General features: G+C 62.8%; 46 protein-coding genes and 1 pseudogene (2 of these 47 running past the window's edge). 21 read left to right on the top strand and 26 right to left on the bottom strand.

Annotation, left to right across the window (positions count from 1 at the left end):
* Together BES08_RS21570 and BES08_RS21565 are read left to right on the top strand one after the other, a co-directional pair.
* On the top strand, positions 1-1836 hold the 3' portion of the coding sequence (locus BES08_RS21570) for an Eco57I restriction-modification methylase domain-containing protein (RefSeq protein ID WP_231958317.1). 1611 nt of this gene lie to the left of the window's left edge; 1836 of the gene's 3447 nt are visible here — the last part of the coding sequence; the start codon falls outside the window, past its left edge; the stop codon is at positions 1834-1836.
* A gap of 18 nt (positions 1837-1854) precedes the next feature.
* On the top strand, positions 1855-2643 hold the full coding sequence (locus BES08_RS21565) for a hypothetical protein (RefSeq protein WP_036528181.1): 789 nt from the start codon (positions 1855-1857) through the stop codon (positions 2641-2643).
* Between the two features lie 227 nt (positions 2644-2870).
* Here BES08_RS21565 and BES08_RS21560 read toward each other — a convergent pair whose 3' ends face one another.
* The 3 genes from BES08_RS21560 to BES08_RS21550 are packed head-to-tail and all read right to left on the bottom strand — an operon-like array spanning position 2871 to position 6494.
* Positions 2871-4766 carry an ATP-binding protein gene (locus tag BES08_RS21560; protein WP_036528180.1) on the bottom strand — a complete coding sequence of 632 codons (1896 nt, stop codon included), beginning with the start codon at positions 4764-4766 and terminating at the stop codon, positions 2871-2873.
* Entirely contained in the window at positions 4763-5278 is a 516-nt protein-coding gene (locus tag BES08_RS21555; RefSeq protein WP_069709450.1) for an ABC-three component system middle component 5, read from the bottom strand. Before BES08_RS21555 ends, BES08_RS21560 begins: the two co-directional genes overlap by 4 nt.
* On the bottom strand, positions 5271-6494 hold the full coding sequence (locus tag BES08_RS21550; protein WP_036528179.1) for an ABC-three component system protein: 1224 nt from the start codon (positions 6492-6494) through the stop codon (positions 5271-5273). Before BES08_RS21550 ends, BES08_RS21555 begins: the two co-directional genes overlap by 8 nt.
* A gap of 143 nt (positions 6495-6637) precedes the next feature.
* Between BES08_RS21550 and BES08_RS21545 the strand changes: the two genes are divergently transcribed.
* On the top strand, positions 6638-8122 hold the full coding sequence (locus tag BES08_RS21545) for an ISNCY family transposase (RefSeq protein WP_037520338.1): 1485 nt from the start codon (positions 6638-6640) through the stop codon (positions 8120-8122).
* A 771-nt stretch (positions 8123-8893) separates the two neighbouring features.
* Complete coding sequence (gene tnpA, locus BES08_RS21540) at positions 8894-9313, top strand: IS200/IS605 family transposase (protein WP_036530815.1); 420 nt, start codon at positions 8894-8896, stop codon at positions 9311-9313.
* A 236-nt stretch (positions 9314-9549) separates the two neighbouring features.
* On the opposite strand, the gene BES08_RS21535 is transcribed toward tnpA, so the two are convergent.
* Positions 9550-9804: a hypothetical protein gene (locus tag BES08_RS21535; RefSeq protein WP_036531062.1), complete on the bottom strand. Its 255-nt coding sequence runs from the start codon at positions 9802-9804 to the stop codon at positions 9550-9552.
* Between the two features lie 98 nt (positions 9805-9902).
* Positions 9903-10379: a Ros/MucR family transcriptional regulator gene (locus BES08_RS21530; protein ID WP_069709449.1), complete on the bottom strand. Its 477-nt coding sequence runs from the start codon at positions 10377-10379 to the stop codon at positions 9903-9905.
* Between the two features lie 832 nt (positions 10380-11211).
* On the opposite strand from BES08_RS21530, the gene BES08_RS21525 reads away from it, so the two are divergent.
* Together BES08_RS21525 and BES08_RS21520 are read left to right on the top strand one after the other, a co-directional pair.
* A complete protein-coding gene (locus BES08_RS21525; protein ID WP_036531066.1) occupies positions 11212-12099 on the top strand; it encodes an ArdC family protein in 888 nt (295 codons plus the stop codon).
* Complete coding sequence (locus BES08_RS21520) at positions 12096-12380, top strand: sigma factor-like helix-turn-helix DNA-binding protein (RefSeq protein WP_036531068.1); 285 nt, start codon at positions 12096-12098, stop codon at positions 12378-12380. The genes BES08_RS21525 and BES08_RS21520 overlap by 4 nt, the downstream gene beginning before the upstream one ends.
* A 131-nt stretch (positions 12381-12511) precedes the next feature.
* Here the strand turns inward: BES08_RS21520 and BES08_RS21515 are convergent, their stop codons facing one another.
* From BES08_RS21515 to BES08_RS21500, 4 genes are all read right to left on the bottom strand, one after another.
* Positions 12512-13114, bottom strand: coding sequence for a hypothetical protein (locus BES08_RS21515; RefSeq protein ID WP_155986506.1), 603 nt, complete (start codon positions 13112-13114; stop codon positions 12512-12514).
* A gap of 354 nt (positions 13115-13468) precedes the next feature.
* Positions 13469-13960 carry a hypothetical protein gene (locus tag BES08_RS21510; protein ID WP_036531071.1) on the bottom strand — a complete coding sequence of 164 codons (492 nt, stop codon included), beginning with the start codon at positions 13958-13960 and terminating at the stop codon, positions 13469-13471.
* The gene (locus BES08_RS21505; protein ID WP_036531074.1) at positions 13941-14948 is read right to left on the bottom strand and encodes a hypothetical protein; all 1008 of its coding nucleotides are present in this window, start codon (positions 14946-14948) and stop codon (positions 13941-13943) included. The genes BES08_RS21510 and BES08_RS21505 overlap by 20 nt, the downstream gene beginning before the upstream one ends.
* Positions 14945-15316, bottom strand: coding sequence for a hypothetical protein (locus BES08_RS21500; protein WP_036531077.1), 372 nt, complete (start codon positions 15314-15316; stop codon positions 14945-14947). Before BES08_RS21500 ends, BES08_RS21505 begins: the two co-directional genes overlap by 4 nt.
* Before the next feature lie 224 nt (positions 15317-15540).
* Here BES08_RS21500 and BES08_RS21495 point away from each other — a divergent pair, with 224 nt between their 5' ends.
* The 6 genes from BES08_RS21495 to BES08_RS21470 all read left to right on the top strand — a co-directional run bounded on the left by BES08_RS21495 (position 15541) and on the right by BES08_RS21470 (position 23712).
* A complete protein-coding gene (locus BES08_RS21495) occupies positions 15541-15951 on the top strand; it encodes a hypothetical protein (RefSeq protein ID WP_155986507.1) in 411 nt (136 codons plus the stop codon).
* Positions 15952-15980: 29 nt separating this feature from the next.
* A complete protein-coding gene (locus BES08_RS21490; protein WP_051587252.1) occupies positions 15981-17837 on the top strand; it encodes a type IV secretion system DNA-binding domain-containing protein in 1857 nt (618 codons plus the stop codon).
* Positions 17838-20615: a MobF family relaxase gene (gene mobF, locus BES08_RS21485; RefSeq protein ID WP_036531082.1), complete on the top strand. Its 2778-nt coding sequence runs from the start codon at positions 17838-17840 to the stop codon at positions 20613-20615. It begins immediately after the preceding gene.
* Between the two features lie 194 nt (positions 20616-20809).
* Entirely contained in the window at positions 20810-21721 is a 912-nt protein-coding gene (locus BES08_RS21480; protein ID WP_036531095.1) for a tyrosine-type recombinase/integrase, read from the top strand.
* A gap of 3 nt (positions 21722-21724) precedes the next feature.
* On the top strand, positions 21725-22918 hold the full coding sequence (locus tag BES08_RS21475) for an IS91 family transposase (RefSeq protein ID WP_036531096.1): 1194 nt from the start codon (positions 21725-21727) through the stop codon (positions 22916-22918).
* Between the two features lie 533 nt (positions 22919-23451).
* Positions 23452-23712 (top strand): DUF6959 family protein, encoded by a 261-nt coding sequence (locus tag BES08_RS21470; protein WP_069709448.1) that lies wholly within the window; start codon positions 23452-23454, stop codon positions 23710-23712.
* Between the two features lie 280 nt (positions 23713-23992).
* Here the strand turns inward: BES08_RS21470 and BES08_RS21465 are convergent, their stop codons facing one another.
* From BES08_RS21465 to BES08_RS21435, 7 genes and pseudogenes are all read right to left on the bottom strand, one after another.
* Entirely contained in the window at positions 23993-25024 is a 1032-nt protein-coding gene (locus BES08_RS21465) for an IS110 family RNA-guided transposase (RefSeq protein WP_069709447.1), read from the bottom strand.
* 900 nt (positions 25025-25924) lie between these two features.
* Positions 25925-26994 (bottom strand): annotated as a pseudogene (locus BES08_RS21460) (IS91 family transposase); the annotation flags it as partial.
* 159 nt (positions 26995-27153) lie between these two features.
* On the bottom strand, positions 27154-28689 hold the full coding sequence (locus BES08_RS21455) for an ISNCY family transposase (protein WP_036530972.1): 1536 nt from the start codon (positions 28687-28689) through the stop codon (positions 27154-27156).
* An 87-nt stretch (positions 28690-28776) separates the two neighbouring features.
* Positions 28777-29637, bottom strand: a complete 861-nt coding sequence (locus tag BES08_RS21450) for a tyrosine-type recombinase/integrase (protein WP_051587245.1) — start codon at positions 29635-29637, stop codon at positions 28777-28779.
* 752 nt (positions 29638-30389) lie between these two features.
* Positions 30390-31316 (bottom strand): Gfo/Idh/MocA family protein, encoded by a 927-nt coding sequence (locus BES08_RS21445; RefSeq protein ID WP_036530970.1) that lies wholly within the window; start codon positions 31314-31316, stop codon positions 30390-30392.
* Positions 31317-31403: 87 nt separating this feature from the next.
* Positions 31404-32141, bottom strand: coding sequence for a FadR/GntR family transcriptional regulator (locus tag BES08_RS21440; protein WP_008831631.1), 738 nt, complete (start codon positions 32139-32141; stop codon positions 31404-31406).
* A 170-nt stretch (positions 32142-32311) separates the two neighbouring features.
* The gene (locus BES08_RS21435) at positions 32312-33388 is read right to left on the bottom strand and encodes a family 43 glycosylhydrolase (protein ID WP_008831630.1); all 1077 of its coding nucleotides are present in this window, start codon (positions 33386-33388) and stop codon (positions 32312-32314) included.
* Between the two features lie 214 nt (positions 33389-33602).
* On the opposite strand from BES08_RS21435, the gene BES08_RS21430 reads away from it, so the two are divergent.
* Genes BES08_RS21430 through BES08_RS21415 form a run of 4 tightly spaced genes read left to right on the top strand, consistent with a single transcriptional unit; the run spans position 33603 to position 37718 of the window.
* Positions 33603-35189, top strand: coding sequence for a sodium/sugar symporter (locus BES08_RS21430; protein ID WP_008831629.1), 1587 nt, complete (start codon positions 33603-33605; stop codon positions 35187-35189).
* Complete coding sequence (locus BES08_RS21425; RefSeq protein ID WP_036530969.1) at positions 35186-36055, top strand: 2-dehydro-3-deoxygalactonokinase; 870 nt, start codon at positions 35186-35188, stop codon at positions 36053-36055. The genes BES08_RS21430 and BES08_RS21425 overlap by 4 nt, the downstream gene beginning before the upstream one ends.
* Positions 36052-36687, top strand: a complete 636-nt coding sequence (locus tag BES08_RS21420; RefSeq protein ID WP_008831627.1) for a 2-dehydro-3-deoxy-6-phosphogalactonate aldolase — start codon at positions 36052-36054, stop codon at positions 36685-36687. The genes BES08_RS21425 and BES08_RS21420 overlap by 4 nt, the downstream gene beginning before the upstream one ends.
* Positions 36684-37718, top strand: coding sequence for a glycoside hydrolase family 43 protein (locus tag BES08_RS21415; protein ID WP_008831626.1), 1035 nt, complete (start codon positions 36684-36686; stop codon positions 37716-37718). Before BES08_RS21420 ends, BES08_RS21415 begins: the two co-directional genes overlap by 4 nt.
* A gap of 48 nt (positions 37719-37766) precedes the next feature.
* Here the strand turns inward: BES08_RS21415 and BES08_RS21410 are convergent, their stop codons facing one another.
* From BES08_RS21410 to BES08_RS21390, 5 genes are all read right to left on the bottom strand, one after another.
* Entirely contained in the window at positions 37767-38288 is a 522-nt protein-coding gene (locus BES08_RS21410) for a GDSL-type esterase/lipase family protein (RefSeq protein WP_008831625.1), read from the bottom strand.
* Positions 38289-38327: 39 nt separating this feature from the next.
* Complete coding sequence (locus BES08_RS21405) at positions 38328-39476, bottom strand: glycoside hydrolase 5 family protein (RefSeq protein ID WP_069709446.1); 1149 nt, start codon at positions 39474-39476, stop codon at positions 38328-38330.
* A 13-nt stretch (positions 39477-39489) separates the two neighbouring features.
* Positions 39490-40629, bottom strand: coding sequence for an aldose epimerase family protein (locus tag BES08_RS21400; protein ID WP_008831623.1), 1140 nt, complete (start codon positions 40627-40629; stop codon positions 39490-39492).
* A 136-nt stretch (positions 40630-40765) separates the two neighbouring features.
* On the bottom strand, positions 40766-41635 hold the full coding sequence (locus tag BES08_RS21395) for an SMP-30/gluconolactonase/LRE family protein (protein WP_008831622.1): 870 nt from the start codon (positions 41633-41635) through the stop codon (positions 40766-40768).
* The gene (locus tag BES08_RS21390) at positions 41635-43365 is read right to left on the bottom strand and encodes an IlvD/Edd family dehydratase (RefSeq protein WP_231958316.1); all 1731 of its coding nucleotides are present in this window, start codon (positions 43363-43365) and stop codon (positions 41635-41637) included. The genes BES08_RS21395 and BES08_RS21390 overlap by 1 nt, the downstream gene beginning before the upstream one ends.
* 315 nt (positions 43366-43680) lie before the next feature.
* On the opposite strand from BES08_RS21390, the gene BES08_RS21385 reads away from it, so the two are divergent.
* The 3 genes from BES08_RS21385 (at position 43681) to BES08_RS21375 (ending at position 49465) form a co-directional block, all read left to right on the top strand.
* Complete coding sequence (locus BES08_RS21385; RefSeq protein ID WP_008831620.1) at positions 43681-46416, top strand: TonB-dependent receptor; 2736 nt, start codon at positions 43681-43683, stop codon at positions 46414-46416.
* 362 nt (positions 46417-46778) lie between these two features.
* A complete protein-coding gene (locus BES08_RS21380) occupies positions 46779-47738 on the top strand; it encodes an IS481 family transposase (protein WP_069709583.1) in 960 nt (319 codons plus the stop codon).
* Positions 47739-48469: 731 nt separating this feature from the next.
* Positions 48470-49465 (top strand): SPM autocatalytic domain-containing protein, encoded by a 996-nt coding sequence (locus tag BES08_RS21375; protein ID WP_069709445.1) that lies wholly within the window; start codon positions 48470-48472, stop codon positions 49463-49465.
* A 467-nt stretch (positions 49466-49932) separates the two neighbouring features.
* Here BES08_RS21375 and BES08_RS21370 read toward each other — a convergent pair whose 3' ends face one another.
* A complete protein-coding gene (locus BES08_RS21370; RefSeq protein ID WP_036530932.1) occupies positions 49933-50151 on the bottom strand; it encodes a hypothetical protein in 219 nt (72 codons plus the stop codon).
* A gap of 186 nt (positions 50152-50337) precedes the next feature.
* Here BES08_RS21370 and BES08_RS21365 point away from each other — a divergent pair, with 186 nt between their 5' ends.
* Positions 50338-50589 carry a hypothetical protein gene (locus tag BES08_RS21365; RefSeq protein WP_008833401.1) on the top strand — a complete coding sequence of 84 codons (252 nt, stop codon included), beginning with the start codon at positions 50338-50340 and terminating at the stop codon, positions 50587-50589.
* 70 nt (positions 50590-50659) lie between these two features.
* Here BES08_RS21365 and BES08_RS21360 read toward each other — a convergent pair whose 3' ends face one another.
* The 4 genes from BES08_RS21360 to pdxR form a co-directional block, all read right to left on the bottom strand.
* Entirely contained in the window at positions 50660-52876 is a 2217-nt protein-coding gene (locus BES08_RS21360; protein WP_036530935.1) for a TonB-dependent receptor, read from the bottom strand.
* A 266-nt stretch (positions 52877-53142) separates the two neighbouring features.
* Entirely contained in the window at positions 53143-54804 is a 1662-nt protein-coding gene (locus BES08_RS21355) for an amidohydrolase (protein WP_008831843.1), read from the bottom strand.
* 22 nt (positions 54805-54826) lie between these two features.
* Positions 54827-55327: a hypothetical protein gene (locus tag BES08_RS21350; RefSeq protein WP_036530938.1), complete on the bottom strand. Its 501-nt coding sequence runs from the start codon at positions 55325-55327 to the stop codon at positions 54827-54829.
* A 97-nt stretch (positions 55328-55424) separates the two neighbouring features.
* A complete protein-coding gene (gene pdxR / locus BES08_RS21345; RefSeq protein WP_036530939.1) occupies positions 55425-56897 on the bottom strand; it encodes a MocR-like pyridoxine biosynthesis transcription factor PdxR in 1473 nt (490 codons plus the stop codon).
* Positions 56898-57005: 108 nt separating this feature from the next.
* Here pdxR and BES08_RS21340 point away from each other — a divergent pair, with 108 nt between their 5' ends.
* Positions 57006-57671, top strand: partial view of an FMN-binding negative transcriptional regulator gene (locus BES08_RS21340; protein ID WP_338043868.1) — the 5' portion only. It continues 15 nt past the right edge of the window; the window shows 666 of its 681 coding nt (coding positions 1-666); its start codon is at positions 57006-57008; its stop codon lies beyond the right edge, outside the window.

Raw genomic sequence — 57671 nt, 5'->3', positions numbered from 1 at the left:
GAACGCTTTCTCAACTGGCAGATCGCTTTTCCTGGCGTTTGGGAAAAGTGGAGCAGCGCGGAACGGGGCGGCGGCTTCGATGCCGTGGTCGGCAATCCGCCGTGGGACCGGATCAAGCTGCAACAGGTCGAATGGTTCGCCGCACGCAAGCCGGAAATCGCGATGGCCCAGCGCGCTTCTGATCGCGCCAAGTCGATCGCAAAGCTCAAGGCCGACGGCGATCCCTTGTGGGATGATTTCACCCATGCCGAGAGTCGGGCGGCGGATACGGCGCGCATGGCGCGTTTCAGCAGCGGCAAGTCAACCAAAGACCCCGAAACCGGAAAGTCAGTTCCAGCGCTTTCTGATAACTACCCGCTGCTGTCTGGAGGCGACACCAATCTCAATTCACTCTTCGTCGAGCGCGCCCATGCACTCGTGAAGCCGGGCGGCATGGTTGGTTTGCTAATCCCGTCCGGCATCGCGTCTGATCAAAGTTCGGCGGCCTTCTTCCGCAAGGTAGTAGGTGAGCGGCAGGTCCACAGTATCATCGACTTCTTCAATAAGCGGTATGACGGGACTCTGTTCTTTCCGGACGTCTATTACCGATTTAAGTTCTGCGCCTACGTCGCTGGTGGGCCGGGACGGACTTTCGATTGTGCCTCGTTCGGCTTTTTCATCCGTGACCTGACCGAAATCACCAACCCTGACCGCGTATTCCCGGTTTCGGCAGATGAGATCAACCGAATCAACCCGAACAGCGGAACTGCCCCGATCTTCCGGTCCCGGCGCGACAAGGAGATCACGTCCGGCATTTACGCCCGACTGCCCGTTCTGGTCGCCAAGGATTCCGGCGATACCGTGTGGTCTGTTCGGTATGCCACGATGTTTCACATGGCAAATGACAGCGACAAGTTTCGAACTCAACCGGAGCTTGAAGGTAACGAGGCCGCATGGCCCATCGGCGGCAATCGCTTCCGGTCCACCGCTGGCGAATGGGTGCCGCTTTACGAAGGCAAAATGGTGCAGGCGTTCGACCATCGCGCTTCCGACATCGTGCTGGCGGCCGCCAACGTGTTCCGGTCTGGCCAAGGCTCCGACCTTACGGATGGCGAGCATCGCGATCCTGCTCGCCTGCCGACGCCACGCTATTGGGTGAAGGCCACCGACACCGGCTGGGACGCGCCGACAGACTGGTGCGTGGCCATGAAGGACGTGACCTCTGTCACCAATGCTCGGACCACAATCACCACGATCATCCCGCGCTATGGCGCAGGCCACACCCTGCCGGTCCTGTTCCCCCGCAAGGGCGATGACCGGGCCAGCTACATCCGTTCGGCCCCGCTGTTGCTGGCCAACCTCAATTGCGTTGTCCTCGATTACCTCGCCCGGCAAAAGGTCCACGGCAACCATCTGGCCTGGTATCTGGTCGAACAGCTTCCGTTCGTATTGCCTGCCGAATATACCCGCGCCTTTGGCCCCAAGACTGCCGCCGAGATCGTGCGCGAAGCGGTGCTGGAACTGACCTACACTGCGCATGACCTCGCCCCGTTTGCCCGCGACATGGGGTATGTCGATGCCAAGGGCGAAGTCATGCCTCCTTTCGTATGGGACGAAGCGCGCCGTCTGAACCTGCGCGCCAAGCTCGATGCGCTATATTTCATCCTCTATGGCGTGTTCGATCCGGCCAATTCGGCGCGGAGCCGGGAGGACATACGCTACATCTATTCGACCTTCCCCATTGTCGACCAACAAGAGCGCGACAAATGGGGCGGAAGCTACAAGAGCGAGGAACTGTGCCTCGCGTGGATTAATGCGCTGGTTGCCGGTCAACCCGACGCGGCCATAGGCGTCTGAAGGAAAACCGGGGCAACAATGAAGCTGAACCGCCAACAGATTCAGGCAAAGGCAATCGCTGTTCTTGAAGCCAACCCGCAGGGCATCCGCTGGTCCGACCTCTTGCGCGCTGTGGAAGCTCAGGCTCCCGACACCCCTCACAACAGCATTCATGGGGGCATTCACAACCTCCTGACCACGCGAAGTACTGAAATCGTGAAAGTCGCGCGCGGCACTTATCAGCTTGCGCAATACGTTGCCGAGGATGATGCCGCCGCAAGCGCTCACGAAGCCGAAACGGTTGCAGCACCGGTCAAGGCCGAAACCCCCGGTTCCGAGCCGCTGACCGAGCAGGATTTCTACGCCAGCTTCGCCGAATGGCTGGAAGAGAATGACGAGGCCACCGTCGCAGCCGCGCTGGGCGGGGCCAGCCTGGGCGGCAAGTGGGGCACGCCTGATGTGATCGGCGTGCTCAAGCCCCGCGCGCAGGACATTTTCAAGTTTGAGCCGCAAATCGTGACAGCCGAGATCAAGGCCGTGCCCAGCCAGCCGGTTGTCGCTTTCGGCCAGGCGGTTGCCTATCGGCTGTTTTCCCACAAGAGCTACATCGTGGTGCCGAACTCCACCAGCAGCGACGACATGAATCGCCTGAAGTCGCTCTGCAGCATCCATGGCGTGGGGCTCGTGACCTTCGCGTTGAACAAGGCCCAGCCTGACTATGTCGTGGTCGTCCTGCCGGTGAACGCCGCGCCGGACATGTTCTATGTGAACAACATGCTGGAGCGGCTAAAATCGAGCGAGCCAAAGCTGTTGAACAAGCTGTTTTGACGGGGGCACGAATGAGGGGGCTTCTCGCTGGACTGGTGGGTGGAACCCGTCCTTCGCAGGCTCGATCCATGAACGAAGAAGCAGTTGCGGGAGCGGCGTCCCAGGCCGGGAACGATCGGAATTGTTGGCGCCAACAGACCATTAGGGGGGGCGCCCTTCTAGAGTCCGATATCGCCCTTCGGCGCTCCAAGCGGACCGGGGCAACGTCCCAAGCTCTATCGGCGCCTTCAGTTCAGCGAGCGCGCAGCACGCTGATACTGGCGTCCGACGACGAGGTCTGGTTGATCAAGCTCGGGGGCGATCTTAGACGTTGTGTAGATGATCTGATGTGGCGTCTTCGAGCGCTTCGATAAATTCACAAGCAAGCGCTGAAAATTCCAAGAACGTTCTTCAACCATTCCTTTGTCTTCTACATTATCGAAAAGCATCCAGCGCGGCAGGTTGAAACGCTTGTCGAGTAGAGATGCGCTCAGCAGGCCAGCCGCAAAGCTATTCTTCAAGATTACCATGCCGCTCGCACTGCCGGCGCGATTCTTCTCACCATTGATCGCAATCCAGTCTCCCGAGAATTCAAAGGAGACGTTTTCGACCTCGCCAAAATCGCTGTGCTCCTGAAGGTCTTGGTCGAGGAACGCCTTCGTCTCGTTCGAGATAAGCGTGTACGCCTCGAGCTTTCGCTTGCCCTGCGCACGCAAAATTGCCTCGATTTCTGCCTTTAATCGCGTAACGCGGGCACTGAGATCCTCTTTGGCATCGGACGCCGCCTGAATTTTCTTTGCCAACTCAAGGCGCTTATGAAGACTTTCGAGTTGGCTGTCGATGAAACCAACTTTGCGGCTCAGCTCAGCGATCGCGCTTTCGCGGCCTGTGACCGTGCCGGATTGGCCAAGTTCGATTGTCGACGATGCGCGCCTGAGCACCTGACGAGCAACGCGCAGCGCGCTCTGCTTTTGGGAAAGCTCCTTCAGTCGATCGACCTGGAGAGATTCGGATTCCTTCAGTTGCATCTGAAGATCTAGCCGAACAGCAAGCGCACGGCTGTCGTCAGCGCCATCAACACGCTTCGTGTCGCACAGTTGGCAATGCGCCTCATCCTTGGGTGTCACCGGCGCGAAGCATGACGGGCAATACTCAAAAGCGAGATGGCCAAGCGCGAAGAATGTGGTCGATGCATTGTCAAAATCAGACAATGATTGACCTAGATGTTTTATGAAATCTTCAGCGTCGGAAATCTCGTATTCCAGAACTTCGATTTCATTGGTCAGGTGGGCAACGGCACGCCTAGCGCGATTATATTCCTTGATCGCGTCAGAGCGGATCTTTTTCAGATCTGCACGCTCAGATTTTTCTTCAGAAGCGGAGACCAGCTCATCGATCAATGAGAGCAGACCGGTACGTTCTTTGCTGGCCTTCTCGATGGCCGCGCTAATGTGCTCGGAGAGGATGTTCTCTCCATAGCCAGACGCCACCACTACCAGGCTACGGTATTCCATCACGGCAGCGGCGTACAGTTTCTCGGTCTCGCGCAGCGCTATCTGCTTTTCGTAAAGGTCGTACCCTCCAACGCCAGACAGCAGGTCACCTACCGCTTGCCTTGTTTGCCAAGTATCGAAATTCTCGACGCGGAAGATCCGCTGCACGGGCGTGAGTTGATCCACGTACAGCAGCCGAAGCAACTGGTGCATGGTGATGTTGCTGCCGCCGTCACTGATCGACTCGGGCAGGCCGATCGCATTGAACAAGACCTGACTAAAGCTGTAGCCGTGATCTGGCCGGCGATACGGCAGTGTCTGCCAGCTTTCGTTGGGCGACGAGAGAGCCTCGTCCAGCGTGCCGAAGTAAATTGACATCGGACGCCCCCCGTCGGTCGACACATCGCGCCTGAGGCTGAGGATACCAGACTTTGTGATGAGCTGGATGGACACCTGCTCGGCTCTGGAGGCAGACGCTTTCCAGTCCTTCAGGTCCCCCCCGAGGCCGAAGAATATGAAGTCGGCGATCGTGGATTTTCCCGCTCCGTTCGAGCCGTGGATGATGTTCACACCCGCGTGAAATACTTCGTCATAGAGAACATGGGAGCCGCGGCTGACGAGCATGCGCTCGATCCGGAAAAAGGCGATCACGCTATCGGCCCCCGCGATGGAAGGCCTGCCCGCTTGGTAAGGCTGTCTCGGCCGGTCAGCGGCAGAGAGGCCACATCTTCGACCAAAAAGGCAACCAACACCTTATCGGCGGTATTCTGCTCAACCGCTTGCTTCATGATTTCTGCCGGAACCATAGACTTTTCGAGGCTGGCGTATCGGTCACGGAGGGCGTCTCGCTTCAACAAACCTAGACCAGTCAAACGCTTGAGCGCCGTCGTCTGATAGAGTTGCAGCTCCTGCCAGACTGAGGCCGTCCCTGGGAGGCGCACAAAGGAGTTCGCGGGCGTCGGAATTCCAAGAGCACGAAAGCGCTCCTTCATGTTCGCCGGCAGTGAGAGGCGGTGAAGCAAGGGGGGAAACATCAGGAACATGTCGAGGATTCTAAGCTGCTCCAAGGGCATCGGTTCGTCCTTCGCTGTCATCAGGCGAACCATGCGAAAAATGCAGTGATAAGGGTCGCGAGACGCGTACCAGACACGCAGATCAGCCATTGTCCCACGCCAGATGGCAGTTGCCCGCGAGATAGTACAGCGCCCCATCGACTAGACCCGCCGTGATCTCGTTCTCGCCTGACGAATGGTTGGCAGCGCACGGAGCGATCACCTGATCCTGCACCGCTTGATCGACTTCCGCAGCGCTGCCATCCTCTGCGATTACGCGCGCGACATGACGGCTGAACCGGCTCTCAACGTCAGCCAGCAGCTGTGTGTACCGGGTCACAGCGGACGGCTGCGCAATATGGCGCTGAAGCGCCATATTGAACCGCTCCTTCTTTCGCTTTGCAGCGCTTACGGCATAAGCGCGCCCTGAATCTGTCAGCTTCTGACTGAGGTCGCGGCGGTCATGGTCCGCCTCGGTCGTGTAATACTCGTAGTCGGCTAGGACTTCAGCCGCGACTGAGGTTGTAGGGGCAGCCGTAACGCCATCAGCTTTAGTATCAATGGCATCGCCGGTCGAGCCGCATCCCTCGGAGCCGGACGCACTCGGCTCGGGCGCAACCTTCTTTAAAATCCCGCGGATCATTGCGCACATGGAAGCGTAGACCGGAGCTGTTTTGCTGGCAGGCTTGCAAATATCGATGTGATTGCTTTGGACGGCAACCGGGTCGCTTCCAACGATGCCCGGATTTGCCGAAACCTTATCGACTATCTGAAAACCGTACGTTTTCTCGGTCTCATAGAATGACCGAACCACAGCGCTCTGTCGGGAGATCCAGGTGCGGAAGTGATCGTTGAGATCGATCAGACCATCATCACTATAGGCCAGCTGCTTCGATTGCTTGCTCTTGAACTGCCGCAGGAGGACGTCAAGCGACATTGAAAACTGGGAGCCCTGATGGGGCGTGCCGAGAAAGGCGACCCCGGCCACCGATCGGCCGATAGCGTTGTAATCGATGTTGGCACTGTCAGCGCAGCGCCTCAACACCTGTTTAACGATGAGGCCTCCGAGGCTATGGGCGACGAACAGCACATGCGGCGCGCTTTCCTCGCGACTGACGATCTGATCAAGCATGGCCAAGGCTAAGTCGTGGATCGATGCACCCTCGCCGGACAAAAAGCCTGCAAGTTTGTTGGAATCATAGCTGAGCACATACACGCGGCAGTTAAGGAATTGCTCCGCGAGCCAGCGCGGCCAAAACGTGTCCTCGTCCCGCTGCCAAGTTCCTATGGAGTCTCCACCCAGGCCGTGGACGAAAAAGATATCCAATACAGCAGCTAGCGGAGTTTGCGCGCGTGGTGTAGCGCGACGATTACGGAGTCCGGCGCATTGCCTCAATAGAATTGTTCCCCAAGGCATAGTCGTTGCCTCATCAAGAATGCTCCCGAAGATATTGATTGTGGAGCAGACAAATGAGGAGGGTCAGCATGATGACGCGCGACGACATGATTGCAGCAACTGGCGAGCGGTATCGAAAAGGCGATCGCGCGAATCGAGGGAAGATCCTCGATGTATTCACGGCCATTACAGGCTTTCACCGCAAGCATGCGGCCCGGATCCTGCGCGCTACAGGGCGGCGTGAGCGGGGCGCGCCAAGACCGGAGATGCGTCTCTACAACGACGAGATGGACGGCGCGCTGGTGACGCTGTGGGAGGCCTCTGACCGGGTCTGTGGAAAGCGGTTACACGCAATGCTGCCGCTGCTTGTCGAGGCCATGGAGCGCCACGGACATATGACCCTGCTACCAGCCATTCGGGCTGGGATCCTTACCATGAGTGCGGCGACAATCGATCGCCGTCTGGCGCCGTTCCGCGAAGGGGCCAAGCGGCGGCGACGGGCACCACCGTCGGCGGCCGTGAAGGCAGCGGTCCCGGTCCGCACCTTTGCAGACTGGGGTGACCCGTCACCGGGGTTCTTTGAGGCCGATCTAGTGGCCCATTCGGGTCCGTCCGCAGATGGAAGATTTGTCCAGACCCTGACTCTCACGGACATTGCCAGCGGGTGGACCGAAACGATGCCGATTCCGTTTCGCGAGCAAGAGTATCTGGTGCAGGCACTGACCAAGCTGCAGCGATCACTTCCGATGCCGATCCTTGGGCTGGATACTGACAACGACACGGTCTTTATGAACGAAACTATTCAGGCTTGGTGTGCAGTTCATAATATAACCTTTACCCGTTCTCGCCCGTATCACAAAAATGACCAAGCGTGGGTAGAGCAGAAGAACGGATCCGTGGTCAGAAAGCTGGTTGGATATCGTCGATATGAAGGGCTCGAAGCCCTCCAAATTCTTGAAAATCTCTACGCCGCTTCGCGCCTGTTTGTAAACTTGCTTCAACCATCCTTCAAACTGATCTCAAAGGAACGTCATGGCGCCAAGGTTATCAAACGCTACGATAAGCCGGTCACGCCCTGTCAGCGTCTCCTTGCAGATGCCCGAGTCAGCAATGCTATCAAGACACAGTTGTCGACCATGCAGGCGAGCCTGGATCCCATCGACCTGCTCGCACGCATGCGTCATTGTCAGCAGCAACTGCTCAATCTTTCACAGGATGAGCAGGTTGAGGGGGCAATCCAGCCGGACGCGCGGCTTGGGGACTTTCTGGCGAGCCTCAAGGATGCTTGGCATTCCGGCACCCTGGAGGAACCGGCGCGTCCACAGCGTACTTGGAGGACCCGCGTCGATCCCTTCGCGGCGACGGCAACCGAGGTGACCGCCCTGTTCGAAAGCGCCATGGGGCAAACGTCTCGTGATTTGTTTGAACAGCTTTGCGCGGACCACCCCGGCCTGTACCTCCCAGGCCAGTTGAGGACTTTCGAACGACAGCGCAAACGGTGGCGAGCAGCGAAAGCCGACGCACTGATCCTCGGGGCTGCCGCAGTGGCGGCTGAATAGTGGCGCGAACGGCGCTCCATCCATTGCCTGTTCGCGCGCCGCTTCGCTACGCTCCGCAACCCGCGAACAGGCAATGGATGGAAAGATCTGGCCCAATCGGCTATGGGAACCATTCTGATGAGGCAACGGCAAACGCCTCGGGAACATCTTTGCTTGAGGCAACACGACCGGCCATCGTAGTTGTCGCCGCGCACGTGGCTCCGCAAAAACTTGACTTAAGCCTTCGACCGACATGCGGGCCCTACACTCCCCTAACGATCCGAATTAACCGACCGGCTCATTACCGTACGAATGAATTCACCGTCCTGTCAAAATGAAAAACTAAGCCGGATCGTGTAGTTATCCGTCACGGCGCAAATCATCCACCCTGGCGCACGGCAACTTTCAGACGCCGCGACATTACTCGGGAACGGCCAAGACAGAACGCATCGCGGACGAGCTGTTTGCCCAGCCAATTGTAGCAATGAAGTGGCCCCTGTTCAAAATTGACCGTGCGTGAGCAGGGATACGTGGCCGCTTACCTGGAATCCAATTCCATAGCGGACAACCCAGTAGGTCTCATATGTCGTCATTCACTTTCGCCCACAGTCCAGTGAACGGAGGGCAGCTTTTGAAGGGCCGATTTAGAGTCCTCTTTCGGGGAGGAACCCCTCCGACTTCCAGTCGGATACTGGCTTCAGCCGTAGACTCGCGTGCAAGCCTGTAACCTCGGGAAAAACGGAAGACCGCCTGAAGGGCGTAAGTCTTCCGTTTTTCCCGAGGTTACAGGCTATGCGCTACAAGAGCGGTTGTCACACGACATTCCATCATCGCTATCATCTCGTCTGGGCACCCAAGTATCGCTTCAAGGTGCTCCATGGCGACGTGCGCCTGCGGGTCCGGGAAATTATCAGGCAAGTTTGCGCCGAGATGGGCGTGACGATCATCAATGGGGCACTGTCGAAGGACCACGTGCACATGTTCGTCGAAATCCCGCCGCACGTTTCCGTCAGCGATTTCGTCCGCCGTGCCAAGGGGCGATCGTCACGGAAAATCCAGCAGGAGTTCGAGCACATCCGCAAGCGGTATTGGGGGCAACGCTTCTGGCAACGCGGCTACTTCTCGACTACCTCCGGCAACATCACCGATGACATCATCATGCGGTATCTCGAAAAGCATACCCACAAGGATGGCTTCAGCCCCGCCGCATGATCCTACCGGCGTCAGCCGGTCAGTCATTCAGCCCGGTGAACGACCGCTTTTCAGGCCACAGTTGACACCAGCATCCTCAGGTTCGAACGTCCGCTTTTCTATCATCGCAGCTCTGAAGCGGACCGAGCCCAAAGTCCCATTGTCACCATTCGGTTCGTGGATGCGGCCGCCCCCGTAGTTCTAGCTGGCTCATATCAACAGATGTCAGAAGTTAGAAATTCGCCGAGTATGCTGCATTACTGCCTTGCCATGCGATAGACCTTGGATCGCATCCGAAGCACTTCAGTGAGCGCCGCTTCAAACGCGCAAAAATCGTCGGTGACGTCGCGCTTCTCAATGAGCGCGAGCGTGACCCGCTCCTGGATGGCCAACGCTGCTTCCTCGGCGCGGTCTAGCTGCTCGACGACCGCTCGACCTTCGGGCGAACGGCGTGCCAGAATGTCGGCCCAGGCTTCGCCGCCTTCATAGTGCTCCCCGTCATGCTCTGCCATCGCTCGCGCCTTCCAAATCCACCTGCGATGAGAACGATGCCAAATTCCGATGCTCCAGCCAACGACGCGGTTCTCCTAAAAGCCCGCCGTTCCTCTCGTTAGCCCTCGGTGAGTTCGGCCACGACTTTCTTGACGCGCGGCTTGCGGGCAGGCTTGTCGGCGACGACGGGCTCGACGGGGGCTTTGCGCTTACGACCGAGACCGAGGGTCTTGGCGATCTCCCGGCGCTTTTGCGAATGGCTGGCAGCGATCATCGGATAGTCGCTGGGCAAACCGAACGCTTCGCGGTAGCTCTCGGGCGTGTAGCCATGCAAGGTCAGGTGCCGCTTGAGCATCTTGTAGGGCTTGCCGTCGATCATGCTGACGAGATGCTCGGGTTTGATCGAGGCGCGGATGGAGACGGCACCCTTGGGCTTCTCGACCACCGCCTGGGTCGGCACACCAAGCTTTTCTAGCGCGTCGTAGACCTTTTCGATCAGCGTGCTGACCTCTCCCACGGCGATGCTGTTGTTGCTGACATGTGCCTCGACGATCTCGGCGGCAAGCGTAATGAGTATTTCGTTTTCGATGGCCAATTTTGGCTCCTATCAAGCGACTGTCTGCAGGATAACGCGCAAGTCGGTATTTATCCACCCATCGCAATAATAATATCATCAGGTGGGTACTGTGCGCTGCCTTATATTTCACGATCCGTGAAGCCGATGTTAATCGCCCGCCAGCGAAGATGCGATTGGCCGGATTTTCTAAGTGAGATCCGAGGCAGGGTGCGCAGATACGAGCATTCGAGTTCCGCACTACGACGCCAGACGAAGTTTATACTCTGTCGCCATCGATAGAGGTTTGCGCAGTTACGGTAGCTCACACTTTGCAATCGTCATTATCGATGGCGGCGAGATGACGGGTCCGCCGCTGGTCGTCTTCCAGTCGCGGTCTGACATGCGCTGCCTCCTCTCTGTTCCGCAGGCGCGAGGTACTTGCTCGTTCCAGGCGAGGGCGAGTAGGAAAGGGAGTGGCGTCTTAGGGCCATGCCCTGACCGCGCTCTACTTCCGCTCCGCTTCAGCCAAGCCGCCTGATGGCGTCTTGTCGGCATAGCCGTGACGATCGCATGACGCGTGTCGTCCTGCTCGAAGCAGGCCGGGCGAGCGGCTTTGCCGCTCTTCAGCGGTCGCCGAGCCTGTGGCCCGGCGGCGTGGGCCTTTGGCGGCATCAAGGTGACGGGGGGCGTCGCAGCCCTGTAGCCCCACCTCGCCGGGGCGCAACCCGTCCGTTTCACTCCCGGGTCCTCCACTTCGTTGCGGCCTTGTCAGGTGCGCCCCGCCCTGGCCGGCGGGGCTGTTGGTCCGCTCCTGCCGCCCCCCGCCACCCTGGCGCCGGTCAATGGCGGTTGAGGAAGGAGTGAAGGAGCCGTGAGCCATACCGAACGTCAGAGCCTCTATGGAGAGGTAACTGCCCGGATCATCGCCGAGCTGGAAGAGGGCCGGTTGCCGTGGGTGCAGCCGTGGGATGCGTCGAAGTGTCCATGTACGATGCCGGCGAACGCGGTGTCGGGAAGGTTTTATTCAGGGATTAATGTGCTCATTTTATGGGCAGCAGGGATCGGCGGCGGGTTCGGCTCGCAGCGGTGGCTGACGTACAAGCAGGCTGCAGCAGCAGGTGGGAACGTGCGGCGCGGTGAGAAGGGGACAGTTGTCTGCTATGCCGATCGCTTTACCCCCAAGGACGAGGCCGCCAAGGCGCAGGGCGAAGACCGCGAGGCGCGCACCGTTGCGTTTCTCAAGCGCTTTGTCGTGTTCAACATCGAGCAATGCGAGGGCTTGCCGGACGACCTGCGAGGGGAAGCAGCCGTGCCTGATCCCGTCATGGCGATTGCCGAGGTGGACAGGCTGATTGCCGCGAGCGGTGCGGACTTCCGGATCGGCGGGAGTGAGGCGTTCTATTCGCCCGGGCAGGACTATGTGCAGGTGCCGCCGCAGCCTGCGTTTCATGAACCCATAAACTGGTTTCGCACGGCGCTTCACGAGATGGGTCATTGGGCCGGGGGTAAGGGGCGGCTGGAGCGCGATCAGTCCGGGCGGTTCGGCTCGGTGGCGTATGCCAAGGAGGAACTGGCGGCCGAGATGACGGCGGCGTTCACCTGCGCAACGCTGGGCATCCAGCCCACGGTTCGGCATGCAGATTACATCGGTGCGTGGCTGGAGGCAATGCGCGCCGATGAAAAGGCCATCTTCCGGGCAGCGAGCGCGGCCAGCAAGGGCGCCGACTATCTTCTCGCATTCGGGGAGGGCCGGTCATGATCCAGCGCATCGCAATGTGGCAGCAGCGCAGAAAAGAGGCGCGCCTGCGTGACGCCTTCCAAGAGATCGAGGATCCGACAATGCGCCGGATGCACCGGGCGATGGCATCGCTGCCCGCGCTGCACCGCGAAGTATTCCGGCTGGCGCGCGCCGAGGATTTGAGCACAGACGAGATCGCCCGCCGCCTCGGCCTTTCAAAGCGGCAGGCCCGGAGGCATTTTGTCTACGCGCTGTTGATGCTCGTGCGCTCGATGGACAGGCAGGAACGGGACGGTTGGTGACAGCTGTCGCTGCCGCCCGGCACGCCGGGCGGCAGCATCCTTTCGCCGATGGCGATGGCAGGGGCGACCATCGCCAGAACGGAAGACGACATTCGGTGAAGCAATCCTGCGCGTCATGTTGCGGTGTACGATCACGAGCACGATCGCGCCGCGCGCCGTCTCGGCTTCAGGGTGTGCCCCGTTACCTCCGCGACGTGCTCCACCAGCGCGGTGATGATCTCGGCGACGCTCACTTGCGTAAAGCCCCCATCACCCGGCTCGATGCCCTGCATCTGGCTCATGGTGTTCCACTTCCAATAGGGAGACAGCACCTCCATCAGACGTTTGGTCTCGGCATCCTCATATCCGAAGCCGGTAGCGTTGGCGTAGGCGAGGGAACGGTCGACGTGCAGGCCAACATATTTGGCGCACCACATGTCCGGAAAGCCGACGTCGAGCAGATGCGATGACAGAGCGAGCTGAGCGACGATACCGGCCGAATAGAAAAAGCGGGACATGCTATTGTCGAAGCGGCGCGCTATGTTCTCCATTCCCTCATGAAATTCGTGTGCACGCTCGAAGCGAGAAAAACTCAATTCGCGTCCCTCACGTGTACGCACGAGCCGTACCGGCCGTGCATCGTAGCGGCGCCACAGCGCGCCAAGCTCGGAGCTCTCGCCGGGCAGGGTGATGATAGCAGGGCTCGGCGCTACGGCGCCAAGGCCAGATGAAGTCGCAGGAACGATACTGTCCATATGCACCTCCGGTCCGCGTCAGGAGCGGTAACGGAAGACTTCAGGGCATCACGCGGACCGACCCCGAACTCCCGCACGCTAACGCGCGGGAGCCGCCGGAGCTGGTAACATGCAGATCACATGCGCCGCCGCCTTTCACCCGAAGGTTTGGACATGCGCGACGGCACCCCGGAAAACTGTGTTTTCCGAGTTTTTTCTGATCTGCGGGATTACCAGTCCCGGCGCCGCCTTTTGCGCAGCGCGCGGCAACGATACCAGACGCGAATCCGCTCGCCAAGTTTTGCGTAAATGATGCGCAGCGCGCTGGCCGTTGGCCTGCCTTGGGCGGCGACATCGGCGGTCTTTGATTGGGCGTTACTTGCCGCGACGTCTCGCAGAACGACCGAGCCGGAACCGCAGCATGGCCCAACGGGTATACCACGTAAGCTTGGGTTGCGAGCCAACGTATCCAGGCTTCAATCCCGCCCGCCGACACATCTCGAATGTGCTGCGACGGTGCTTAACCGTCTCGATATAGCGCGAGACCTCGGCGATCGCCGCACGCGTCCTATCGATATCTGCGTCGTCGGGAAGAACAGGCATCCAGGCCCAGATACCGAGCTCATCGGCTTCCTTGAGCGTGAGCGAAAGGTGAAACCGGATGTAGTCGTTCGCGGTGCGGTGGCTTGCATCGAAAATGACGGGCAATGACCGGCGCAGCTTGTCGAGCTGCTCACGTTCTTCCGCTGTCAGGCTTGACCAGTCTCTTACTTCAAGCTCGCGCATCATCGCATGAGCCCGGTCCCACTTCGCCTCCCAATCGGGATCGTAGGTCTCCAGCAGCTTGCTATTGAACCGGACCAACACTCGCACCTCCCTCCACCTTCGCGTCAGCGTTCGTGCCCTGCGTTCCGGTCTGCGCCTGGCGCTGCGACACCGATGATGTCGAGGCGAGCCGCAGATTGACGGTCTGCCCGTTGATCCGGCCATCGCCGAACCAGACGCCTCCGGCCCTGGTCCAGGTCAGCCCACGCGGATCGGCGACAAAATCGCCAGCCGGAATATGCGTGAAGTGGATGTTGCCCGAGCCGGTGAGGTCGGTGGAGAAGCGGCCACCGACCACCTCGTTCGCTGCCTCTGTAAGCGCTGCTTTCAGGGTATCCATCGGGATCGCCTGAAACGTGATCAGCACCTGCCTGCGGGCAGCCTCCGGGTCAGACAGGCGGGAGGAGCCAAGCTCTTCGTCAATCAGCGCGAACACGGTGTTGGTGTAGATCGCCGAGATCGCCAGCATCTCCATGTAGCGGATGTGGAGTTCCTCGTCATAGGTCGACGGCCGGCGATGAGCGCGGAAGAATGGTGTGTCGAATTGCGGATCGACGCGGCGGTCGTCGATCGCCTGCACCTCCCAACCCTTGCGCGGCTGCATGGCGAGCGCGATGGGAGCGGCGTAGACGATGTGATCGGGATCGAGCGGGGTTATGCTACGCATCTTGTCGATGCCAGTCTCGGCAATCTCTGCGCGGGTGGGCACGACATGCGCCTCGACGGCCACGTCGAAGCGTGGCCGCCCTTGTTCACCCGGTGAGAGGAGGATGCGCGCAAGGGCATCGAGCGGCATGCCGCGCGCCGCGATATCGGTGAGGAAGGCATCAGCCATGATGCCGGCCGCCGGCATCTCGTAAGTCTTGCCGGTTTCAAAGCCGAGCGCGCGCACCTTCTCCCACAGGCTCGACAAGCCCGAGCTCGAGCCCGAACTTTCCGAAGCCGATCCCGAGAGCGATGGTCCGCCCGAACCACATGCCGACACCACCACTAGCATCAGGCAAGGACCGGCAAAACGCACCGAGATCATCGGTCGTTCTCCTTCATCAGAGCGCGAAGCTCCTGCGCGTCAGCAGCGCGGTTCGCGGAGCTTCCCGCCAGTCTTTGCTCGAGCTCGCTTGCCCGCTGGCGCAGGCGCGCGAGCTCGGCTGCGGCCTTCGGATCGCACCCGGTCGACCCTGATGCCGGCTCCGCTTCCCACTCCGTCCGCCGCCCCGCCATCGCCTGCCAGTCGCGCTTGAACCCCGCGTCGAATGCGGCCCTGTCGGCGCGCACGACGGCGGTGTCGCGCTCGACCCTGACGTCGACGTGCTGCTGCCAGGTGACCGTCAGCCACGTCAGCACCGCCGCCATCGGAGCCGCCACCAGGGCGCCGGAGGCGAACCCGCTCAGCGCCATGATGAACGCCCGGGTAAGTATTCGGAAGGAAGAAGGGGCGAGGCTTTGCCTCGCTCTGTTTTTGTCCACACCCTACGCACGTGTGCTGCCTCCATAGCGTAGTCGATATGTGGTCGCAGTGACCAGATGACCAATGGCAACATACATGGAAAGCGGTGTCAACGCAGTCTGTACTTATTTTCAAAGTCGCGTATTCTCTTCGCATACTGTCGAGGTGGGCGGCTATGGCACGTGTGATGCTGACAGGCAGAGTAACAGATACTCAGGCTGCCGCGTTAAAAGGCTACGCGGCGGACGTTGGCTTGCCGCTCTATCAGGCGACGGTGCGCGCGCTGGAGCTTGGCATCGCAGCGCTGGTCGGGGGCAGGGGCGCCGAGCCGGCTGGTTCTGACAGCACTGCCGCTGCGCTTCCCACGAACGCTGAGGTGGAGGAATTGCGCGAGGCGATAGACCGGCTGGCGACACGTTCGGAACTGACCGATCGATTGATCCAGCGCACCCTCTACGCGGCCGGTGCTGCCTATGCGGCGGCGCTTGCAGAGCCCGGACAAGGCGAGGAGCGCCTGAAACAGATCGCGCTCGACGCGGATCGGATATTCGATCGGCAGCTCGCCAAAGCGAAGGCCGATTTCTGATGGCGCTACGTCGGGGCAAAGTCTGATCGATGACGCGCCGCGCAGAAATTCTCTCGCGCGGTCAGGCGAGCCAGAACCGGATCTGGGCCGGCATCAACGCCCGGGCCCAGGTGGCGGCGATCCTGATCCTGGTGTGTGCCGGTGTAGGCGCCTTTGCGGGATGGAAGACGGCGCCCGACCTCACCCGGCGCGGGGCCAGCCTTTATCTCAAGGTTCAGGGACGTGAACTCCTGGATCCGTTCGGCCGCAACCTCCAGACATACGAGGCGCGCGCCCGGGTTGCGGTGCGTGATGAAATCCTCGCTCCCGAAAGTCCGGCCACCCGTGCCTTCAAGCGCCTGCTGTGGCGGATGGGGATCTGTGCGATGCTGTGCGGGATCGCCATTGGCGTACCGCTGTACCGTTGGCGTCGCCGGGCCTGGTTGGCGGAAGGCGAGCGCGCCGGCCGCGACCGCACGGTGCGCGGCGCTGAGCGGGTGGATGCAAAGACGCTCGCGCGCATGGTCTCGGTTGGCGCTGGGACACGTCCGGTGACGATCGGCAGGGTGCCGGTGCCTGAGAGCGAGGAGGCGCGGCACTTCCTGTTCGCCGGTGCGACGGGCACCGGCAAGACGACGGCGATCTGGGCGCTGCTCGATGAGGTGGAACGGCGAGGTCAGCATGCATTCGTGCATGACGTCGATGGCGGTTATGTCGCGCGCTACTACCGTCCCGAACGCGGAGACCTGATCCTCAATCCCTTCGACGAGCGGTGCGCCTACTGGAACCCGTTCGATGACGTGCGCTCCGCCTCCGATGCCGACAGGCTGGCGGGGTTCATCGTGGCGAAACCCGGAGGCAACGCGGCGGGCGATGATGTCTGGTACGACCAGGCCCGGCTCGTCGCCGCTGCTGTGATCCGGCGTCTGTGGGAGCAGGGCAGGGGCAGTATCGGCGAACTGGTCTATGCCCTTCGCGACATGACGCCCGATCAACTGGCGACCCTGACGCGCGGGACCGAAGCATCGCGGGTATTCCAGAAGGATGCCGACAAGGCGACCGCGAGCGTGCTGTTCTGCCTCGCCGAAGCGGCGAAGATCGTCGGCTCATTGAAGCGGGCGCCGGGGGATGGGCCCCGCCTCAGCTTCGACGACTTCTATCAGCGGCTGCCGGATGTCGAAGGCGCCAAGCCCTGGATATTCCTGGCTTCGCGCAAGCGCAATTTTGCTGCGGCAAAACCGCTGCTCGGCTGCTGGCTGGACTGCGCCGTTGCCGCGATCCTGGACCGGCCGATCCACGGCGCGCCCCGGGCGTGGCTGATCATGGACGAATTGCCGGCGCTGCCGCGCGCATCGGGGTTGCTGACCTTGCTCCCGGAGGGGCGCAAGTTCGGGGCGGCGGTGGTGATTGCCTTTCAGGCGATCGGTCAGCTGCGGGAAACCTACGGCCAGCATGCGACTGGCACGATCGTCGGTCAGACCGGAACACAGCTTGTCATGCGTCTGGGCGATCCCGAGAGTACTCGATGGGCGACCGAGCTGCTGGGGCGGTCCGAGATCGAAGAGCATCGCTCGAGCGCCTCACTCGACAGCGACGCCATGAGCGACAAGGGTTCGCTCTCGACCTTACGGCAGACCAAGCAGATCGTGCTCGACAGCGAGATCGGTCACTTGCCGCCGCTGACCGGCTTTCTGCGCTTGTCCGGCTTGCCGATCGCGCGCGTGGCGATCAGTCGATCGCATATGGAGCGGCCTGACATCGCGGAGCCTACGGTGCCTCTGGGGACTGCGGCGGTATCGGGACAGGGGCCGGCGCCAGACCCAAAGTCGGAGCCGACATCATCGCCTGCTCAAGGGGCAGCGACGCGGGAAACGGGCGAGGACCGCACCGCCGGGGGAGCGCTGTAAGTGGTTGCCAGCGTCGCAGCTCTGAAGAGCGCCGCGCAGGCTTCCAGCTACTACGAAGCAGACGATTATTACTCGGAAGGCGGCGAAGCGCCGAGCGCCTGGTTCGGCGAGGGTGCCAAGGCGCTGGGGCTGGTCGGCGAAGTGGACCGCGCCGCCTTCAGAAGCGGCCTCGAAGGCCAACTGCCCAATGGCCAGAAGCTTGGGACCATCCGCAACGGTGAGCGGGAGCATCGGCCGGGCTGGGATGTGACTTTCTCCGCGCCCAAGTCAGTGTCGATCATGGCCGAGGTCGCCGGTGACCGGCGGCTTGTTGGCGCTCACGACAAGGCGGTGCGCACGGCCCTCGACTATATCGAGCGGCACGGCGCGGCGACCCGGGTTCGCGAGGGCGGCGAGATCAAGACGGTTGAGACCGGCAAGCTGGCGGTTGCGACCTTCCGCCACAACACCAGCCGCGCACAGGATCCCCAGCTTCACACCCATGCCGTGATCCTCAACGCCACCCAGGACAGGGCCGGCGTGTGGCGAAGTCTGGAAAGCCTCTCATTCTTCCGCATCTACAAGGATGCAGGCGCGATCTACCGGCAGGCGCTGGCGCAGGAGGCGCGCCAGCTCGGCTATGCGCTGCGGGAGGCCAAGGGCTCGATGTTCGAGCTGGCAGCCGTTCCCGAGGCGGCGATCCGGCAGTTCAGCGCGCGGGGTGATCAGGTGGAAGCCGCATTGGCCGAGCGCGGCAAGACCCGGGCCAATGCGACCGCTGCCGAGAAGGCGACGCTGACGCTGGCCACCCGTCAGGCCAAGGAAGAGATCCCGCGCGAGGCGCTGGTGCCGGGCTGGCGGGCCCAGGCCGATGCGGCCGGGTTCGGGGAGGCCGAGCGCATCGCGGCGATCGCAGCTGCGGAGAGCCGCGCGGCAAAGGATGGGCCACGCGGGTTGGCGGAGACGGGCAGGGCGGAGGTCGCCGCTACGCTGGCTGTCGCGGCGGCGGCGCGTCAGCTATCCGAGCGTGAGGCGGTGTTTGGTGCCGCCGCGCTGGAAGCGCGCGCGGGCGAACATGCGGGCGGCAAGGCGAGCGCGGCCGAGATTGCTGCAGCTGTCGGTAGGGCACGAGCAGGTGGTGAACTGGTTGCACGCGAACGGGGGGCGGCGGGGCAGGGCTTCACGACACGTGAGGCGGTGGCCACTGAACGCCGGATGCTGGCAATCGAGCATGCCGGGCGGGATGCAGCCGCAGCGCCGCATGCGCGAAAGGACGCTGCCCGGATTGTCACCACGGCCGCGTTCTTCGCCGAGGCAGAAGGGCATAAGTGGACGCAGGGCCAGCAGGCTGCTACCATTGGCCTGCTGGCGGGGCACGACCGTGTCGCGGGCGTGCAGGGCTATGCCGGCACGGCGAAAACGACCACGGTGCTCGCGACATATGCAGACGGCATGCGCAGTGCCGGATACCAGGTCCGCGCCTTTGCGCCCACGGCTGCCGCTGCAGCGGTGCTGGGTGAGGCAATAGGCACGACAGGCGAGACGGTCGCCAAGGCTGTGCTGACGGGCGAGCAGCTCATAGCCGAGGCGGGCAAGTCCCGCGAAGCCTGGATCGTGGACGAGGCCTCGATGGTCGGTGCGCGTGACATGGCGCGTCTGCTCGGCATGGCCGAACGGGCAAATGCGCGCATGGTTTTGGTCGGCGACGTGAAGCAGCTTGGCAGTGTCGAGGCCGGTAGGGCGTTCGGTCAGCTTCAGGACGCCGGCATGCGGACCTTCGTGCTCGACAAGATCGTGCGGCAGCAGAACGACCTTACGCGCGAAGCGGTGGCGGCGACGATTGCTGGCGACGGGAAGCGGGCACTGGAAGCCCTGGACCGAGGCGGTGGGCGCGTCGCCGAGCTTGCCGATGTTGCCGATCGGCGTATCGCTATGGCCCGGGACTATGCAGCGCTCTCCGTCAAAGAGCGGGAGCGGACCTTGGTCATGGATACGACGCGCGAGGGTCGCGAGCTGCTGACGCAGGCTATTCGGGCTGAACTGCGCAAGGACGGTACGATCCGGGGCGAGGCGGTCTCCGTGGCGACGCTGGAGAGCAAGGGGCTGACCCGCGAGGAGGCCCGCCATGCGCGCGGGTACGAGATCGGCGATGTGGTGACGTTCCGGCGCGGCTATGAACGTCATGGCGTTGAGAGGGGGAAGGCTTACCGGGTTGCGCGCGTCGACGGCGATGCCAATCGGATCGCGCTTCACGACCGACACGGGCGTGCCATCGATTGGCGCCTCGATAAGTGGGGGCGGGGGCAGGTGGAGGCCTTCAGTGAAGTGCAGCGTGAATTTGCGACTGGCGACCGGGTCCAGTTTACCCGTAACGATCGTCAGGCTGGCCGGGTGAATGGCGCGACCGCGGCGGTGATCGGCATTGATACTGAAACGCGCACTTTGACAACCGTCGATGCCCGCGGGCGCGAGCATACCTTGTCGCTCGACAGCACCGGTGACCGGCATATCCGGCACGGGTGGGTAGGCACTGTGCATGGCAGCCAAGGCGCGACGGCTGATCGGTCGATGACGCATCTGGAAAGCTTCCGCGCGAATACTGTGGATGCAAGGTCCGCCTATGTGGCGATCAGCCGTGCCCGGCAGCACGCTGCTGTCTATACTGACAGTAAGGAGAAGCTGGCCGGTGCGATCGAGACCAGGACCGGGGAGCGGCAGGCTGCCGTTGCGTCATCGCGCGGGGCAGGCATTGTTGCCAGCGACAGCCCAGCGCAGAGCGGCGGAATCGGGCTCGGATGAGCAAGCTATCTTGAGCAGTGTTATCTGGATGAAAACGAGGCGATACCGGTCCGATGTTGGGACTTGTACGAACCCGCTGCGCGGGATTGGCCTATGACCTTGATGTCGTGCGGGCCACGCCTGCGATGCGCCTGACTTGAGCGCAGGCGAGCGCAGGCAGACTCTATCGGCTCCTTCAACTGAGGAGTCGAACAATGAACACTACCGTGATGACGCCGCCCCGGACCCTGCGCGAGCGCATGGTCGAAGATATGGACCTGCGCCACCTGTCGCGTGCCACGCAGCGCAACTACCTGCGAGACGTAGAGCGGTTCGCTACATGGCTGGGCCGTCCTCCCGACACGGCCAGCGGAGAAGATCTGCGCCAGTTTCAGCTGGATCAGCGGGAGGCAGGGCTTGGTGGGCCAACGTTGAACAGCATCGTATCGGCGCTGCGCTTCTTCTACACGCATACGATTGATCGTCCGGACCTGACCCGCAAGCTCTACCGGGTAAAGCATCCCCGATCCTTGCCCACGGTGCTCAGCCGCGAAGAAGTGACGCGGATGTTGGGGGCGACGACCAGCCTCAAGCATCAGGCAATCCTGTCCGTCGCGTATGGCGCAGGCCTGCGCGCGTCAGAGGTATCCAAGCTCAGGGTCAGGGATGTTGATGGCGAGCGCATGCTGCTCCGGGTGGAATGCGGCAAAGGCGGCGGGCATCGCAATGCCATGCTCCCGAAGGACCTGCTGTATCTCCTGCGCGCGTGGTGGAAGGAAGGACGGGACCAGGGCGTCATGCACCGCGATGGCTGGCTGTTCCCGGGACAGCATTACCTCAAGCCCATATGTTATCGCCAGATACATCGTATTGCGGCCGAGGCAGCACGTGCTGCCGGCATCACGAAGCGGGTCGGGCCGCATACCCTGCGGCATAGCTTTGCCACCCACCTGCTTGAAGACGGCATCGATATCCGCATTATCCAGGCGTTGCTCGGACACGCCAAGTTGAACACCACGGCGCTCTATACCCAGGTGGCCACCCGCACCTTGAGAAACGTCGTCAGTCCACTCGACAAGCTGGCCGTGCTTCCGGCCCCTCGACCTCAGGCATCGCCAGACGGCTGAGGCGTGCGCACCGACCATGAGGTCGCCGACATCTTCCGCGCTGCTGGGCCGGCCTATCGGGCGGCCCACATCGGCCATCTGAGCCTGACACAGCTCAAGGTGATGACCGCGATCGAGAACTGCCGCACCGCTGCCTTGGGCGGTCATGTCGAGACCTGCGAGGACTGCGGGCACTGGCGCATCGCCTACAACAGTTGCCGCAACCGGCACTGCCCCAAGTGCCAGGGTGCGGCAGCGCGCACCTGGCTGGCGGAACGCGAGGCCGATCTGCTGCCAGTGGGCTACTTCCACGTCGTCTTCACGCTACCAGCGCAGATCGCCGAGATCGCCTTCCACAACAAGGCGCGGCTCTACGACCTGCTGTTCCGCACTGCGTCCGAAACCATGTTGACGATCGCGGCCGATCCCAAACATCTCGGCGCGCGCATCGGCATCACCGCGGTGTTGCACGCGTGGGGTTCGTCCATGACGCACCACCCGCATGTTCACATGGTCGTGCCGGGTGGAGGCCTGGCCTCAGACGGGACGCGCTGGATATCCTCGCGTCCCGCCTTCCTTCTGCCAGTTCGGGTTCTGGGCAAGCTGTTCCGCCGGCTGTTCCTTACCCGGCTGACCCAGCTCCACGACAGCGGCAAGCTGGCCTTCTTCGGAACGCTCCTGCCGCTGAGCGATCGCCGGGCGTTCCAGCGTCATATCGCTCCGGTCCGCAAGAAGCGCTGGGTGGTCTACGCCAAGCCGCCGTTCGCAGGACCCGAGGCCGTCTTGGCCTATCTGTCGCGCTATACGCACCGGGTTGCCATATCGAACCGGCGGATACTGGCCTTCGATGGCGCCAACGTCACCTTGCGCTACAAGGATTACCGCCGCGATGGAGCCGATCGCCAGCGCGTCATGGCCCTCCCGGTCGACGAGTTCATCCGGCGCTTCCTGACCCATGTCCTACCGCGCGGCTTCCACCGCATCCGGCACTACGGCATGCTTGCTGGCGCATACCGAAAGGCCAACCTGGCCCTTGCTCGCGATCTGCTCAACGTTGCGCCCGAGCCTGAAGATCTCAGTGAGCAAGAACCGGCGGACCTGCGCCCACCATGCCCGTGTTGCGGCGGTCGCATGATTATTATCGAGACCTTTGAACGCTGGCGGCAACCGCGCGCGCCACCGGGAAAGCTTCTACCGATCCGGGAAACCGTGTCATGACCCGGCATGGCTCGACTGCCATCCCTCCCGCAAAACCTGAGTTGCGGGACACGAGCGCACTCGCGCCCACCGCCACTTGCCGCGAGAAGAGTCGCCTGGCGCCGAATAAAAGTCCCTCAGGAACGTCACCGATCACGATCGCCTTGCATCAATGGCGGCCCAATACCCGAGCCGACAACGATGCCCGGAAGGCTCCAGACCGCGCCGAAGCTGAAACCCCCATAGCTCATCTCTGAACCATCCGCGGGTCGTACATGTCCGGGTTTACGTACGCCTGACGGCGCCCGAAACCCTTCGACTTTTCGGAAGGGCGGCTTTCGAGAACTTGCCCTAGAAATGCGGCCATTCACAGGATTGCAGAAGGCTTCCGTCGGAGGGCAGCAACGCGCCCTTTGCGGGCGTCCAGGGGCGTTTCGCGCGCCGGTAAGCGGTCATTCGTTCAGGAAGTGCGGCGCCATCAGGCGGGAGAAAAACCGTCGTTCTGCAGACGCCCCCATTGCGGTCATCAATTTCGACCGCCATCTTACGGCGTTATGAAAACAGATGCCTTGGAAATTTACTCTGACGCCAGCAACGCAGCGATAATTCGGCATCCAAGCCGAAAATTTCCCGGCATGCTGATCCAAGGCGATACGCTGAATAGTCTGAGCGTTATGGCCGCTAACGCGCTCGCGAATGCTGAGCCAGATTCAGACCTTTGGCATGACGTGAAAGAGTTAGCGGATGACCTTCAGGCTCGCGTGGATTTCTATGCGAAAGTAATGCGCGAGCACGGACTGGAATTGCCATTTTAGATGCTGGCGAGGTCTGCTTCCCATCTGTGGACGCCCGCACGAACGCAAGCGGTATTTAGGAGATCAGGCACGTAGTCGGATGCTGCCATCTGTCCGGCCTCTGATGCAGCACCAGAGGCTGCGGGCCCGTATGGGAGTTCGCGGACTGGAACCACTTCACCCTAAGCGTGCATGTGGCACGGTGGTTAGCACTGGTTCTTCCAGCCCCGTCTCGCCGACTGTTGTGCCATACCCTCCTTCGACCGACTACGTCCTCCGACGACCCCTGGTCCGCTGTGGCTTACGCCGCAGTTGCGACCGGAACTCTGTAATCCTCTTCGCTCATGAGCAACGCCCAGATGATCCGCGCAGTCTTGTTGGCAAGCGCGACGGTCACCAACATGCGCGGCTTCCTGGCCAGCATCTGTTCGAGCCATGATCCTGCCGGAGCGCCTCGTTTGCTCGCCTGTAGCACGACAGCGCTGCTACCGATGATGAGTAGCCGCCTGAGTGTTCGCTCGCCCATCTTCGTGATCGAGCCCAGCTTCTGTTTGCCTCCCGTCGACAATTGCCGAGGTGCGAGACCGAGCCAGGCGGCAAAGTCGCGCCCCTTTGCAAAGGTCTCGGCCGGCGGGGCCAGCGCCGCGATAGCGGTGGCCGTGATCGGGCCCACGCCAGGGATCGTCATGAGCTGTCGCGCGATCGCATCCTCGCGTGCTCGCCGTGCGATCTCTTTGTCGAGATCACCGATCCTGTCGTTCAGTTCCTCCAAAAGATCTAGCATCGTGCGAAACATCGCCTTGGCTGCCTCAGGAAGCGAAGAGCCAATCTCGTCTTCGAGCAGGTCACCAAGCATCGCAACGTGCGACGGCCCCTTTGGCGCCACCCAGCCATACTCAGTGAGGTGCCCTCGGATTGCATTGATAAGTTGCGTACGCTGACGCACCAGCAGATCGCGGGTCCGGAACACCAGGCCGGACGCTTGTTGTTCTTCGCTCCTGATCGCCACAAACCGCATGTTTGGCCGCTGCGCCGCCTCGCAGATCGCCTCGGCATCTACCGCATCGTTTTTATGTCGCTTCACGAACGGCTTCACGTAAGCTGGAGGAATGAGCTTCACGTCATGCCCTAGCCCCGTGAATTCGCGGCCCCAGTGATGCGCGCCTCCGCAGGCCTCGAGCGCCACCGTGCACCGCGGCTGCTTGGCAAAGAACTCCAGCAGCTTGGTGCGGCTAATTTTGCGACTGAACAACGCTCGCCCACGCGCATCCGCGCCATGCGCATGGAAAACATTCTTGGCGATATCCAAACCGATTGTGGTAACTTCCGACACGGACGCCTCCTCAAGTGGTGTTCAACACCTCCACTATGGCACATCGATGCCGTCGGGGGGCGTCCACCCCATCACCCTTCCTCGCCGTGCGGGATTGCCGATGGCATCGCGTGGCCGCGTAAAGCGGCCCGGCTGCTTCCAGGCGTGTAGATATCCACCGTCAGCGGCTATGATGGGTGGAGGGCAGGCGCTGGAAAACTAACCAAAGAGTTGGACAAAATTGTCGATCTCTTCATCAGAAGCCTGCCATGCCTCGCCTCTAGCTTCCGCCATCGCTATCAAACCGAGAAGAGCGACAGGGCCGTCGGCTGCGAACGAGTTTTCCGCACGTTCCGCGAACATTAGTCCGCCTTTCGGACCGCACCGAATAGCCCCTCGACAAGATCGTCAGATAGGCTGGGGTCATCGTGTTTATAGCGTCAACTAGGCGCATGTAGGTTCGCTCCGGTAGAATATGAACAACGTAGCAGCAGCAATCATAAAGGCCCGCAATGGGGCGATGGCCGACCGGCAGGGAATTTCTTTTGTCGGCGATGCCCCAAACCGAAGGCGACGGGCAGCTATCCGCCGATCTGAGCCGGTAAGCCGCCATTCCGCTATCGTTTAGAGTTTCGGACGCCGAGAGGCGTCGGAAAGTCGGCGGTGCCCGAACCCGCGGGCCCCGCGCGATGGTCTATGGGGATTTCGACTTTGGGCGGCTCTGGGCTGTGGCGGGCGCAGCGGATAAGCGGACGTATTTGAAAGCGGACGGTCTGCTTTCCGGCGGTCGCGAAGGTCGCTCACGGTCGGACGGTCCGCTTTCGGGCAGTTGGCGTCCGTTTTTTGACAGGCGGGAAGCAGACTCCGGCCTTCCCGGGAGCGTGGTCGTCACGGGGTCTGTCGATGATGTGCCGTGCCGGGTCACGACGCCTGTCTCTCGGATGATGCTGCGAAGCATGGAGGCGCGCGAGGCTGGTACCGGCGTTCCAGGATCTCGATGACGATCATGCGTCCACCGCAGCACGAGCACGGCGGCCGGGCATCTGGCGGTTCGGCGGGCATGTCATCGCCAGCAGGCGGCGCGATCGCGAGCAGTTGGCGGGCCCGTTCAAGACTGTCCTTGCGCATACCGCTGGCGAGCAGGCCATAATGGCGGATGCGGTGAAAGCCCTTGGGCAAGTCGTGGAGCAGGAAGCGGCGGATGAACTCGTCGGCACCAAGCGTCATCACCTGCTGCCGGTCGGCGCCGCCGCGGCGATAGTCCTTGTAGCGGAAGGTGACGCCGTCCTCGTCGAAGCGGAGAAGGCGGCTGTTCGAGATGGCGACGCGGTGAGTGTAGCGCGACAGATAGGCGAGGACCGCTTCGGGCCCGGCGAATGGCGGCTTGGCATAGACCACCCAGCGCTTTTTGCGGACCGGCGACAGGTGGCGCAGGAATGCGCGCCGTTCGGCGAGATGCGCCATGCTGCCGAAGAAGGCGAGCAGGCCAGCATCGTAGAGCGCGAGCAGTCGTGTGAGGAACAGGCGGCGGAACAGCGCGCCGAGCACGCGTACCGGCAACAGGAACGCCGGACGCGCCGAGACCCAGCGCGTGCCGTCTAGCGCGATGCCGCCGCCGGGGACAATCATGTGGATGTGCGGGTGGTGGGTCAGCGCCGAGCCCAGGTGTGGAGCACGGCGGTGATGCCGATCCGTGCGCCGAGATGCTTCGGGTCCGCGGCGATGATCTGCATCGTCTCCGACGCCGCGCGGAACAGCAGATCGTAGATCAGCGCCTTGTTATGGAAGGCGATGGCGCCGACCTCGGCCGGCAGGGTGAAGACCACGTGGAAGTAGCCGACCGGCAGCAGGTCGGCCTCGCGGTCGGCGAGCCAGGTGCACGCGGCAGCGCCCTGGCACTTGGGACAGTGCCGGTTGCGACAGCTGTTATAGGCGACACGCCAATGGCCGCAGTCCTCGCAGGCCTCGACGTGGCCGCCTGTAGCGCGACAAATTGGATGATGATCCGTGTTGCCTCACGAAAGAACGTTCCCGAACGGCGCGACCGTTGCCTCACGTAATTGTTCCTTACAGGCCCTCGAGCATCATTGCCATTGCATGGGACGGATTGCCGTGCAGCTGAGCCGTAGGCGAGGCGGAACGGCAATCCGTCACATCGCCGTAAGAATGGTTTCCGCGTCGACTGGCGTGGCGCTGGCCTGTCCGGAAGAGTGGCTGAACACAAGTGCGCGCGCGTGTTCGGTACGCCAACCTTTCAACCGGCGCTGGATAGTTCGCAGAAGGCCGTCTGGGTAAATGTCCGGCTGCTGGGCCTGCAATTTCTCCAGCAACTCGCGCCCGGTACGCCAAGGCTCCTCTTCGAACCAGGCCTTCAACTGGTCGGTAACCTGAAGCAGTGGATCCGGCCGGCGCCGCTCTCGCTTGCGCGGCGCCTTATCAACGGCCGTGGGCCGCGCCTCACCATTCTGCCATAAAGCTTTCAGGCTCAAGAGGAAGGCCCCCAGCGGTGGGGGTGACGTTTCGTTCGGATTTGCCAAGACGACGGCGTCGGCCAGGACCACCAGTTTCTGCTGCGCGGTCCGGATATCTCGCAGCAGTCGAACCGGATCCAGTCTGCCAGCCAGGTCCCGTAGCCGTTCGCGTGTCTGCTCGTTGGTCCGCGGGTCATCCATCAGGCGCTGGAACGGCGTCGCGGGAGCGTGATAACGTTTGTGGACTTTGGCGCCGTCGCGGCGCTTTTCCGCCAATTTGAATGAAGGCTGGAAAAAGTTCACGAACAAACGCGCCGCCGCATACAGCTCAGCCAGTAACCCGGCTGCTTCCAGCCCCTCGAAGCGGCGATAGCCCACTAGACGACGCACAACCGAACCGTTCTTCTGCTCGACCCAAGCCTGATCGTTCTTCCGATAGGGACGGCAGCGGGTAAAGGCGATTTCCGTCGCCGCGCAGTAATCCCGCACGGTCTCATTGATAAACACGCTGTCATTGTCGGAATCGAAACCCAGCAACGGGAACGGCATCAGCTTGCGCAGTTCCTTGAGGACCTCCACCAACAACGTTTGCTCGCGAACCAGTAGCGGAGCGCATTCGGTCCAGCCTGTTGCGATATCCGTTAACGTTAGCGTCCACGCCCAGCTCCCTTTCGCCACCGGGCCGCTATGCGAAACAAGGTCGGCCTCCATATATCCCGGCGCCGGATCTCCCCAGTCGCTGAACGTTCGGATCGGAACACTGCGCCTGAGTTCGGATCCTGCCACGCCGCGACGCCGGACCTTCTGATTGTTTCCTTTCGCGATCCGAAGAATACGGTCAATCGTGGCGGGGCTCATCTGCAACAATCTCGCCTTGATCGCCGGATCGAGATCAAGGTGGCCATGGCCCTCCATCGCCTCGATCAGAATCGGAATAAGCGGCCGCAACCGCTTGCCGCACAGGCGGTCGCTGGCCTCCCATAACACGAGCAACGCTCCGCGCACCGCCTCGTTGTAAATCCTGCGCTCCGGTCGCGTCGTTTCCCTGATCAACGGCTCCGCACGCAAGAGTCGCATTGCATGCTTCCGGTGGAAACCTGTGATCGCGACGAATTCGTCGAGAACCTTACCCTTGCTCGCGCGATCGGCCGAGCGATACCGCGCGCCGACAGCTTCAATCAATTCCCTTCGCGTCGCCATGCTCACCTTCCGCATCGTTCCCTCCCGGCCAATGCCGGGAGCAGTTTAGATGAGGCAACGGCAGCTTTGCCGGGAGCATTTCAGGCGAGGCAATGCGGCATTTCAGGCGAGGCAATGCGCGCGCATCGTCTTGGTCGCTACCTGGGTGTAAAAGGCAGTGGTGTTGAGCTTGGCGTGACCGAGCAGCGCCTGGATGACGCGGATATCGACACCGTCTTCGAGCAAGTGCGTGGCGAAGCTATGCCGCAGGGTATGCGGGCCGACCCGCTTGGCGATATCGGCTGCCTCGGCCGCCTCGACGACGATGCGATACAGCTGCCGCGTGCTGATCGGCACTGTCGCGTTCTGGCCCGGGAAGAGCCAGCCGTTCGGAAGCATGATCCCCTGCTGCCGACCAGCGCGCCACCACTCGCGTAGCAACACGAGCAAGCCTTCGGGCAGCATGGCGTTACGGTACCGCCCGCCTTTGCCGCGCTCGATCCGTAGCAGCATGCGCTTGCTGTCGACGTCGCTGACCTTGAGCGCCGAGACCTCGGAAACGCGCAGTCCGGCACCATAGGCGACCGACAGTGCCGCCTGATGCTTGAGGCAGGTCGTGGCATCGAGCAGCCGCTTCACCTCGGCCAAGGTCAGCACCACCGGGATCTTACGGGCATGCGCGGTGCGGACCAGCTTGCGCGCGAGCTCGGGGCGGTCGAGCGTGTGGGTGAAGAAGAACCGCAGCGCCGCGACGATGCTGTTCATGGTCGGCGCCGGAACGCCAGCGTCCTGCTGCTCGATCTGGAACCGCCGGATATCCTCGACGGTCGCGGTGTGCGGCGAGCGCCCCAGCCAAGTCGCAAACCGCCCGACGTCGCGCAGGTAGTTGCGCTGCGTCTCGCGTGAGAACCGGCGCATCGTCATGTCGTCGATCAGCCGCTGGCGTAGCGGGCTGATCGGGCCAACCGGAACAAGTTCGTTCATCGTTCGACTCCTCATATTGAAGGAGCCGAAAGGGTCTGCCCGTTACGGGCACTGCTCAATCCAGGCGGGACGTTCTCGTTGTCACGGGTAGCTCACCACAGGCACCACTCCCGCGCAGCGGGTTCGTGCAGCGGCCCTTGTCGGTCATTTAGCGGCCGATTTTGCGCTCCCAAGTCCGGACCGGCAGCTGTCCCATTTTGGATACCCTGGACTAGCCAATAGGCGAACGTTGGGTTTCGAGGACGAATGGCGGAATAGCTGCCGCTTATGCGCCGCCGGCTGCCGACGCATAGCCGGTCCCGTCCGATAGCCAACTGGCCGTTTGCTCCCGCCGAAACCGGTAGTAGGAATCTGCGCAAGCGTCTGAGCCGCGGCCGCGATTAAGCCAGCCATTGGCTGGCGAAGGCGTATCGCCGTATCCTTAAGCCCTTAAACGTTTCCGCCGCTCAATAACGACGGAACGCAAGCTCACTGGCACGGTTGGCCGATAGCTGCCCATAAGTGTGGCGCATCTCGGACAACGCAGACTACCGGTACGTATTCCGTTTCGCAAAGAACGTCTTGAAACTTACGGCGATCAAAAAGCTCTCCGTTACATGGGGCATTTAACCTGACAGCATGACCGGGACAGATGCCGCTAGAAGAGTAGAGGGCTCCCGTACTATAGCCATGTACGATATTAACGGCTTTGCATAACTTTAAATGCCCGATCAGCTGTCCTCATGGTGAGATAGGCGCGAGGCCACTCAAGTTCAGAAGAGAAATTCCGAAACACTGCGACGGTCGGCGATGAGGAATGTATCGGCCACCAAACGCAACGGCCGAAGATCGACGTCAATCGCCCGCTCGGCAACAAGGTGGGCAAAGCGCTCGTAAAGGCGAGCATATTCAAGGTCGAGATCCGTTTGCTCTTTTTCGCCGGGGCGCTGGATCACGCTGCCTCCCTCCGTGAGGCGCAGGGTGCCATGGTCGGTGTCGACTTCGATCGACCAGGTCTGCGGGCCGGTTTGGAGAAAGTCGAACTCGGCGCGCACGTCAGCGCCGGCACTGCGCATTTGTACGCTGGCGGCAATCGGCGAAGCGCGGCCCGCAGGCACGTCCATCGTTGCGCTTTCGACACAAAGTTCGTTGGGTAAGATGCTGGTCGTAATCGACAGCGCGTTGATGCCGGGATCGAACACGCCGAAACCGCCGGGCCCTAAGATCCACTCCTGACCCGGATGCCAGCGGCGGATGTCTTCTTTCCAATCGATCCGAACCGCCTCGATACGCTTGTCGGCGAGCCAGGCACGGGCCGGGCCGACGCCTGCCGCCTCGCGCGAGTGCCATGTGGTGAACAGGGCGACATCGGCAGCGCGCGCGGCTTCAACGAGTGCCTCGACCTGAGAAAGCGTCGTGGCAGGCGGCTTTTCGAGCATTACGTGCAGGCCCGCTTCGATCGCGGCGAGCGCCTGCTGGTAGCGACCGTCAGGCGGCGTGCAGATCGAAACCGCGTCAAGCGGACAGGCGGAAGCCATCTCTGCAATGTCGTAGTACCCGGGGACGCCATCGACACGGCCTTGCCGGCTGGCGGTGGCGGCAAGAACGAAGCGGTCATTCCCCGCGATGGCGGGCAGGTGCTGGTCGCGCGCGATTTTGCCGATCCCGACGAGACCTAATTTGATAGGCTCCACATCCATTCCTTTTGCAACATTTATCGTATACTATATGGGGCCGGCAGCGGTCAGGCGGTCAGATCTGCTCAGGGCACTGAGTTAGCCTGAATTTCAGTCGGCCTGATGCTGGCGTTCTTCGATCAGGCCGAGCACATCGCCGATGATCCTGCGCATGGCGATCCGCGCCGCGTCTGGGTCACGCGCGACGATCGCGTCGAGCACCTTGGCGTGTTCGTTGACGTCGGCGGTCCGGCCTTTGATGCGGTTAGTGAACCGGATCGAAGTGCGCAGCGCGGTGCTGACCACATCGCGCAACTGGATATAGAACGGATTCTTGGACGCGCGCAGGATTGCGACATGGAAGGCGATGTCGGCTTCCAACGGATCGTCCAGCCCGCTTTCGGCCGCGCGCATCCGTACGAGGCCCGCGTCGATCCGGGCGATATCATCATCTCCGGCGACTTGCGCTGCAAGGGCCGCACCTTCGGGTTCTACCGAGACGCGCAGTTCGTTGAACTGCCGTAGCAGGTCGACCGAGAGCTGGCGCTCGAGCATCCAGCGCAGGACGTCGGTGTCGAACAGGTTCCATGAAGACGTCGGCTGGACGGTCGTGCCCTGACGCGGGCGGGCGCTGAGAAGCCCCTTGGCGCTCAACATCTTGACCGCTTCGCGCGTGACGGAGCGGCTGACGCCGTGCTGCTTGGCCAGTTCGGCTTCGGTGGGAAAGACTTTGTTCTCGAACTGGCCCGTGACGATGGCGCGGCCTATGCTGTCGAGGAGGCCGTAAGTCAAATTGCGGCCCAACTGTGCCGCTGGCTCATCGACGATGAGATGGGGGAAGCTTGTCACTGAGCAGTCCTTGTACCTGCCGTCGTCCGCGCGCGCGGACCGGTCCTGTCCTGTCGCTCCATTACCGTAGTGAACCTACACGGCGAGACAAGGTCCTTTAATATGATAAGTCGTTTGCACGATGACCCCGGACCGTCGCCCAACGCGGAGACGACGGTTCAGGGAGAGTTTCAGCGCGGGTTCGGGTACGCTTTCACCAGCACGTCGTACTGCGCCTTGCTGATCTCGATCATCGAGCCGTGGCGCAGGCCGTCAGGCATTTCGTAGCGGTTCCATTCGGGAACGCCGGAATTTCCGGAGACCTGATACCATGGTCCCGTGAGGCGCGGCGCTTTCGACAGGCCATAGCTGGTTCCGGCATACTGCTCGTAATACATCAGCCAGTCCTGCCCGCCCGGCGCGCGGATGACGGTGGGCGCCTCGCGGAAATTGGGGCTGATCGAGGGGCCGGGCGCCGGATAGGGGCCGAGCAGGTCCTTCGCGCAGGAAACGCGCACGGTCTTGCCGGTCGTCCAGTTGTAGCTGGGATAGCGTTCGTCCTTGATGACCGCGCAGTAACCGCTGCCGTCCGCCTCGGGCTGGATGAAGGTGTCGATCGTCGCCATGTCCCAGTCGAACAGGCGCCTGGGCGCCTTGGCGAAGGTCTTGAGGTCGCTCGACAGGGCGTAGAGCGTGCGCTGGCTGGCCCAGTAGCGCTCGGGGTCTTCGGGTACGCCAGGGACGGTCGCGGTATGCCAGGTCAGCAGGAACCGGCCCGAGAGCTTGTCGAAGAACAGCTTGGGCGCGCCGATCCGCTGCATTGCGTGGGGCAGGCCGGGGACATGCAGCACGTCGGGCTTGTACGTGCCGTAGGGCTTCCAGGCGACAAGGTCGTCCGAAACCCAGAAGCGGATATAGGGGTCCTCGTCGCTGCGGTTGCCGACAAGGTAATAGCGTCCGTCGGGTCCGCGCGCGATCGACGGGTGCCCGTGATAGTCCTCGGAAACCGGCTTGCCGCCGTTTATCTGCGTCCAGTGCAGCCCGTCACGACTGACCGTGTAGTACAGCACTCCGTAACGTTCCTTGGTCATGTGCGCGAAGAGATACGCCTTGTCGGGATCGACATAAGGCGTCTCCGGCGCGCCCGGCACCACTTCTGCCCGCACCGGCCTTGCCGGATCCGATTGCGCCGCCGCGGCCTGAGCCGCCAGAACCGTGATAGCCGCAACGGCGATGCCTGCGGCGATGCGCGAATTGCCCCGAGCCAAATTCCATCTCCCGATATTCTTACGTTCGTCCGTCAAAAAGCAGCGCTTGCAGCCCATTGTCAAGATTCATCTTATAAATACGGTTTTAGACGTTATGGAGGGGACGGACAGGTCGGGCCGGGCGATTCGACGATCGCCCCGCCGGAGCAACGTCGTCCGCGATCGCACGCGGGGCGACCCGGGATTACGGCACAGGATAGTGCAGGGAGACGAGATGGGACTGGCAACGATCGACATCGCAGTGGTCGTGATTTACGCGATCGGCATATTCGGGCTGGCCCAGTGGGTAAGCCGGGACAAGCCGGGTGCCGGGCCGAAGGGATCCGCCGACTATTTCCTCGCCTCGAAGAACCTGCCCTGGTGGGCCATCGGCGCTTCGCTGATCGCTGCGAACATTTCGGCCGAACAGATCGTCGGCATGTCCGGGTCGGGCTACGCGATCGGTCTTGCCATCGCATCGTACGAGTGGATGGCGGCGGCCACGCTGCTGATCGTGGGCAAGTTCTTCCTGCCGATCTTCCTGCGCAACGAGATCTACACGATGCCGCAGTTCCTGGAGCGCCGCTACGGCAGCGGCATCCGCACGCTGATGGCGGTGTTCTGGCTGGTGCTCTACGTTTTCGTGAACCTCACCAGCATCATCTGGCTCGGCTCGATCGCGGTGACGCAGGTGGCGGGCGTAAATCAGGACGTCGCGCTCGTGGTGCTGGGCGTCTTCGCGCTGCTCTACCAGCTGCGCGGCGGGCTGAAGGCCGTGGCGCTCACCGATATCGTGCAGGTCACGCTGCTGGTCATGGGCGGGCTGATCATTGCCTTCCTGACCCTGGGCAAGATCGGCGGCGAGGCCGGAGTGATCGCCGGGTTTTCGCGCCTGGTCGACGCCGCGCCGGGGCATTTCCACATGATCCTTGCAAAGGGTGACCCGCACTACATGGACCTGCCGGGCATTTCGGTGCTGATCGGCGGCATGTGGATCGCGAACCTCAGCTACTGGGGCTTCAACCAGTATATCATCCAGCGCGCGCTGGCGGCCAAGTCGATCGACGAGGCCCAGCGCGGCATGCTGTTCGCCGCCTTCATCAAGCTGATCATGCCGATCATCATCGTGCTGCCGGGCATCGCCGCCGTCATCCTCGCGCCCGATCTCGGCAAGCCGGACGAGGCGTATCCGACGATGATGGGCCTGTTGCCTCCGGGTCTGCTGGGCCTTGTCTTCGCGGCGCTGGTGGCGGCGATCATCGCGTCGACCGCATCCAAGATCAATTCGATCGCGACGATCTTCACGCTCGACGTCTGGGCCAAGTTCAAGGGCCGGCCGGCCGGGGACGACGCCGTCGCCGCAGATCGCAAGCTGGTCCGCGTGGGCCGGATCGTCGCGGTCGTGGCGATCGTGGTCGCCATCCTGACCGCACGCCCGCTGTTGGGATCGAGCGAGCAGGCGTTCCAGTTCATCCAGGAGTTCACCGGCTTCTTCACCCCGGGCATCACCGTGATCTTCCTGCTCGGCCTGTTCTGGCGCCGCGCCAACGAACCGGGCGCGATCAGCGCGGCGGTCGCCTCGGTGCTGCTGTCGTGGGGGTTCAAGGCCTGGGCGCCTGCGGTGCCGTTCATGGACCGCATGGGAATCGTCTTCCTGGCCGCGCTGGCGCTGGCGGTGGTCGTCTCGCTGCTGACGCCGGGCCGACCGGACAAGGACACCATCTCGACCGGCGACGTCCGCTATGCCACCTCTACCGGGTTCAATGCAGGAGCGATCGCCGTGGTTCTGGTGCTTTGCGTTCTTTACGCGGTGTTCTGGTGAGCGCGCCCTTCATCGCCGTCGACTGGGGCACGACCAACCGCCGCGCCTACCGGATCGAGGATGCCCGCGTTGCCGCCACCGAGCGCGACGACATGGGCATCCTCGCGGTCCCGGCAGGCGGATTTGCCGCCGAAGTGGCCGGGCTTCGCGCGCGTCTGGGCCAGCTGCCGGTGGTGATGGCCGGGATGGTCGGGTCCAACCGGGGCTGGCACGATGCAGGCTATGTCCCCTGCGCCGCCACGATCGAGGCCGTTGCCGCCGCCATGGCGCGCCTCGACGACGACGTCGCCATCGTTCCCGGCGTCTGCGTCGATGCCCCGACCCGCGCCGACGTGATGCGCGGCGAGGAAGTGCAACTGCTCGGCGCCGTCGCTGCCGGTCTCGCGCCAGCAGACGCGCTGCTGTGCCAGCCCGGAACCCATAACAAGTGGGCGGTCATGAAGGACGGCGCCATAGCCGACTTCACCACCGCCATGACCGGCGAGATGTTCGCGCTGCTCAAGGCCCGTGCCCTGATCGGCGCCGAGATGACCGGCGAAGTGGATGCCGACGCCGCGTTCCGCGAAGGGGTGGAAGCCTGCGCCGATGCCGATCTGCTTTCGGCCCTGTTCGAAGTCCGGGCCGCCTCGGTGCTGGGCAGGCGCCCTCCCGGCGCGGCGGCGGCCTGCGTCAGCGGCCTTCTCATCGGCAGCGATTGCCGCGCCCGCATCACCCGCCCCGGTCAGGTCGTGCACCTGCTGGCCGACGGGCTTCTCGCGCGGCTCTATACCGCCGCCATCACCATTGCCGGGGGGCAGGCCGTCGTCGTCGACAGCCATGCCTCGTTCGTTGCCGGCATCACCCGCATCAGGAACCTCATGTCATGATCGATTTCGCCACGGCACTCGCCGGCCTGCCTCTGGTCGCCATTCTGCGCGGCATCCGCCCGGACGAAGTCGAGGCTGCCGGCGATGCGCTCGTCGAGGCGGGCTTCACGCTGATCGAGGTGCCGCTGAACTCGCCCGATCCGCTGGCCAGCATCGAGCGTCTCGCCAAGCGGGTGGGCGACCGGGCCGTCGTGGGCGCGGGCACCGTGCTGACGGTCGCGCAGGTCGCCCAGCTGCAGGACGCGGGCGGCGCGATGATCGTCTCGCCCAATACCGACGTCGCGGTGATCGCCGAAAGCGCGCGGCGCGGCATGGTCTCGCTGCCCGGCTACTTCACGCCCAGCGAGGCCTTCGCGGCGCTGGCGGCAGGCGCCACGGGTCTGAAGCTGTTTCCGGCCGAGGCCGCGACGCCGTCCGTGATCAAGGCGCAGCGCGCGGTGCTGCCCGGGGACGTGCCGTTGTTCGCGGTGGGCGGCATCACGCCGGACAACATGGGACCATGGCGCGCGGCGGGAGCCAACGGGTTCGGCCTCGGCTCGGCGCTTTACCGCTCGGGCGCGGCCACGCAGGAGATCGCGGCGAACGCCCGCGCCTTTGCAGCGGCCTGGGCCGAACTGGAGAAGGGCGCATGATCCGCGCGACCGGTGCGCTTGGAGCCATCTCGCTCGCGGCGCTGGCGCTCGGCGGCTGCGCCGCGACGGGTACGTCGGGCAAGACTGCCGCCGCCACCTTGACCAACCCGCTGCTGGCGAGCGGCCCCGATCCGTGGATCGTCCATGACGGCGGCACCTTCTATTTCATGGGGACGAAGGGCGACCGCCTGGCCATCCGCCGCACCGACGACCTCGCGAAGCTGGCCGATGCGCCCGAGCATGTCATCTGGACCCCGCCCGCCAGCGGTCCCAACGCGATCTCGATCTGGGCGCCCGAACTGCACCGGTTCGATGGAAAGTGGTACGTCTACTATACCGCCGCCGCTGCGGGACACGACGATGACGCGCATCGCGGCATCTTCGTGCTGGAGAACGCTAGCGCGGATCCGCTCAAGGGCGAATGGATCGACCGGGGCCGCGTCGTCACCGGCATGACCGGCATCGACGGCACCGTGTTCGAGACCGGCGGCAGGCGCTACTTCATCTATTCCGCCTATGACGGCCCCGACAGCGTGCTCGCCATCGCGCCGATGACCAATCCCTGGACGCTAGGCCCCGGCGAGACCGTGATCGCCCGGCCGGACCAGCCGTTCGAGCGCCAGGGCGGCCGCCAGATCCTTGAAGGACCGGAGTTCCTTGCGGGACCGAACGGAGACCTGTTCCTCACGTATTCGGCCAGCGCCTGCTGGTCGGACGACTATGCGCTGGGCCTGCTCCACGCCGCGCCGGGCAGCGATCCGCTGAAGCCGGAAAGCTGGACCAAGTCCCCCAGGCCCGTACTGGCCAAGGCGCCGCAGAACGACGTCTACGCGACCGGGCACAACGGCTTCTTCACAACCGACGGCGGCCGCCGGACCTGGATCGTCTATCACGCCAACACCGGCGCCGACCAGAAATGCACCGCAGCCCGCTCGCCGCGCGTCCAGCGCATGGAGTGGACCGCGCAGGGCATGCCGGTGTTCCCGGTGCCTTCGCGCGCGGGCGACCCCGTACCGGCCCCGCAGCCCTGAGCCGGGGCCTGCCCCTTCCTTGCAAGGGAAGGGGCAGGCCCCGTCGCTTCAGCGCGGCGTCAGCAGCGTGAGGTTCACCGCGTCGCCCGTGGCGCGCAGGCCGGCATCGTTGGGATGGAGGTGGTCGCCGGGGTCGAACTCGGGGCGCAGCTCCGCCGGCATCGCCGGATTGCGCACCGCCGCCTCGAAATCGACGACGCCGTCGAATATCCGGTCGTTGCGGATCGCCGCGTTCACCGCCATGCGGGTCTGCTCCTTCATCGGCGACATGTAGCCCGCGCGCAGCGCCGGGGTCATCGTGCCGCCGATCACCTTGATGCCCAGCGCATGGGCACGGGCGACGAACTGGCGATAGCCGTGGATCAGGTCGTCCGGTTTGACCGCGCCCGGCCCCTCGTCGCTGCCTGCACTGATATCGTTGATGCCCTCCAGCAGGATGACGTGCGTGACGTTCGGCACGCTCGCCAAATCGCGCCAGAAGCGGTCGAGCACGGACACGAGCGACAGCCATGAGCGCGCCTGCCGCAGCGCTGCGGTGCAAAGGGCGGCAAGGTACGTCGGGTTACGCATGCCGCCCTCTTTTCGGACCGTCAGGACAGTTGTCCCGCGTTACTTCCTGGACGTCGGCACCACGCCCTTCGGCGCGGCGGACAAGCGGCGGATCAGATCCACTTCGGCCTGGCGATAAGGCGTTCCGTCCGTGTGGAACACTTCATGGAACCAGATGGTCGGCTCTTCCATGGTGTAGGGCTTCTTCCACGAATCCCAGGGCAGGCGGGTCTGCGTCCTGCCGTCGACGAAGCCCCAGTTCATCATCGCCACGTTCTCGCGCTTGCCGATCGGCAGCGACCCGTCGAACGTCGAACCGTTGCCGCGCGCCATGTATTCGGTGCAAAGGATCGGGCGGCCATAGACCTTGAGCTGGTTCACCCGGTCCTGGAACTTTTCCGGCCAGTTGTAGTCGTGGAACGAGATCACGTCCGATTGCGTCAGCTGCAGCTGTTCCATCGGGGTCAGCGCGCCCGGCCTCTTCCAGTCGTCATGCTGCCACACGCCCGAGGTGAGGGGCTGCGCCGGATCGACCTCGCGCGCCCAGCCATAGACCTTGGTGAGCAGCGCGAGCACCAGCTCCTGCTTGCCGTCCTGGTCCTTGTACTGGTCGGCGCCGTTGTCCGGCTCGTTCCACAAGTCCCAGCCCAGGACGCGGTCGTCCTTGCCGAACGCGCCGATGACACCCTGGACGTAGGCCTTGAAACGCGGCTCCTGCGACGGGTCGCGCATGGCGGGCAGGCCGGGGGCCTGCACCCAGCCGGAATTGTGCACGCCGGGAATCGGCGGATGCTGCGGGCCGAGCACCGGCTTCGGATCCCAGCAGCTGTCGAACAGCACGAACAGCGGCTTGATCCGGTGCTTCGCGGCGATCGCCAGAAACGCATCGATGCGCTTCTTGAAGCCTTCGGGATCCTGCTGCCACAGCTGGTCGTGCAGGAACACGCGCATGGTGTTCATGCCGATGCCTTCGGCCAGCCCCAGTTCGTAGTCGATGCGCCGGGGATCCCAGGTGGCTTCCTGCCACATCTCCAGCTGGTTGATCGCGGTGGCCGGCGCGAAGTTCGAGCCGACCAGCCAAGGCTGCTTTGCGTACCATGTCTTCGCCTGCGCGGGCGTCCACTGCGGGCGGGCTTCGGCGGATGGGAAGGGTGCCTGGGCGATCAGCGCGGCAGCGGTCGCCAGCAGGCAGGTTGCGAATGCTTTCATGAGGGATCCTCTGTTATTCTGGGGTGACGAAGAACTTGTAGGTCATGACGTTCCGGTAGGTCTTGCCCGGAGCGAGGCGGATCGACGGGAAGCGGGGCTGGTTCGGACTGTCGGGGAACAGCTGCGGCTCGAACACCAGAACGTCGCCCTCGCGGTAGATATGCCCGGACTTGCCGGTGATGGTCCCGTCCATGAAGTTGCCCGAATAGAACTGCAGACCCGGCTGGTTGGACCACAGCTCGAAGCCGCGCCCGGAGGTGGGTTCCACCACGCGCGCCATCAGGTGTTCGTCCGCGGTGACCGCGTCGCCGACGACCCAGTTGTGATCGTAGCCGCGCCCGTAGACGATCTGCGCATCGCTGCCGTCGCGCACGCGGGCGCCGACGGGGGTGGGCTTGCGGAAATCGAAGGCGGTGCCCTCGACGCTGCGATGTTCGCCGAGGGGGATCGAGGTCTCGTCGGTCGGGGTGAAGCGATCGGCGGGGATGGTCAGCAGGTGGTCCATCGCCGTGCGCCCCGGTCCCGCAAGGTTCCAGTACGCATGGTTGGAAATGTTCACCACGGTCGGCTTGTCGGTGGTGGCGGTATACGTGATCGTCAGCCGGTTCTGCTCGTCGAGGCTGTAAGTCGCATCGGTGGTGAGCGTGCCGGGATAGCCCATGTCGCCGTCCGGGCTGACGTAGCGCATGGTGACGCTGGCGGTCTTGCCGGACTTCACGGCGCGCACGGTCCAGATGACCTTGTCGAAGCCCTTGGTGCCCCCGTGCAGCGAATTGACGCCGTTGTTGACGGGAACCGTATAGCCCTTGCCGTCCAGCGTGAACCTGCCTTTGGCGATCCGGTTGGCGACGCGGCCCACTGTGGCGCCGAAGAACTCCGGCGCCTTGCTGTATCCTTCGAGGCTGTCGTAGCCGACCGCGACGTCGATGGTCTTGCCGTCGCGCCCCGGCACCATGACCGACTGGATCGAGGCACCCAGCGTCATCACGCGAACCGACATGCCTTTGGCGTTGGTCAGCGTCACGGCCTCGACGGCGGCGCCGTCAGGCATCCGGCCGAAGCCTTCTCGCCTGGCTTCGGCGGCCAGCGCGGGTGTGATTGCCGGAACGCAGGCCGCTGCCAGCAAAACGGCGGGGGTGATGACCTTGAGCATTCTCTCTCCTTTGAACTCGTTGATCGAGCCTGTTCAGTGTGCCGGATGGTTAATCCGTCTCGTCCGCGTTACCGGCGGATGTCCCGGCCCCGACCGGCGGGCAGGGCCAAGGCCAAAACCAAGGGCAGGGTACTTCTCAACCACGATACAGGCAGGCCGCAAGACCCGCGCAGCCGGGGTCCAGTTCGAACAGCGCCCCGCCGTGTGCCTCGTCCACGCCGTCTGCGGCGCTGGTGACGTAGAGCCGGTCAAGCCGGTCGCCGCCGAACGTGACGTTGGTGATCTGGCTGGCGGGAAGCGCGATGCGGCGAACCAGCGTGCCGTCGGGCGCAAAGCGGCGCACGGCGCCGTCGCCCCAGCATGCGACCCACAAGTGACCCTCGGCGTCGAAGGTCATGCCGTCGGGCGAGCCCCAGCTCTCATCGCCGGGAAAGGTGATGAACGGTTCGCGCGCGCCCAACTCGCCCTGCTCCAACGCGTAACGGAAGATCACGCCGAGCGCGCTGTCGGTATGGAGCATGAAGCGGCCCTGCGGATCGATCGCCGGGCCGTTGGGGATGGTGCAGGCCTCCGGCGCGGCGCGGGTGACCATGCCGTTTTCAAGCCGGTGGAAGGCGCCCACCGGCTTGTCGCAGGAATAGGGCATCGTGCCCAGCCAGACCCGCCCCTGTTCATCGGCGGCGGCATCGTTGACCCGGTTTCCGGCAGGCTCGCCAGCGATCTGCGCCAGCGTTTCCACCGAGAACGGATCGAGCGTGACGGCGGCGACGGTGGTGCCGATGCCCGCAACGAACCCGCCCTTCTCGCGGCCGATGATCCAGCCGGTGGCGTCGCCGGTTTCCCAGCTCTCCACCCTTTCTTCGGCCCTTTCTTCTGCGGGAACAAGACGGTTGATGCGTTGGCCGAGGATGTCGGTCCACAGCAGCGCACCGTCGCGCACCGACCAGAACAGGCCTTCGCCCAGCACATCGACGCGGTCTCGCGGGATTACGCGTATTTCGGTCATCAATGGCTGTCCCGCGGCAGGCCCTTCGTCTGGGCGATACGCTGGTACTTGACCGCGGATTCTATCACCGCGCCAGTCGCGAACTGGCCTACCAGATCGCGCTGGATTTCCTGCCATGGCGTTTGCGAGCCGGGGGTGACGCTCTGTTCGATCGCGGCGAGATCCTCGCGGCGGCGGGCAAGCTCGGCATCGTCCACCAGCATGTCGGCGCTGCGCGCGCCCAGGTCGATGCGCACGCGGTCGCCGGTGCGCAGCAGCGCCAGCCCGCCTCCGACCGCCGCCTCGGGCGAGGCGTTGAGGATGGACGGGCTGCCCGACGTGCCCGATTGCCGTCCGTCGCCGATGCAGGGAAGGGCGTGGACGCCCGCGCGGATGAGCGCGGCGGGCGGGCGCATGTTCACCACTTCGGCGCCGCCCGGATAGCCGACCGGCCCGGCGCCCCGGATCACGAGAATGGTGTTCTCGTCGATGGCGAGTTCGGGGTCGTCGATGCGGTGATGATAGTCTTCAGGCCCGTCGAAAACGACCACGCGGCCCTCGAAGGCATCGGGGTTCGCCGGGTCGGAAAGGTAGCGACCGCGAAACTCCTCGGAGATCACCGACAGCTTCATCACCGCGCCATCGAACAGGTTGCCGCTGAGCACGGTGAGGCCCGCAGCCTCCTTCAGCGGACGTTCGAAGGGACGGATCACCTTGTCGTCATGGATGCGGGCGCCGACCTGGTTCTCCGCCAGAGTGCGGCCGTTCGCGGTCAGCACGTCGCCGTCGATCAGACCGGCTTTAGCCAGTTCGCCGATGACGGCGGGGACGCCGCCCGCACGATAGTAGTCCTCGCCCAGATATTCGCCGGCGGGCTGGAGATTGACGAGCAGCGGCACATCGGTGCCGTGGCTTTCCCAGTCCTCAAGCGTCAGGTCCACGCCCATGTGGCGCGCGATGGCGTTGAGGTGGATCGGCGCGTTGGTGGAACCGCCGATGGCCGAGTTCACGCGAATCGCATTCAGGAACGCCGCGCGCGTCATAATGTCGGAAGGCTTGCGATCGGCCTGCACCATCTCGACGATGCGGCGGCCCGTTTCCCAGGCGCATTCCTGACGGTCGCGGTAAGGGGCGGGAATCGCCGCGGAGCCGGGCAGTGACATGCCGAGCGCCTCGCACAGCGAGTTCATCGTTGTTGCAGTGCCCATCGTGTTGCAGAAGCCGGTGGACGGCGATCCCGAAGCGACCAGCTTGAGGAACCCCGGATAATCGAGTTCGCCCTTGGCCAGCAGTTCGCGCGCCTTCCACACGATCGTACCGGCGCCTGTGCGCTCTCCCTCGTGCCAGCCGTTGAGCATCGGGCCGACCGACAGGGCGATGGCGGGGATGTTGACCGTGGCGGCGGCCATCAGCGCGGACGGCGTCGTCTTGTCGCAGCCGACCGTCAACACCACGCCGTCGAGCGGGTAGCCATAAAGCACTTCGACGAGGCTGATATACGCCAGGTTGCGGTCAAGGCCGGCCGTCGGGCGCTTGCCGGTTTCCTGCAGCGGATGCGTCGGAAACTCGATCGGGATGCCGCCTGCATCGCGGATGCCTTCCTTGACGCGCTCGGCCAGGACGATGTGGTGGCGGTTGCAGGGAACCAGATCGCTGCCCGACTGCGCGATGCCGATGATCGGGCGATCCGACTGCATCTCCTCTATCGACAGCCCGTAATTCAGATAGCGCTCAAGATAGAGCGCGGTCATGTCCGGATTGTCGCGATTGTCGAACCACGCGCGCGAACGCAGGGCCGGGCGGGGCGCGGAGCCGGTGGTGTTGCCAGCGTGCGTGGCGGTGTCGTTGGCGAAAGAGATGTCGGCCTCCCTAGAGATCGCTTGTTTCCAACAAGGCCGCAACGCGCGGCCCACCCTACCGGGTGGCTTTGACGAGCGGCTACCATCACGTTTTTTTAGTGGCAACCTATTTATACGACAAATCGGTCTTGTCTGAGCAGAAGTGGAAAGCTATGAGCGCCGGGAAGACCTGATCAACGGGTCGACTGTTTCTGGAGGGAGGCACTAATGAATCGCAAAGCCTATTCGCTTGTCCTGACGTCGTCGGTCCTGGCCATGCTGGCCTGGGCGCCGCTGGCCCATGCGCAGGACGCACAGGACGCCGCCGCGCCCACCGTAGCCCAAGACATCGGCAACGAGATCGTCGTCACCGGCCAGCGCGCCAGCCTGGAAGCCGCGCGCAACGTCAAGAAGAACTCTGACCTCGTGGTCGATTCGATCGTCGCCGAGGACATCGGCAAGCTGCCCGACACCTCGGTCGCCTCCGCGCTGCAGCGCGTTGCTGGCGTCCAGGTCGTCAACGGGTTCAACAACGAAATTCAGAGCCCTATCGTGCGCGGTCTGGGCGACATTCTGACCACTTTGGACGGACGTGAGATCTTCACCGGCGTCGGTCGCGGTTTCTCGTTCCAGGATCTTCCTGCAGAAGCCATCGGCGGCATCGACGTCTACAAGTCGAACTCCGCCAACCTCGTCGAAGGTGGCGTTGCCGGCGTCATCGACATGAAGCTGCAGAAGCCCTTCAACTTCGACAAGGGCCTGACCATCGCCGCGAACGGCCGAGTCTACAACGGCCGCGTTTCGGACAAGACGAGCTACACCGCCGGCCTGCTCATCGCCAACACCTGGGACGTGGGCGAGGGCCGTCTGGGCGCGCTGATCGACGTGTCCTATGCGCGCAACAACTTCAGCCGTCCGGTCTCCTTCAACTGCGATCCGCGCTCGACCAACAATGGCCCGGCGGGCGCCCCGAACCTGGTCCTGCCGACCTGCGTTGGCGGCACCACCGACACCGGCCACAACAGCCGCCCGCAGGTCAACGCAGCGCTGCAGTGGGAAGTGACCCCGGAACTCGAACTGTACCTGGATGGCATGTACAGCGGCTACCGTTCGACCTTCGCAACCAACTTCATCTTCGCCGACCTGTTCGCGGGCAACAGCATCAGCAACGGTGTCGCAGGCGACGACTGCTTCTCGGCTCCGGTCAAGGGTGACGGGTTCCTGGGCGGCGGCAACGATCCGGTCCAGAACCTGTGCATCGCCAAGTCGGCCACCTTCAACGGCGTGGATGCGCTGACCAGCACCCAGGCCAAGCGTCAGCGCACTGACCAGTACGTGCTGGGCGGCGGCGCGAAGTGGAACACCGATACGATCCACGTCGTCTTCGACGCCAGCTACATCCAGTCGAAGAACTCCAACCGCGCGATCATCGTCGACGTCGCCAAGCGCAATGCCGCCGTCGACGTGGTGGTGGACGACAACGGCCACGGCAGCACGGTGATGCAGGGCAACCCGCTCGGCAGCGCGGACGGCTTCGTCTTCGCGAACACGCTGTTCCAGGATCTCAACAAGTCCAACAGCCGCCAGTACTCCTTCAAGCTGGACACCGCATTCGACATCGATAGCAGCTTCCTGCGCCAGATGCAGTTCGGCGCGCGCTACAGCGACCGTCAGGGTTCGTTCCGCGCCGTCGCCGGTGGTCCGGGCTTCCCGGGTGCAAACCGCGCGACGCTGGTGGATTCGGTTGGCCTGCCTTCCGACTTCATGGTTCGTTCGCCGGATTCGATCCCCTACATCAATGGCGGGGAGCACTGGTACACGCCTAACGCGAGCTATCTGCTCAATAACACCGATGAACTGCGCGCGCTTTACGGCGCCCCAGCCGGCGACCCCGACTGGGATCCGACGCGCAACTACGATGCGGCGGAAAAGACCTTCGCGGCTTACGTTCAGGGCAAGTACCAGCTCGACATCGGTGATGTTTCGGCGATCGACGGCCTCGTCGGCGTGCGCGTGGTCAGCACCAGCCGCATGATCGACGGCACCTCGCGCGTAATCGGCGGTGCCCCCGGCGGCGGCGACCTGTTCGTGCCGATCAACCGTGACACCACCGACATCTACGTCCTGCCCAACGCCAGCCTTCGCTTCAAGGCGACCGACCAGCTGCAATTCCGCGCGACGTATGCCAAGACCGTGTCGCGTCCGACCTTCGGCGATCTCAACCCCGGCCTGTCGCTGGCGGCGCCGGGCGGCAATCCGAACGTCATTCTGGCAGGCGCGGGCGGCAACCCGGACCTCAAGGCCCAGCAGTCCGACAACTTCGACGTGACGGCGGAATACTACTTCGGCCGCTCCAGCTACGTCTCGCTGGCCGGCTACATGCGCAAGCTGAAGGACCGCGTGGCTCCGGACACCTCGATCCAGGTGATCGACGGCCAGACCTACCAGATCACCCAGCCGCGCAATCTGGGCTCCTCGGAACTCAAGGGCATCGAGGCTGCAGGTCAGTTCTTCCTCGACTTCCTGCCGGAAGGGTTCGATGGCTTCGGTCTCATGGGCACCTTCACGTATGCAGACAGCAAGGTGACGACCAAGGGCGATCTGCTCGAAGGGCAGCAACTGCTCGGCGTCTCGAAGTACAGCTACACCGCTGGAGCGCTTTACGAGAAGTACGGCATCACCGCGCGTGTGGTCTACACCTGGCGCTCGGGCTATAACGAGACGGCGTTCGGTGCGGGCACGTTGACCGGTTCGGCGGACGCGGTGCAGTTCAACAAGGTCAAGGCCAATGGACGCCTCGACTTCTCAATTGGCTACGACGTGACCCCGAACATCACTGTCACTTTCGATGGCGTGAACGTGAATGGCGGCAAGTATTACAGCTACTTCGACACACCTGCCTTCCCGCACGACATCCGCATCGACGACAAGTTTTACGGTGCCAGCATTCGCGTGAAGTACTGATCGCATAAATTCGGGGAAGGGCTGAGCGCATCCGGCTCTTCCTTCACGCACGCAAGGTGGGACGGCGATGGTGCTGTCCTACCTTTTGTCCTGAGGCGGCAGCCGCCCTCGCGATGGTCGGCGGCATAAGAACCCGATGTGAAAGTTGTTGAACTATACTAGTATGTTGTGATCCAGCCGCCTTTGCAAAGAGATGGAATGGATCATGACATGGACTGGTACCGCTCGTAAGGAGCATAGCCGCAATGGCTATCAGGTCGGCATAAGCAGCCAACTGACCGGAGCGGAACGCGCGCATCTACTAGGTGTTTGATCCCATGGTTTGATGGTGCGATCCTTTCGTTGGAATGGAAGGAAGCTTTATGGGACAGGTTCGTCAGGGGAGCGCCACGACCACGCACGCCGTCCGAGCAGCAGTACAGCGATCGCAAGCTTCGCTCGCGACGCTGAGCCGGGAGTTGGGGATCAATCCCAAGACGGTGGCAAAGTGGCGGAAGCGAGCGACGGTCGAGGACCTGAAGACCGGGCCGAAGGCCCCTCATTCGACGACCCTGACAGAAGCCGAGGAGGCGATGGTTGTCGCGTTCCGACGTCACACCCTGCTACCCCTGGACGACTGCCTCTACGCGTTGCAGCCGTCGATCCCGCATCTGACACGGTCAGCTTTGCACCGCTGCCTTCAGCGGCACGGCATCTCCCGCTTGCCGGACGTTGAGGGCGACAAGCCGAAGCGCCAGCGCTTCAAGCGCTATCCCATTGGCTTCTTCCACATCGATATCGCCGAGGTGAAGACTGCCGAAGGCAAGCTGTATCTGTTCGTTGGTATCGACCGCACCAGCAAGTTCGCGGTCACACAACTGGTCGACAAGGCTGATCGGCGAACAGCATGGGAGTTCCTGGAACACCTGCTAAAAGCCGTGCCGTACCGGATCCACACGATCCTGACCGATAATGGCATCCAGTTCTCCGAGCAGCCGCGCAACCGGAACACCACATGGTCACGCCAAATGCGCTTCGACATAATCTGCGACGCAAACGGCATCGAGCACCGGCTCACCAAACCGAACCACCCGTGGACGAACGGTCAGTTCGAGCGGATGAACCGGACCATCAAGGAAGCGACCGTCAAGCGCTTCCACTACGAGAGCCACGACCAACTTCGGACGCATCTTGCCGAATTCATGGCCGCCTACAACTTTGCCGGCCGGCTCAAGACGCTGAGCGGTCTCACACCCTACGAATACATCGTCAAAATCTGGACGGCAGAGCCAGAACGGTTCATCGTCAACCCGATCCACCAAATGCCGGGACTAAACACCTAGTGCATGCATTCACGGCGCGGTTGCCGCCATTGAACGATATGGAAAACATGGCATCTTGGGGCTAGCCGGGCACTGGCCCCGCCTTCATAAAATCGCGGAATGCCTTGCAACCTTCGTGAAGAATGCGTCGCCCCGGAGCGATGAATCTTTCTATACTGCAATCGCATTGGGAGGCTGACCTTGCCCACATGCGCTGCCATTACTACGATGGTCGCTTCGATTTTATATGGCCACCGGCGTAAAAAATGGCGCAATCGGGGCTAGAAAAGTGTCGGTACACTCGCTCCGCGGACGGCTCGTTTGCGATCTTGGTATGTCCGGAATAAATAAGTCAGTATTCAACACCAGACAGCCAAGTTAGTCCCAATCCACGCCTTCGAATTTGAGGCAGACATTGACCAATTGCTGGCTCGCGAAGAGCATGCATTTTCAACGACCCGAGCGCGGGACCGTCAACTGCCGGATAGACGTTGGTCTGCAGTTCGCGCCGAGAAATGATGGCCCGCTCGATAGATGGATAGAGACCCTTTCCGAATCGGAAGCGGAATGACGCGCAGCCAAGTGATTTGCGCCTCAAATCGAATCTGAGATTTGATTGGAGACCTCCTGAATTCCATGATCGCTGCAAATCTAGGCTGACGTGCCCATACCTTTTTACGGCCATTTCCGGCAATCAGCGGCCATTTTGTGCGCGCACGTCCGCAGGCTATTGGTTTTCGAGCTCTAGGACCATGAACGAAACCGGTCACAGCCTTGAGGATACCGGTAACGTCGTGACGGCAACGTCGGACTATCTGCTGGCCGATGGAACATCGCGTGATCTCGCTGATGTTAGCCTTTCGTACGATCCGGTCGCAGATAGCGAGGAAGAAGCATCTGCTTCGGATACTGACGTCCCTTTAAACCAGGGTGAGACCCCGGCGAATTCCCCATCGGAGCCGGCTACCAATAATCAGGGCGGCGGTGTTTCAAATTCGGCCGGCGACGCCGATCCAGCGGGTGAACCTGAAGAGGGCCAGTCTAGCAGCAACGTGATACCGTCGGAAGAACCGGAGCAGACTACTCAGCCCAGCGGCGTTGCCACCCCCATCGTCCTCGACTTCGACAACGACGAAAAATCGCTCGTTGCGCTGGCTGACAGCCTGACCCGTTTCGACATGAACGGGGACGGGGTCGCCGACAGGGCGGGGTGGATCGAAGCCGACGATGCGTTTCTTGCCCTCGACCGCAATAGCAATGGCGAGATCGATGACATCAAGGAAATCTCGTTCGTCTCCGACAAGCAGGGAGCGAAGACCGACCTTGAAGGGCTTGCCGCCTTCGACACCAACGCAAATGGCTTGCTCGACAGCGGCGATGTGAATCTCACAGGTCCCCAGAGAGATACGTCCGGCGACAGGGCTACCGTTACTTTGCGACTTATCTCCAGCTCCACCGTATTACGGTGTATGGGCAAGAGCGGCCTAGCTACCATGTGTAAGAACAGGGTCAAAATCTCTGCGGAAGCCAGCGTGACGCACGCTGACAGCTCTGTGGATGCCGTACCGCTGGTAGTCCAGGTTGAACGAGAAGGGCGGGTTCTGTGGCAACATTGCTCGCTATACGGGGATTGTTACGCGGGAAGCCGCGATCGAACTGCTTCGGCAGGCCCGCGCACTCTGACTTCCTGCGTTCTACCGGTCGGAGCGGTCAGTAGGTACAGACCTTTACCGACTGGCTTCCGATGATAGGCGCCGCAAAACGGATGAGGTCGATTGCCGACGTGCCCCAGCATTTGGCGCAAGGATATGATTCGTTTTGATAGCAGCCGTGCTGATGCAGCAGCCGGGGGGTGGGTTCATTACCATGGCGAAGGCTCCGAACTGGATCCACCGGCTAAGCAAACAAAAAGAGGACCTGCAGCGAGACCCTTGATTTAGCACAAGTACTAACACATAACGCAAAAGTTATTAAATAACTTTATAATTTCAATCTTTTATTGCTAGGCGTTCCTTCTCATAACCTGAAGGTCGTAGGTTCAAATCCTACCCCCGCAACCAAACAATACAATAACTTAGCAGACATACGCCGCGCTCCACGAAGCACCGTGTCCGCAATAGGTCCGTTCTCCAGCACAACATTTTTGAACAGAAGCGTGCCAGAACGTCCGGTTCTGGGCGTCGGCTTGCCGTCGCTTTACGACCGGAAGGGGTGGTTAGCTGCCGGGGCGTATGACAATGTCAGACTGATGTTTCATCATCAGCATCAACATCAAAGTCGATAGTGCGAAGCCGATGAAAGCGAGCAGCGCAAAGTGCTGACCTTGATTTCCGGTAACGATGAAGGCCAACATTTCCAAAGCGATTAGCCGATTGATGACGAGCAACCGGAGATCGCCGTAGCTGCGGCAAAACAAGCGCTCACGCCACGACATGTCACGCCACTGCGCCTTGGACCGCTGATTAAAGGTGTCAACCGCTTGACGTGTTCAGACCAACCCGGCCACTTCTGACCACCAGCAGTGCAGCGCGCCGGAGCCGAAAGCCTTGCGGATCCCGACGACCGGCAACGTCACATTTGCGGCATTGAGCTTGGTCCAAACCCGCGATAGTCGCGCGCCATGATGAACATTCCCTGGGACCAGCCCGCAACGCTGATCGATCTGGATGGCAAGACGCCGGTGATCGGATCGATGCTCGAATGCGTGATGCACTTCTCTCTCTTCAAACCTTTCGCCAAGGAGCAGCCGCGCATCCTGCTGACGCGGCCCGTGTTTCGCGAAGGGCGCAAGACCCGCACCTGGGTTCTCAATCCCGGCGAGATCGAAAAACTTGTCGAGCGGCTCGATGCGGAGAGGCAGGCAGCTCAGTAGCCCCCCCCCCCCGCGCGATCAGTCGGCATCCCGCGCCGTTCGACGCCGTACGGCGCGGGATGATCCGGCATCAATATTCGAAAGTCATCGACGCCTTCACGGTGCGCGGCGAGCCCTGCAATAGATAGCCGCCGAACGCCGATGACCAGTAGCGGCGATTGGCGATGTTTTCGGCGCTCATACGGAAGGTGACGGGGTGTTCGCCGATCACTGCGACATAGCGCGCGCCGAGATCGAAACGGACCCAGTCAGGCAGTTCCTGAGCGGCGGCCGCCGCGCTGGGGATGTTGATCATCTGCTTGCCGGTCAGGACCACGCGGCCGGTCAACGTCAGGGCCTCGATGAAGGACGGCACGACCTCGGTGCCGAAATTGACCTGGTAGTCGGGGACGCCGATCGCCTTCTTGCCGTTGTTCACCCCGTTCAGCGATTTGGTAATCTTGGCATCGTTGACCGAGAACCCGCCGATGAAGCGAAGCCAGTCGGCGGGTTCGCCGTTGAGGGTGACCTCGACGCCGCGATTGCGCTGCTCACCGTCTACCACGAAGGTGCCCAGGCCGCTTGCAGGCGTCGTGGTGAAGGTGCTCGGCTGTTTCGTCTGATAGAGCGCGACGGTGCCGGTAAGGCCGTGGATCGCCATCTTGCCGCCGAGTTCATACTGAACTGACTTGTATGGCGCGAACACTTCGCCCGGATTGGTGACGTTGGTGAGCGGCGCGGTGGGGCCTTGGGCCAGGCCCTCGATACGGTTGGCGTAAAGGGAGACAGTGCCGGCCGGCTTGACGATTACACCTACCACCGGGGTCGTCCGGCTTTCATCGTAGCGGCTGGTCCGGGCGAGCGTGGTGCGATTGTAGGCGTTGACTATCATGTTCTGCCGTCGCGCGCCGACGGTGACGAGGATGCGATCGCCCAGAAATCCGATCGTGTCCGATGCGAACAGGCTGGTGAACGCGCCGGTCGAGACGCGCGGCAGATCTGTAAAGGAGCCGGAGACCAGGCCCGGCGTTACCGAGTTCGGCGGCCGATCGACGATCGGGGCATTGTAGAGATTGGTGCAGAAGGAAGTGGCACTTGCCCCGCAGGCTGTGCGGACCGCCGCTGGGAAGGCACCGAAGGCAAAGGCATTGCGGTTTTCCGTATAGGTGGCCGATCCACCGAAGTTGATTTCGTTGGTGATGCCGCTCACGGCGAACTTGCCGCGCAGGCCGAACTGGCCGCTCTCGTTATTGTCCTCGCGCGGGACGTAAAGGCGCGAGCCGGTGCCGGCACCGGTGGCCGCATTGGTGATCGTGAGCGTCGAATAATCGCCTTTTTCGGATCCGTCGCGCATTCCCGCGGCGAGATAGACCATCCAGTCCTTGGCGATATCGATTTCGACACGCGCCAGCGCATAAATGTCTCGCAGCTTGGTGAAGGTCCAGGGCTGTCCGTAATTGTCGTTGGCGTCCGGCGTCCTGGGAACCGCGATGTTGTTCGCCAGCCGTACTGTTGGCCGGCTATAGTTTGCCGCCTGCTCCTCGTAGCCGAAGTCGAGGAAGAAGCGCCCCGGTCCCTTGCGGAAGTCGAAGCTGGCGCCTGCGACCTTTACCTCGCGGTGCTCGTTATCGACCGCAGTGTCGCCCGAACGATAGACTCCGTTCACGCGGATGCCGAATTCCCGGTCCGGGCCGAAACGTGTGCCGATATCGACATTGCCGCCCAGAATGCCGTCGGCGCTGTAGCTCGCGGTGCCGCGGATCAACGTCTTCTGCGCGCGCTTCGGCACCAGATTGATGCCGCCGCCGATGCCGGACCCACCCGGAGCAGCGCCGAACAGGAAGGCGCTGGCACCGTTCAGGACCTGGACGCTCTCATAGAGTTCCGGCGAGACGAGTTGGCGCGGTGTGACGCCATAAAGGCCGTCGATCGACACATCGTCCCCGTTCAATGCGAAGCCGCGGATGACGAACAGCTCGGACTGGTTGCCCGAGCCATAAGTGGTGCGAACCGAAGGGTCGTTTTCGAGAACGTCGCCAATCGTCTCGGATTGTTGATCGAGGATCAGCTGCGCCGTGTAGGACGTGATGTTGAACGGTGTGGAGAGTGCGTCCTTGTTACCCAGGACGCCGATATTGCCGTCGCTTACGACCTGCTTCTGCGCCTGCTGACCCGTTACGATGATGTCGTTGCGGCTCTCCTCGCTCTCGGCATCGCGGGGAGCATGCTGGGCGAAGGCGGGTGAGGCGATTGCGAATGTCGCCGCGAGCGCCGCGGCGCTGGATCCCCGAATGATGGAAATGCGCATCGTTCGTACCCCAAAATGAGTTGACTCGATCTGCCGCGACGGATTTTCCCGTCCGCTGCAAAGGTTCCTTCCTGCGCCCGCGCCGAGCCGCACGGTCCAGCATTCCATCTGACTGCGGCCTGGAGCCGAAAACATCCAGTTTGTCCTGAGGCAGGGGACCAGGTGATGCTGGCCGCATTCGGAAAACTCCCGCCGTCGATGCGTGATCTGCCCACCTCGGGAAACATCGCCCGGCGGGCTGAAATGCCGGTGTGCGGCAGCGCCGCTCAGCCGAAGCGCTGTTTTCCGCCGACGACGGTGCGCAGCACGCCGGTTTGCGCAATCGTCTCCGGATCGATGGCGAACAGGTCGCGGTCGAGTACGACGAAATCGGCGAGACGGCCCGGGGCGATGATGCCCATCCGCTTATCCATGAATCCGGCATAGGCTGCCTCGCGGGTATAGCCTGCCAGGGCCTGAGCCAGCGAGATCCTCTGCTCCGGGTGCCATCCGCCGGGGTTCTTCCCGTCGAGCGTTTCGCGCAGCACCGCCGCCTGGATGCCGATGATGGGATCGAGCGGGGCCACCGGCCAATCCGAGCCCAGGCAGACATGCGCGCCCGAGGCGACGAGCGAATGAAAGGCGTAAGTTCGGGTAAGGCGTTCCTCGCCGATGCGCCGGATCGCCCACCGGCCGTCGTCGATCGCGTGGTAAGGCTGGACCGAAGCGATCACGTTCTGCTTGGCGAAACGGGGGATCGCCGCCTTGCTGAGCGATTGCGCGTGCTCGATCCGGAAACGACGGTCGCGCATGCCGTTGGCGTCAGCGACTTCGGCCATGACGTCGAGCACTTCGTCATTCGCCTCGTCGCCAATGGCATGTGCGGAAACCTGAAGCCCTGCCTTGTCGGCTTCGCCGATCCATTCGCGCAAGTCGGACCGCCTGGTGACAGCGATGCCATGCGTGGAGGGATCGTCCAGATAGGGTTCGTAGAACAGCGCGGTGCGTGAACCGAGCGATCCGTCGTAGACTGCCTTGCATGCCCCCCAGCGAACCCAGTCGTCGCCGCGCCCCTCGGCCTTGACCAGCGCGACCGCGCGCTCCCAGTCGGCGATTGGCGTATAGGAATAAAAGCGGATGTCGGTCTCGCCGCGCGGGCGCATGCGGCGGAGCGCGTCGTGGGTCTCCCAATCGACATCGGTGTTATGTACCTGGGTGACACCCTTGCTGAGGCCGAGCGTGATGCCTCTGCGGATCGCGGCCTCGACCTGTGCTTCGCTGGGCCTGGGAATTGCGCGCGTGGCAAGGTCCCGTGCCGCGTCCTTGAGCACGCCCGTCGGCTCGCCCCGTGCATCCCGCAGGATTACGCCGCCCGGCACGTCGGGCGTGTTGCGATCGATGCCTGCCAGCTTCAGCGCCAGCGAGTTGAGCAGCAGCATGTGCAGATCGTAGCGGATCACGGCTACCGGAATGTCGGGGGTGACGGCATCGATCCATTGCCGTGTCGGCATTTCTCCTCCCCAGCGGTCGGCGTCCCAGTTCCCGCCTTCGAGCCATTGGCCTTTGGGCAAGGCAGCCGCAGCCGCGCCGATCCGTCGGACGAATTCTGCCGGTGTGTCTGCATCGCGCAGCGACGGGCGCGACAGCATCAGCGAGGCGCGGGCGAAATGCGTGTGGCAATCGACCATACCCGGCACGACGAACGCGCCTTGCAGGTCGATCATCCGGGTCCGCCTGCCGCTACGCGCTCGCACCGCCGCGTCGCCGATTGCAACGATATCGGTGCCGATCACGCCGAGCGCATCGCTGTGTTCCGAGGGGCTGCGGCCGGTCCAGACACGGGCGTTGACATAGGCCGCGTCCAGTTCCGCCTCGGCCGCGAGGGTGGGAAGCGCGCCAATGGCCAACGCGCAGCCGGAGCCCCCGATGAAGCGTCGCCTGTCGATCATCTCTTCGTTTCCCCCGCGATCGTTACTTTTGGGCTGGCTGAGGGTTTTCGGCCCGCCACTTGTCGAGTTTGTCGAGCCACTGCGCCGCGCTGAGCAGGCCGTAGGCCTTGCTGTCGGTATGGGAAGCGATGGTCTCGCGGATACCGAGGAAATAGGCCGGGCCGCTCTCCATATGCAGTTCCTTGCGCTTGGCGGCCATTGCGGCTTCCTGTGCGGTCGTGGGCTTGAAGCCGGTCACCGGCTTGAACAGCAGCACATCCCAGTCGGCGCCATCCTCGTGGACGAAGATCTGGATCGGGGGAAGGCCGGCCGTGGCAGCGACCTGGTCGGCGCGGTCGATGCGGCGTATGAATTCTTCCTGCTTGCCGGGCGCGAGCTTGAAGATTTCGAACCACGCTTCCGGCCAGGGCGCCGCTGCGTTCGCGGTGCCGGACGCCGATGCAGCGGGTGCCGCCCCTTGCGCGAATGCAGCAGAGGCAAGGACCGTCGCGGCGCCTGCCAACAGGAACTTCAAGGTCTTCATCAAGGGTATCCCCGTTTTGTGCGAAAGAATTCCGGTTATTAGTTCCCCGCCTTTGGCTGCGCGAGAACATCCAGTTTCGCCAATATGACTGGTCCACTTACCTCGCGGCTGCGGCGGCGAGCGTAGAAAGGGCCTGGCGTGCTTCGTGTTCGGTCAAGCTGGCAAAGCCGATGCGCAGCCCGCGCGGAGCGTCTTCGTTCGTCATGAAGGATTCTGACAGGGCGAAGCGCAGGCCGAATTCCGCGCCGCGCCGCTCCACGCGGTCGAGGTCGGCGCGATCGCGGAACCGGAGCCAGAAAGCGAGGCCGCCATCGGGAACCGCGTAATCGACCAATCCGCCGAGCGTCGCGTCCAGCATCGCGGCGAATCTCATGCGGCGCGCTGCATATATCTGGCGCACCTTGCGGCTGTGACGGCGCAGTTCGCCGTTCTCAATGAGCTGTGTCGCGGCATCTTCCGTGAGGATATTACCCATGCCGTCCACCAGCGAAACACGGTGAGCGATCGCGTCGATGACTTCTTCGGGCGCGGCGATGTATCCGATGCGCAGGGCCGGGAGCAGGAGCTTGGACAGCGAGCCGACGTAGATCACGCGGTTCGGAGCATAGCCGGCCATCGGCAGGAGCGGCTGCGATTCGAAGTGGAATTCGTGGTCATAGTCATCCTCGACGACGGCAAAACCGAACTGGCGGGCCAGTTCGAGCAGGCGCAGGCGTCGTTCCGGGCGCAAGGCGACGGTGGTGGGGAACTGATGGTGCGGCGTCACGAAGGCGGCGCGCACACGTTCCTGGCGGCAGGCCCGCTCGACCGCCTCGACATCTATTCCGCCTTCGTCCAGCCCGATGCTGATGATGCGAGCGCCGCATGCCCTGAAGGCGGCGACGGCCGGTTCATAGGTCAGGGCTTCCACGAGAACTGCATCGCCCGGCGTGATGAGGACCTGCGCCGCAAGGAAGATCCCGTTCTGACTGCCACGCGTAATGCAGATGTTGCGGGCAGTGACCGGCAGGCCGCGCTGGCTCTTCAGCATCGCTGCAATGCTTTCGCGCAGACCTTCCGAGCCGCGGGGATCGCTATATTGAAGATGATTGGCCCGCGATGCCCGCTGGGCCGCGACCCGATAGGCCCGCACCAGGAGTTCCGGCGGGAACAGTCGGCCATCCGGAGAGCCCTCGTCGATCTTCAATCCTTTGCCGCCCGGCAGCGCCAGAGCGCGTATCGGCGGCCTTGCGAACCGATACTCGGCGCCGCCGTCCATATGCTCGGCGACGTCCGGGCGCGCGGCTTTCCCGGTTGGTTCGGGCAGCGAAGTCGACACCTTGGTGCCGCGGGTGCCCGCCGAGGCGAGCCAGCCTTGCGCGATCAGGTCCTCATAGGCGAGCACCACGGTCTTGCGATTGACGTTCAGCACGTCCGCAAGTTCTCGGCTGCTGGGAAGAAATGTGCCGGATGCCAGCCTGCCGCTCTCGATGTCGCGGATGAGTGCCTGGATGATCTGCATGTAGACGGGCGTACCGCGCGAAGAGTGCACGATCCGCTCGCTCAAGCTCATTTTCCATGGACGCAGCATTGGACCCGGCTCCTGGTGCAGGAAGAGATAAAATCGAGGCCAGCGTATGGGTGTTGCAGTTCCAGGACAATCGCCGATACCCTTGGCCCAGCGAAATTTTAGCTCTTGGTGCTTGCAGCTGTCCGGCCCGCAGGGAAAACAGATACCGTAAGGCCAGGAGGACGTGATGTGGCAGGCGAAAGCGGGGCTGGGGTGAGCGAACTCTTCGAGCGCTTCGACGGAGGCGATGTTCGCGATTTGATTGCAGAATTCCCTCTCGCCTGGGTGTGCGCGGCAGCCGGCGGCGCGGACCATGCGAGCCTGCTTCCCTTGCTTGGCGAGTATGATCCCGAGGGCAGGCTGACTCACCTCGTTGGACACATGGCTCGGCGCAATCCGCTTTACGCGGCTCTTTCGTCAGCTCCGCGTGCGCTGGTCCTGTTCAATGGGCCGGACGGATATGTTTCGCCGGCCCAGGCCGGTCTCGACAACTGGGCGCCGACTTGGAATTTTGCCCAGCTGCGGATTGAGGCAGAGGTGACCTTCGAGCCTGACAGAACCGAAGAGGCGCTCGATCTGCTCGCCGCGAGGATGGATGATGGTACGGGTTGGGGAAGGACGATGCTCGGTCCCCGTTACACCGGGATGCTCGAAGCGATCGTTGGCTTCAGGGCGCAGGTGACCCGCGTTGCAGGCAAATTCAAGCTGGGCCAGGACGAAAGGCCCGAGACGCTTCGCTCGATCGTCGCTCGTCATCCCGATCCGGTTCTCGTCCGCTGGATGCGCCGGTTCAAC

Origin of the sequence: Novosphingobium resinovorum (assembly GCF_001742225.1) — a bacterium.
GTDB lineage: Bacteria > Pseudomonadota > Alphaproteobacteria > Sphingomonadales > Sphingomonadaceae > Novosphingobium > Novosphingobium resinovorum_A.
This window is presented reverse-complemented; position numbering and strand designations above follow the sequence as displayed.

Coding starts and splice junctions, on each gene's coding strand:
- BES08_RS21565 (WP_036528181.1), top strand. CDS start 1,855: ATGAAGCTGAACCGCCAACAGATTCAGGCAAAGGCAATCGCTGTTCTT.
- BES08_RS21555 (WP_069709450.1), bottom strand. CDS start 5,278: ATGGCTGATCTGCGTGTCTGGTACGCGTCTCGCGACCCTTATCACTGC.
- BES08_RS21545 (WP_037520338.1), top strand. CDS start 6,638: ATGAGGAGGGTCAGCATGATGACGCGCGACGACATGATTGCAGCAACT.
- tnpA (WP_036530815.1), top strand. CDS start 8,894: ATGCGCTACAAGAGCGGTTGTCACACGACATTCCATCATCGCTATCAT.
- BES08_RS21535 (WP_036531062.1), bottom strand. CDS start 9,804: ATGGCAGAGCATGACGGGGAGCACTATGAAGGCGGCGAAGCCTGGGCC.
- BES08_RS21520 (WP_036531068.1), top strand. CDS start 12,096: ATGATCCAGCGCATCGCAATGTGGCAGCAGCGCAGAAAAGAGGCGCGC.
- BES08_RS21515 (WP_155986506.1), bottom strand. CDS start 13,114: ATGGACAGTATCGTTCCTGCGACTTCATCTGGCCTTGGCGCCGTAGCG.
- BES08_RS21505 (WP_036531074.1), bottom strand. CDS start 14,948: ATGATCTCGGTGCGTTTTGCCGGTCCTTGCCTGATGCTAGTGGTGGTG.
- BES08_RS21500 (WP_036531077.1), bottom strand. CDS start 15,316: ATGGCGCTGAGCGGGTTCGCCTCCGGCGCCCTGGTGGCGGCTCCGATG.
- BES08_RS21495 (WP_155986507.1), top strand. CDS start 15,541: ATGGCACGTGTGATGCTGACAGGCAGAGTAACAGATACTCAGGCTGCC.
- BES08_RS21490 (WP_051587252.1), top strand. CDS start 15,981: ATGACGCGCCGCGCAGAAATTCTCTCGCGCGGTCAGGCGAGCCAGAAC.
- BES08_RS21480 (WP_036531095.1), top strand. CDS start 20,810: ATGAACACTACCGTGATGACGCCGCCCCGGACCCTGCGCGAGCGCATG.
- BES08_RS21470 (WP_069709448.1), top strand. CDS start 23,452: ATGAAAACAGATGCCTTGGAAATTTACTCTGACGCCAGCAACGCAGCG.
- BES08_RS21455 (WP_036530972.1), bottom strand. CDS start 28,689: ATGCGGAAGGTGAGCATGGCGACGCGAAGGGAATTGATTGAAGCTGTC.
- BES08_RS21450 (WP_051587245.1), bottom strand. CDS start 29,637: ATGAACGAACTTGTTCCGGTTGGCCCGATCAGCCCGCTACGCCAGCGG.
- BES08_RS21445 (WP_036530970.1), bottom strand. CDS start 31,316: ATGGATGTGGAGCCTATCAAATTAGGTCTCGTCGGGATCGGCAAAATC.
- BES08_RS21430 (WP_008831629.1), top strand. CDS start 33,603: ATGGGACTGGCAACGATCGACATCGCAGTGGTCGTGATTTACGCGATC.
- BES08_RS21420 (WP_008831627.1), top strand. CDS start 36,052: ATGATCGATTTCGCCACGGCACTCGCCGGCCTGCCTCTGGTCGCCATT.
- BES08_RS21415 (WP_008831626.1), top strand. CDS start 36,684: ATGATCCGCGCGACCGGTGCGCTTGGAGCCATCTCGCTCGCGGCGCTG.
- BES08_RS21410 (WP_008831625.1), bottom strand. CDS start 38,288: ATGCGTAACCCGACGTACCTTGCCGCCCTTTGCACCGCAGCGCTGCGG.
- BES08_RS21405 (WP_069709446.1), bottom strand. CDS start 39,476: ATGAAAGCATTCGCAACCTGCCTGCTGGCGACCGCTGCCGCGCTGATC.
- BES08_RS21400 (WP_008831623.1), bottom strand. CDS start 40,629: ATGCTCAAGGTCATCACCCCCGCCGTTTTGCTGGCAGCGGCCTGCGTT.
- BES08_RS21395 (WP_008831622.1), bottom strand. CDS start 41,635: ATGACCGAAATACGCGTAATCCCGCGAGACCGCGTCGATGTGCTGGGC.
- BES08_RS21390 (WP_231958316.1), bottom strand. CDS start 43,365: ATGACCGCGCTCTATCTTGAGCGCTATCTGAATTACGGGCTGTCGATA.
- BES08_RS21385 (WP_008831620.1), top strand. CDS start 43,681: ATGAATCGCAAAGCCTATTCGCTTGTCCTGACGTCGTCGGTCCTGGCC.
- BES08_RS21380 (WP_069709583.1), top strand. CDS start 46,779: ATGGGACAGGTTCGTCAGGGGAGCGCCACGACCACGCACGCCGTCCGA.
- BES08_RS21375 (WP_069709445.1), top strand. CDS start 48,470: ATGAACGAAACCGGTCACAGCCTTGAGGATACCGGTAACGTCGTGACG.
- BES08_RS21370 (WP_036530932.1), bottom strand. CDS start 50,151: ATGTCGTGGCGTGAGCGCTTGTTTTGCCGCAGCTACGGCGATCTCCGG.
- BES08_RS21365 (WP_008833401.1), top strand. CDS start 50,338: ATGATGAACATTCCCTGGGACCAGCCCGCAACGCTGATCGATCTGGAT.
- BES08_RS21360 (WP_036530935.1), bottom strand. CDS start 52,876: ATGCGCATTTCCATCATTCGGGGATCCAGCGCCGCGGCGCTCGCGGCG.
- BES08_RS21355 (WP_008831843.1), bottom strand. CDS start 54,804: ATGATCGACAGGCGACGCTTCATCGGGGGCTCCGGCTGCGCGTTGGCC.
- BES08_RS21350 (WP_036530938.1), bottom strand. CDS start 55,327: ATGAAGACCTTGAAGTTCCTGTTGGCAGGCGCCGCGACGGTCCTTGCC.
- pdxR (WP_036530939.1), bottom strand. CDS start 56,897: ATGCTGCGTCCATGGAAAATGAGCTTGAGCGAGCGGATCGTGCACTCT.